At 64.5% G+C, this 57671-nt stretch carries 45 protein-coding genes (2 of these 45 only partly in view); 23 read left to right on the forward strand and 22 right to left on the reverse strand.

Annotation, left to right across the window (positions count from 1 at the left end):
- Positions 1–788, reverse strand: partial view of a TRAP transporter substrate-binding protein gene (locus ABIA90_RS11110; protein ID WP_208068773.1) — the 5' portion only. The gene continues 229 nt to the left of window position 1, outside the view; only the first 788 of its 1017 coding nucleotides appear in the window; the start codon lies at positions 786–788; its stop codon lies off the left edge, out of view.
- Between the two features lie 260 nt (positions 789–1048).
- On the opposite strand from ABIA90_RS11110, the gene pobA reads away from it, so the two are divergent.
- Together pobA and ABIA90_RS11120 are read left to right on the forward strand one after the other, a co-directional pair.
- Positions 1049–2218, forward strand: a complete 1170-nt coding sequence (gene pobA, locus ABIA90_RS11115) for a 4-hydroxybenzoate 3-monooxygenase (protein WP_354118841.1) — start codon at positions 1049–1051, stop codon at positions 2216–2218.
- A gap of 316 nt (positions 2219–2534) precedes the next feature.
- Positions 2535–2954: a PaaI family thioesterase gene (locus ABIA90_RS11120; RefSeq protein WP_354118842.1), complete on the forward strand. Its 420-nt coding sequence runs from the start codon at positions 2535–2537 to the stop codon at positions 2952–2954.
- A 116-nt stretch (positions 2955–3070) separates the two neighbouring features.
- Here ABIA90_RS11120 and ABIA90_RS11125 read toward each other — a convergent pair whose 3' ends face one another.
- Positions 3071–3955 (reverse strand): LysR family transcriptional regulator, encoded by an 885-nt coding sequence (locus ABIA90_RS11125; protein ID WP_085403554.1) that lies wholly within the window; start codon positions 3953–3955, stop codon positions 3071–3073.
- A 121-nt stretch (positions 3956–4076) separates the two neighbouring features.
- On the opposite strand from ABIA90_RS11125, the gene ABIA90_RS11130 reads away from it, so the two are divergent.
- Positions 4077–4712, forward strand: coding sequence for a pyridoxamine 5'-phosphate oxidase family protein (locus tag ABIA90_RS11130; RefSeq protein ID WP_354122450.1), 636 nt, complete (start codon positions 4077–4079; stop codon positions 4710–4712).
- A gap of 192 nt (positions 4713–4904) precedes the next feature.
- Here ABIA90_RS11130 and ABIA90_RS11135 read toward each other — a convergent pair whose 3' ends face one another.
- From ABIA90_RS11135 to ABIA90_RS11145, 3 genes are read right to left on the reverse strand one after another with little or no spacing between them, the layout of a single operon-like run.
- Positions 4905–5636, reverse strand: coding sequence for an ABC transporter ATP-binding protein (locus ABIA90_RS11135; RefSeq protein ID WP_354118844.1), 732 nt, complete (start codon positions 5634–5636; stop codon positions 4905–4907).
- Positions 5633–7402 (reverse strand): branched-chain amino acid ABC transporter ATP-binding protein/permease, encoded by a 1770-nt coding sequence (locus ABIA90_RS11140; RefSeq protein ID WP_354118845.1) that lies wholly within the window; start codon positions 7400–7402, stop codon positions 5633–5635. Before ABIA90_RS11140 ends, ABIA90_RS11135 begins: the two co-directional genes overlap by 4 nt.
- A 5-nt stretch (positions 7403–7407) precedes the next feature.
- Positions 7408–8448, reverse strand: coding sequence for a branched-chain amino acid ABC transporter permease (locus tag ABIA90_RS11145; RefSeq protein ID WP_085403557.1), 1041 nt, complete (start codon positions 8446–8448; stop codon positions 7408–7410).
- Positions 8449–8625: 177 nt separating this feature from the next.
- Here ABIA90_RS11145 and ABIA90_RS11150 point away from each other — a divergent pair, with 177 nt between their 5' ends.
- Complete coding sequence (locus tag ABIA90_RS11150) at positions 8626–9147, forward strand: MarR family winged helix-turn-helix transcriptional regulator (RefSeq protein ID WP_071916733.1); 522 nt, start codon at positions 8626–8628, stop codon at positions 9145–9147.
- Between the two features lie 196 nt (positions 9148–9343).
- On the opposite strand, the gene ABIA90_RS11155 is transcribed toward ABIA90_RS11150, so the two are convergent.
- The 9 genes from ABIA90_RS11155 to ABIA90_RS11195 all read right to left on the reverse strand — a co-directional run bounded on the left by ABIA90_RS11155 (position 9344) and on the right by ABIA90_RS11195 (position 19271).
- Positions 9344–10627, reverse strand: a complete 1284-nt coding sequence (locus tag ABIA90_RS11155; RefSeq protein WP_354118846.1) for a glycerate kinase type-2 family protein — start codon at positions 10625–10627, stop codon at positions 9344–9346.
- A 183-nt stretch (positions 10628–10810) separates the two neighbouring features.
- On the reverse strand, positions 10811–12040 hold the full coding sequence (locus ABIA90_RS11160) for an ABC transporter substrate-binding protein (protein WP_354118847.1): 1230 nt from the start codon (positions 12038–12040) through the stop codon (positions 10811–10813).
- 238 nt (positions 12041–12278) lie between these two features.
- Positions 12279–13505 (reverse strand): ABC transporter substrate-binding protein, encoded by a 1227-nt coding sequence (locus ABIA90_RS11165; protein ID WP_354118848.1) that lies wholly within the window; start codon positions 13503–13505, stop codon positions 12279–12281.
- Positions 13506–13647: 142 nt separating this feature from the next.
- Positions 13648–14877 (reverse strand): ABC transporter substrate-binding protein, encoded by a 1230-nt coding sequence (locus ABIA90_RS11170; protein WP_071916729.1) that lies wholly within the window; start codon positions 14875–14877, stop codon positions 13648–13650.
- 40 nt (positions 14878–14917) lie between these two features.
- Positions 14918–15937: a branched-chain amino acid ABC transporter permease gene (locus ABIA90_RS11175; RefSeq protein ID WP_028151939.1), complete on the reverse strand. Its 1020-nt coding sequence runs from the start codon at positions 15935–15937 to the stop codon at positions 14918–14920.
- A 2-nt stretch (positions 15938–15939) separates the two neighbouring features.
- Positions 15940–16818 (reverse strand): branched-chain amino acid ABC transporter permease, encoded by an 879-nt coding sequence (locus tag ABIA90_RS11180; RefSeq protein ID WP_354118849.1) that lies wholly within the window; start codon positions 16816–16818, stop codon positions 15940–15942.
- Between the two features lie 12 nt (positions 16819–16830).
- Positions 16831–17544, reverse strand: a complete 714-nt coding sequence (locus ABIA90_RS11185) for an ABC transporter ATP-binding protein (protein ID WP_014498266.1) — start codon at positions 17542–17544, stop codon at positions 16831–16833.
- Positions 17541–18338, reverse strand: a complete 798-nt coding sequence (locus tag ABIA90_RS11190) for an ABC transporter ATP-binding protein (protein WP_166345288.1) — start codon at positions 18336–18338, stop codon at positions 17541–17543. Before ABIA90_RS11190 ends, ABIA90_RS11185 begins: the two co-directional genes overlap by 4 nt.
- Before the next feature lie 66 nt (positions 18339–18404).
- Positions 18405–19271 (reverse strand): IclR family transcriptional regulator, encoded by an 867-nt coding sequence (locus tag ABIA90_RS11195; protein ID WP_028151937.1) that lies wholly within the window; start codon positions 19269–19271, stop codon positions 18405–18407.
- Between the two features lie 130 nt (positions 19272–19401).
- On the opposite strand from ABIA90_RS11195, the gene ABIA90_RS11200 reads away from it, so the two are divergent.
- The 9 genes from ABIA90_RS11200 (at position 19402) to ABIA90_RS11240 (ending at position 33088) form a co-directional block, all read left to right on the forward strand.
- A complete protein-coding gene (locus ABIA90_RS11200) occupies positions 19402–21498 on the forward strand; it encodes a 3-hydroxyacyl-CoA dehydrogenase NAD-binding domain-containing protein (RefSeq protein WP_063980943.1) in 2097 nt (698 codons plus the stop codon).
- A 159-nt stretch (positions 21499–21657) separates the two neighbouring features.
- Positions 21658–23334 (forward strand): dicarboxylate--CoA ligase PimA, encoded by a 1677-nt coding sequence (pimA, locus tag ABIA90_RS11205; RefSeq protein WP_354118850.1) that lies wholly within the window; start codon positions 21658–21660, stop codon positions 23332–23334.
- Positions 23331–24518 carry an acetyl-CoA C-acyltransferase gene (locus ABIA90_RS11210; protein ID WP_354118851.1) on the forward strand — a complete coding sequence of 396 codons (1188 nt, stop codon included), beginning with the start codon at positions 23331–23333 and terminating at the stop codon, positions 24516–24518. The genes pimA and ABIA90_RS11210 overlap by 4 nt, the downstream gene beginning before the upstream one ends.
- A 52-nt stretch (positions 24519–24570) precedes the next feature.
- Positions 24571–25761, forward strand: a complete 1191-nt coding sequence (gene pimC, locus ABIA90_RS11215) for a pimeloyl-CoA dehydrogenase large subunit (protein WP_014498260.1) — start codon at positions 24571–24573, stop codon at positions 25759–25761.
- Between the two features lie 132 nt (positions 25762–25893).
- Positions 25894–27036 (forward strand): pimeloyl-CoA dehydrogenase small subunit, encoded by a 1143-nt coding sequence (gene pimD / locus ABIA90_RS11220; RefSeq protein ID WP_354118852.1) that lies wholly within the window; start codon positions 25894–25896, stop codon positions 27034–27036.
- A 149-nt stretch (positions 27037–27185) separates the two neighbouring features.
- Positions 27186–27959, forward strand: coding sequence for an SDR family NAD(P)-dependent oxidoreductase (locus ABIA90_RS11225; RefSeq protein ID WP_354118853.1), 774 nt, complete (start codon positions 27186–27188; stop codon positions 27957–27959).
- Positions 27960–28224: 265 nt separating this feature from the next.
- The gene (gene glpK / locus ABIA90_RS11230) at positions 28225–29730 is read left to right on the forward strand and encodes a glycerol kinase GlpK (protein WP_354118854.1); all 1506 of its coding nucleotides are present in this window, start codon (positions 28225–28227) and stop codon (positions 29728–29730) included.
- A 122-nt stretch (positions 29731–29852) separates the two neighbouring features.
- Positions 29853–32300: a penicillin acylase family protein gene (locus ABIA90_RS11235; RefSeq protein ID WP_354118855.1), complete on the forward strand. Its 2448-nt coding sequence runs from the start codon at positions 29853–29855 to the stop codon at positions 32298–32300.
- 194 nt (positions 32301–32494) lie between these two features.
- The gene (locus ABIA90_RS11240; protein ID WP_354118856.1) at positions 32495–33088 is read left to right on the forward strand and encodes a GNAT family N-acetyltransferase; all 594 of its coding nucleotides are present in this window, start codon (positions 32495–32497) and stop codon (positions 33086–33088) included.
- Positions 33089–33105: 17 nt separating this feature from the next.
- Here the strand turns inward: ABIA90_RS11240 and ABIA90_RS11245 are convergent, their stop codons facing one another.
- On the reverse strand, positions 33106–34260 hold the full coding sequence (locus ABIA90_RS11245) for a BBP7 family outer membrane beta-barrel protein (RefSeq protein WP_354118857.1): 1155 nt from the start codon (positions 34258–34260) through the stop codon (positions 33106–33108).
- A 195-nt stretch (positions 34261–34455) separates the two neighbouring features.
- Between ABIA90_RS11245 and ABIA90_RS11250 the strand changes: the two genes are divergently transcribed.
- The gene (locus ABIA90_RS11250; protein ID WP_354118858.1) at positions 34456–35085 is read left to right on the forward strand and encodes a glutathione S-transferase family protein; all 630 of its coding nucleotides are present in this window, start codon (positions 34456–34458) and stop codon (positions 35083–35085) included.
- 12 nt (positions 35086–35097) lie between these two features.
- On the opposite strand, the gene ABIA90_RS11255 is transcribed toward ABIA90_RS11250, so the two are convergent.
- From ABIA90_RS11255 to metF, 3 genes are all read right to left on the reverse strand, one after another.
- A complete protein-coding gene (locus ABIA90_RS11255; RefSeq protein ID WP_071916715.1) occupies positions 35098–35886 on the reverse strand; it encodes a hypothetical protein in 789 nt (262 codons plus the stop codon).
- Positions 35887–36598: 712 nt separating this feature from the next.
- Positions 36599–40447: a methionine synthase gene (metH, locus tag ABIA90_RS11260; protein WP_354119960.1), complete on the reverse strand. Its 3849-nt coding sequence runs from the start codon at positions 40445–40447 to the stop codon at positions 36599–36601.
- A gap of 7 nt (positions 40448–40454) precedes the next feature.
- Positions 40455–41396, reverse strand: coding sequence for a methylenetetrahydrofolate reductase [NAD(P)H] (gene metF / locus ABIA90_RS11265; RefSeq protein ID WP_166078438.1), 942 nt, complete (start codon positions 41394–41396; stop codon positions 40455–40457).
- 399 nt (positions 41397–41795) lie between these two features.
- On the opposite strand from metF, the gene ABIA90_RS11270 reads away from it, so the two are divergent.
- Positions 41796–42809, forward strand: a complete 1014-nt coding sequence (locus tag ABIA90_RS11270) for an LLM class flavin-dependent oxidoreductase (protein ID WP_354119961.1) — start codon at positions 41796–41798, stop codon at positions 42807–42809.
- Between the two features lie 126 nt (positions 42810–42935).
- Here the strand turns inward: ABIA90_RS11270 and ABIA90_RS11275 are convergent, their stop codons facing one another.
- Both ABIA90_RS11275 and ABIA90_RS11280 read right to left on the reverse strand, forming a co-directional pair.
- Positions 42936–43796, reverse strand: coding sequence for a prephenate dehydratase (locus ABIA90_RS11275; protein WP_354119962.1), 861 nt, complete (start codon positions 43794–43796; stop codon positions 42936–42938).
- A 21-nt stretch (positions 43797–43817) separates the two neighbouring features.
- Positions 43818–44558 carry a 3-deoxy-manno-octulosonate cytidylyltransferase gene (locus ABIA90_RS11280; RefSeq protein ID WP_354119963.1) on the reverse strand — a complete coding sequence of 247 codons (741 nt, stop codon included), beginning with the start codon at positions 44556–44558 and terminating at the stop codon, positions 43818–43820.
- Between the two features lie 219 nt (positions 44559–44777).
- On the opposite strand from ABIA90_RS11280, the gene ABIA90_RS11285 reads away from it, so the two are divergent.
- From ABIA90_RS11285 to ABIA90_RS11310, 6 genes are all read left to right on the forward strand, one after another.
- Positions 44778–45332, forward strand: coding sequence for a c-type cytochrome (locus ABIA90_RS11285; RefSeq protein WP_354119964.1), 555 nt, complete (start codon positions 44778–44780; stop codon positions 45330–45332).
- Positions 45333–45544: 212 nt separating this feature from the next.
- Positions 45545–47446: an extracellular solute-binding protein gene (locus ABIA90_RS11290; protein WP_231143893.1), complete on the forward strand. Its 1902-nt coding sequence runs from the start codon at positions 45545–45547 to the stop codon at positions 47444–47446.
- Positions 47447–47460: 14 nt separating this feature from the next.
- Positions 47461–49344, forward strand: a complete 1884-nt coding sequence (locus ABIA90_RS11295; protein WP_354119965.1) for an extracellular solute-binding protein — start codon at positions 47461–47463, stop codon at positions 49342–49344.
- A 2-nt stretch (positions 49345–49346) separates the two neighbouring features.
- Positions 49347–50456, forward strand: coding sequence for a microcin C ABC transporter permease YejB (locus ABIA90_RS11300; RefSeq protein WP_028148358.1), 1110 nt, complete (start codon positions 49347–49349; stop codon positions 50454–50456).
- Positions 50456–51634 carry an ABC transporter permease gene (locus ABIA90_RS11305; RefSeq protein WP_063980960.1) on the forward strand — a complete coding sequence of 393 codons (1179 nt, stop codon included), beginning with the start codon at positions 50456–50458 and terminating at the stop codon, positions 51632–51634. Before ABIA90_RS11300 ends, ABIA90_RS11305 begins: the two co-directional genes overlap by 1 nt.
- 7 nt (positions 51635–51641) lie before the next feature.
- Positions 51642–53279: an ABC transporter ATP-binding protein gene (locus ABIA90_RS11310; protein WP_354119966.1), complete on the forward strand. Its 1638-nt coding sequence runs from the start codon at positions 51642–51644 to the stop codon at positions 53277–53279.
- A gap of 100 nt (positions 53280–53379) precedes the next feature.
- Here the strand turns inward: ABIA90_RS11310 and ABIA90_RS11315 are convergent, their stop codons facing one another.
- A complete protein-coding gene (locus tag ABIA90_RS11315) occupies positions 53380–54234 on the reverse strand; it encodes a C40 family peptidase (protein ID WP_354119967.1) in 855 nt (284 codons plus the stop codon).
- On the reverse strand, positions 54227–55600 hold the full coding sequence (locus ABIA90_RS11320) for a leucyl aminopeptidase family protein (protein WP_354119968.1): 1374 nt from the start codon (positions 55598–55600) through the stop codon (positions 54227–54229). Before ABIA90_RS11320 ends, ABIA90_RS11315 begins: the two co-directional genes overlap by 8 nt.
- A 220-nt stretch (positions 55601–55820) precedes the next feature.
- Between ABIA90_RS11320 and ABIA90_RS11325 the strand changes: the two genes are divergently transcribed.
- Together ABIA90_RS11325 and ABIA90_RS11330 are read left to right on the forward strand one after the other, a co-directional pair.
- On the forward strand, positions 55821–56024 hold the full coding sequence (locus tag ABIA90_RS11325) for a hypothetical protein (RefSeq protein WP_018454690.1): 204 nt from the start codon (positions 55821–55823) through the stop codon (positions 56022–56024).
- A gap of 256 nt (positions 56025–56280) precedes the next feature.
- On the forward strand, positions 56281–57671 hold the 5' portion of the coding sequence (locus ABIA90_RS11330) for a metallophosphoesterase family protein (RefSeq protein ID WP_354119969.1). 109 nt of this gene lie beyond the right edge of the window; 1391 of the gene's 1500 nt are visible here — the first part of the coding sequence; its start codon is at positions 56281–56283; the stop codon falls past the right edge of the window.

Here is a 57671-nt window from a genome sequence, read left to right on the forward strand (position 1 = left end):
ACCACGCCGGCCATCTCGGTCGAGCAGTTCTTGTCGATCGCGGCCTTCTGCTTGTCGGACATCGCGTTGTACTTGTCCTTGTTGATCACGAACACGAAGGTCGTGGTGTAGAGCGGCGCCTCCATGTCGTACTTGGTCACCTTGTCGATGCCGAACAGCACCAGCGAGCCCCAGGGGAAGGTGACGCCGTCGGCAACGCCGCGCTCGATGATGTCGCGGACCTCAGGCGCAGAGGATTGCACATTGGTGCCGCCGAGCGAGGTGACGAAATTCGCCATGGTGGCGTGCGCGGGACGGATCTTCAGGCCCTTCACGTCCTCCGGCATCACGATCTTCTTCGTCTTGGAATGGAACGACGAAGGCGAGTGGACGAAGGCGAGGCAGTATTTGACGTCCTTCATCTCCTTCTCGGCATATTTGCGGTACCAGGCGTCCAGGCCCATCGAGCCGCCCTTGGCGTCCGAGATCAGGAACGGCAATTCGCCGGCGCCGACGATCGGGAAGCGGCCGGGCTGATAGCCGGGATTGACGTAGGTGACGTCGGCGATGCCGTCGCGCGCCATGTCGTAATGGTCGAAAGCCTTGCCGAGTTGCTGGGCGGGAAACACCTTGCCCGTGATGGTGCCGCCGGAATCCTTATTCACCGCGGCCACCCAGTCTTCCAGGGATTTCTGCAGCGGATGCGAGGCCGGCACCCAGTGCGAAACCTTCAGGTCGAAGGTCTTGTCCTGCGCGAACGCGGGGCTCACGCTTGCTGCCAGCAGCAACGCCAGACAGGCTTTCCTCATCGGTCGTCTCTCCCTGTTTCGACGGCGGGCTTCGATGGCCCGGTCTCATTAATTAACATGTTATCTAATTTGCCGGCGCGTTCAAGCCGGAACTGGCGCGGCGCGCCGCCGCGTCATCTACGTCAGCCATGTTGCATGGATTTGTTGCTGCTCGGGCGCACTCCCCTTTTGCCCAACGATTATATGATATAATTATCTTGCGCGGACCGACGCGACAAGCGAGCCGCGGCGAAAACCTACAGGATCGGGAGGAGCAAGTATTGCGGACAAAAGTCGCAATCATCGGGGCCGGGCCGGCCGGATTGTTGCTTGGGCAACTGCTGCACCAATACGGCATCGACAATGTGATTCTGGAGCGGCAGAGCCCAGACTACGTGCTCGGCCGCATCCGTGCCGGCCTCCTCGAGGAGGGAACCGTCGCGCTGCTCGACCAGATCGGCGCCAGCGCGCGGGCGCATGCCGAAGGCCTGGTGCATGAAGGCATCGAGCTCGCCTTTTCCGGCCGCCGTCACCGCATCGACATGAAGGCCGCGACCGGCAAGACGGTCATGATCTATGGCCAGACCGAGGTCACGCTCGACCTGATGAATGCGCGCAAGGCCGCGGGTCTCACCTCGGTCTACGAGGCCAAGGACGTGCAGCCGCACGATTTCGACGGTAGTCGGCCGCGCGTCACCTATGTCAAGGACGGGGTCACCCACACGATCGATTGCGACTTCATCGCCGGCTGCGATGGCTTTCACGGCGTCAGCCGCGCCAGCGTCCCGGCCACGGCGATTGAGGAGTTCGAGCGGATCTATCCGTTCGGCTGGCTCGGCATCCTCTCGGAGACGCCCCCTGTCAGCCACGAGCTGATCTATTCCAACAACGCCCGCGGCTTTGCGCTCTGCACCATGCGCTCGACCAAGCGCAGCCGCTACTACGTGCAGTGCGCGCTCGACGACCATGTCGACCAATGGCCGGACGACCGCTTCTGGGACGAATTGAAGCGCCGGCTCGACCAGGAGGCGGCCGACAGTCTGGTCACGGGCCCCTCGATCGAGAAGAGCATTGCGCCGCTGCGCAGCTTCGTCGCCGAGCCGATGCGGTTCGGCACGATGTTCCTGTGCGGCGACGCCGCCCACATCGTGCCGCCGACCGGCGCGAAGGGGCTGAACTTAGCTGCCAGCGATGCGCACTATCTGTCGAACGCACTGCGCGAATTCTACGACGAGAAATCGAACGCCGGCATCGACGCCTATTCCGCCACGGCGCTGGCGCGGGTCTGGAAAGCGGTGCGCTTCTCCTGGTGGATGACCTCGATGCTGCACAAATTCCCCGACACCGGCACCATCGGCGGGCGCATCCAGCTCGCCGAGCTCGACTACGTCACGCAGTCGCAGGCCGCGATGACGTCGCTGTCGGAGAACTATGTGGGGCTGCCGTTTTAGGAGGGTGCCGTAGGGTGGGCAAAGCGCAGCGTGCCCACCAGCTTTTGCGTTTGCTACGAGATGGTGGGCACGGCGCTATGCGCCTTTGCCCACCCTACGGCATCGCGTGCTTTCTCCACATCGTCATTGTGAGCGAAGCGAAGCAATCCAGACTGTTTCCGCGGAGAAAGTCTGGATTGCTTCGTCGCTTCGCTCCTCGCAATGACGGGAGTGCCCATTTCAAACACCCGCGCAAATTCCGTTTAAAACTTTGTAGGCAGTGAAACTGTCATCCACATCGCGTTCAATGACGCCAACCAGCAACGCGAGACACGCTATGACCGACACCGACATCCCCGACGGCTTCGAGCCGCTTTCCCGCAAGAGTCCGCTCACCGAGCCGTGGGAGCCGCTCTACGCGAAGAAGACCGACAAGGCCGTGATCATCGGCCTGCGTCTCGCCAAGCCGCACACCAACGGCCGCGGCCTGATCCATGGCGGCCTCATCGCCGCACTCGCGGACAACGCCATGGGCTATAGCTGCGCGCAGATGACGAACTGGACCACCTCGTTCGTCACGATCTCGCTCACGGTCGATTTCGTCGGCTCCGCCGAGATCGGCCAGTGGCTCGCGATCGAGAGCGACGTGATCAGGACCGGCAAGACGATCTGTTTCGCGCAGAGTCTCGCAAAGGCCGATGACGCCGTGATCGCACGCGCTAGCGGGACGTTCCGCGTGGTGCCGAAGAAGGGGTGAGCCCCCGCCCTTTCCGTCGTCATGCCCGGGCTTGTCCCGGGCATCCACGTTCTGACTTTCCGCGTCAAAGAACGTGGATGGCCGGGACAAGCCCGGCCATGACGGAGAGGGAGACCTCACCCAAACCTCCACTCCGCCGTCTCCACCACGAGATCGACGAACGCCCGCACCTTGGCCGACAGCAAACGCGAGGTCGGATAGACGATGTGGATCGGCAGCGCCGGCTGCTCGTATTTCGCCAGCACGATTTTCAGCCGCCCGCGCTTCAACCCCTCTGCGGCCTGATAGGCCAGCACCCGCGTGATGCCCCCGCCGGCTTCTGCATATTGCAGGGCGGCGTCGGCGCTGTTGCTGGTAAAACGTGGCGTCGGCGTCCACTCGATATCGCGGCCGTCCTGGACGAAGTGCCAATTGGCGTAGGGGCCGAACGCGATGGTCTGGTGCGCGAGCAATTCCTGTGGCGTCTTCGGCTCGCCGTGGCGCTTCAGGTAGCCCGGCGTCGCCACCGTGATCCGCCGCATCTCGCCGACCTGGCGTGCGACCAGCGAAGAATCGGCGAGATGGCCGATCCGCACCGCGGCATCGACCGCGTCCTCGACGAGATTGACGAGGTTGTCCGAGAGCCTGAGCTCGGCCGTGACCTCCGGATAGCGCTTGAGATAATCGGTCATGACCGGCGAGACATGCAGCCGCCCGAAGCCGAGGGGCGCCGACACCACCAGACGGCCGCTCGGCCGGTTGCGCTCCTCGCGCGCGGAGCCGTCGGCCTCCTCGACATCGGCGAGGATGCGCCGCGCGCGCTCCAGATAGCGCGTGCCGACATCGGTCAATCTCACCTGCCGGGTGGTGCGCTGCAGCAGCCGCGCGCCGAGATGCTCCTCCAACGCCGCGATCAGCCGCGTCACGGCCGATGGCGACAGCTGCAGCTTGCGCGCCGCCGGCGCAAAGCCGCGCAGATCGGCGACGGTGACGAAGACGTGCATGGCTTCGAGGCGGTCCACGGTATTATTGCATATATTGCAATGATGAAGTGTCAAGTGGCCAGATTGTTTTGCCCGCCGGAAGGTCCACTTTAGACAGCGAAAGACGCAGGGATGCGCCGGGATTTCAGGAGATGTTCCGATGACGGCAACTCACACCTACGCCAGCGACGTGGCGTTCACGCCGGCGGTGAAATCGATCCAGACACGAAAGGGATCACGCGAAGGCTATGCTCATGCCGAGCAGCGCGGATGGCGCACCGAGGTCGACGAGAACCTTGCGGCGTTCCTGGCTGACGCCAACAGCTTTTATTTCGCGACCGCGTCGGGCGATGGCCAGCCCTACATCCAGCACCGCGGCGGCCCCAAGGGGTTTTTGAAGGTGCTGGACAAGCAGACGCTGGCTTTCACGGACTACGCCGGCAACCGGCAATACATCACGCAGGGAAACCTGTCCGAGAATCCCAAGGCCTATATCTTCGTGATGGACTACGCCCATCGCCGCCGCGTCAAGATCTGGGGCGAGGCGCGCGTCGTCGAGGACGATGAGGCGCTAACGACGTCGCTGATGCCCAAGGGGTACCGCGCGCGCCCGGAGCAGGTGATCCTGTTCAAGATCGCAGCGTGGGACACCAACTGCCCGCAGCACATTCCGCAGAAGTTCGATGCGCCGGATGTTGCGGTAGTGCTGGCGGCGAGGGACGCGAGGATCGCGGAGCTGGAAGCGGAGGTCGCGGCGTTGAAGGGAAAAGCGAGTCTGCCTTCAAGCGAAAGCTAGCGCGGCTCGCAAGGTACACCCTCTCCCCCTGCGGGAGAGGGTGGCTCGCGGCGTAGCCGCGAGACGGGTGAGGGGCGTCTCTCTACCGGCGATGGTCCCACGTCGTCATTCGTGGAGAGAACCCCTCATCCGGCGCGCTTACGCGCGCCACCTTCTCCAACGAGGGAGAAGGAAGAGGAGCCAGCCAAGAAATCAGATCACACTCGCGCCTTCGTGCTGGAAGCCGAGGTAGCTGGCCGCCACGCGCTCGTTCGCCGCGACATCGCTCGCCTTGCCGCTGAGCACGAACTCGCCGAGCTCCATCACATAGGCCTGGTCCGCGATCTTCAGCGCGGCCTGCGCGTTCTGTTCGACCAGCAGCACGGAGACGCCGCTGGCGCGCAGCTCGGTGACGATGCGGAAGATGTCGGCGACGATGATCGGGGCGAGGCCGAGGCTCGGCTCGTCCAGCATCAAGAGCTTCGGCTCGCCCATCAGGGCGCGGCCCATCGCGAGCATCTGCTGCTCGCCGCCGGAGAGGGTGCCCGCGAGTTGCTTGCGCCGCTCCTTCAGCCGCGGAAACAGCGTGTAGACGCGCTCCATCGAGGCTTTCGCCTTGCTGCGCTCGATGCGGAAGGCCCCGAGCTCGAGATTGTCCTCGACATTCATGGTCACGAACAGCTCGCGGTGCTCGGGGACGAGGCCGAGCCCCATCGCGACGCGGTCCTCGATGTCGAGCCGTGACAAATCCTGACCGGCGAAGGTGACGCGGCCTTTCAGCGGCAAGATGCCCATGATGGCGGAAAGCAGCGTGGTCTTGCCGGCGCCATTTGCCCCGACGATGGTGACGATCTGGTTGGCGCCGACTTCGAGCGAGACCGAACGCACGGCCTCGACCTTGCCATAGGCGACATGCGCGTCGGCGACGGACAACAGCGCGCTCATGCGGCCACTCCGAGGTAGGCCTTGATCACTTCGGGATTGGTCTTGATCGTGGCGGGCGTGCCTTCCGCGATCTTGGTGCCGAAATCGAGCACCACGATGCGGTCGGCGAGGTTCATCACGAAGCCCATGTCGTGCTCGACAAGAAGCACGCTCATGCCGCCGTCGCGCAATTCGCGCAGCAGCGCGGCAAGACGCTGCTTCTCCATGTGGCGCAGGCCGGCGGCCGGCTCGTCGAGTAGCAGCAGCATCGGATCGACGCACAGCGCACGCGCGATCTCGACGATGCGCTGCTGGCCGAGCGAGAGCGAGCCTGCGAGCTGATGCATCTGCTCGGCGAGGCCCACGCGCTCGATCTGGCGGGCGGCCTCCGCGAGCAGCCTCGCTTCATCGGCGCGGTCGAGCCGCAGCATCGAGGAGATCGGTCCCGAATGGCCGCGCAGATGCGCGCCGATCGCGACATTCTCCAGCACGGTCATATCAGGGACGAGCTTCACATGCTGGAAGGTACGGGAGATGCCGAGCTTGACGATCTCCTGCGGCGGCGCTCTGTCGACCTTCTTGCCGAGCACCGAGATCGAGCCTGAGGTCGCCGACAGGACGCCGGTGATCAGGTTGAACGTCGTGCTCTTGCCCGCGCCGTTCGGTCCGATCAACGCGACGATCTCTTTCGCCTGCACGTCGAAGGAGACGTTGTTGACCGCAATCACGCCACCGAACTGCTTTCGTGCCTTCTCGACCTGAAGCAGGACGCCGGACTGGCCGGCCGCGCGGGTGCGCTGCTCCAGTTTCAGCGAGGTGTCCGGCTTCTTGCCACTGGTGCGCTCGGGCAGGAACGACATCAGCCAGGGCCAGACGCCGCCGGGCGCAAGCTGGAGCAGCGCCACCAGCAGGATGCCGAAAACGATGGTCTCGACCTGCCCGGAGCCGGGCAGGATCAGCGGCAAATAGCTTTGCAGCACCTCCTTCAGGACCACGACGATCGCCGCGCCCAGCACGCCGCCCCAGACATAGCCGGCGCCGCCGACCACCGCGATGAAGAGATATTCGATGCCGGCCTGCGCGCCGAACGGCGTCGGGTTCACGGCGCGCTGGAGATGCGCGTAGAGCCAGCCGGAGAGGCCGGCGAGCACCGCGGCGTGGATGAACACCAGGAGCTTTGCGCGCGGCGTGTGCACGCCGAACGCTTCGGCCGCGACGTGTCCGCGCCGCAGCGCGCGGATGGCGCGGCCAGTGCGGGAATCCAGCAGGTTCATCGTGAGCAGGGCCGAGAGGATCACGGCAACCCAGATCGCGTAATAGATCGAGCCGGGCGAAAGCATCTTGAATGAGCCGATCGACAGCGGCGGGATCGCCGAGATGCCGTCGTTTCTTCCCAAAAATTCCAGCTTGCTGAAGAGATAGAACAGGCCCAGCCCCCAGGCGAGCGTGCCGAGCGGCAGATAGTGCCCGGAGAGACGGACGGTCACCAGCCCGAGCAGCACCGCCAACGATCCGCTGACCAATAGCGACAGCGGCAAGGTCAGCCACGGCGACAGGCCGTAGGCCGTCGACAGCACCGCGGTGGTGTAGGCGCCGAACCCGACGAAAGCCGCCTGGCCAAACGAGGTCAGGCCGCCGACGCCGGTGAGCAGCACGAGGCCCATCGCGACGAGGGCGGCAAGGCCGATATTGTCGAGCAGCACGATCCAGAACGGCGGCATGCCCGGGAGATGCGGGATCGCCGCCATGAGAAGCGCGAAGATGAGGATGGGAAGCCGGCTCTGCATGCGCGTCAGTCCTTCTCTTCCTCGACCGCGGGCGCGGCGAGCGAGCGCAGCAGCAGCACGGGGATCAGCAGCATGAAGACGATCACTTCCTTGTAGTTGGAGGCGTAGAAGGACGAGAACGCCTCGACGATGCCGACGACCAGCGCCGCGACGGCGGTGAGCGGATAGCTGACGAGGCCGCCGATGATTGCGGCAACGAAGCCCTTGAGGCCGATCAGGAACCCGGAGTCGTAATAGAGCGTCGTGATCGGCACGATCATGATGCCCGACAGCGCGCCGATGACGGAGGCCAGCAGGAAGGCGATCTGGCCGGACAGCGTGGTGCGGATGCCGGCAAGGCGGGCGCCGAGCCGGTTCACGGCGGTCGCGCGCAGCGCCTTGCCGTAGAGCGTCAGCCCGAAGAACAGCCAGAGCCCGACGATGAAGGCGATGGTGATACCGTAGACGGTGATGCTCTGGCCGGTGAAGCGCAGTGCACCGGCGGTGAAGGAGCCGGACAGCACGGCAGGTCCGCGCTGGCCTTCGGCGCCGAAGAACAGCAGGCCGAGGCCCTGCAGCGCGAGGTGGACGCCGACCGATGCGATCAGCAGCACCAGTACGGAGGTGTGCGCCAGCGGCTGGAACGCGATGCGGTAGAGGTAGAGGCCGATCATCGCCACGATCACCAGCGACAGCGCGATGCAGACCGCGACCGGCGGCTTCTGGGCGGCGAAGTAGATGGTCAGCGCCAGCACGATGGCCGGCAGCACGACGTTGGTGACGAGGCTGCGCACGATCAGGCGGCCGTGCAGCGCCTTGCGCGCCACGAACAGGTCGAACACGAAGGCGCCGATGCCCAGCGCCAGCGCGAGCTTTGCCGTGCCCGGCATCTGGCCCGCGGCCAGCGAGGCATAGGTCAGCGCGCCGTAGGTGACGAATTCGCCCTGGGGAATGAGGATGACGCGCGTGACGGCGAACACCAGCACCAGCGCCAGGCCGAGCAGCGCATAGATCGCGCCATTGGTGATGCCGTCCTGTACCAGGAACAGCATGATGGTGGTATTCAAGACCGGACGCTCCCCCTCAAAGATCGGGACCGGGCTCCGCAATTGCGGTGGACGGTCCGCTCACAGCCATTGAAACGCTGACGATATTTGATATGGTCCATAACAATTATCAAATATAACTTCAAGGGTGGGGCGGACGACCCGCCCCGAATTTAGCGGGATCACGAGCACGAGGCGATGACCGTTTCCAAAACCGCCGAAAAGTCTTCTGAAAAGCCCGGCGACGCGGCCAAGGGCCGCAAGGACGCGGCCGAGGCCCAGCCTGAAGCCCTCCAGCTTGGCGAGCTCTCCGAGCAGCTCGGCTACGTGCTGAAGCGGGCGCAGCTCAAGGTGTTCGAGAACTTTTTACGCTGCATGGCCTCGCTCCAGCTCACGCCGGCGCAGTTCTCCGTGCTGCTGCTGGTCGAGAAGAATCCGGGCCGTAACCAGACCGAGATCGCCTCGACGCTGGGCATCCTGCGCCCGAACTTCGTGGCGATGCTCGACAATCTGGAGAGCCGCGACCTCTGCGCGCGGATCCGCTCCACCAACGACCGCCGCTCGCACATCCTGGTGTTGACCGACAAGGGCAAGGCCGTGCTGACCCGGGCGAAAAAGCTGGTCGCCACCAAGCACGAGTCCCGGCTGAACGAGCTGCTCGGGCAGGCCAACCGCGAAGCCCTGATCGGGATGCTCTCGAAAATCGCGAACGAGTTTTGAGGCCCGGCTGTCATCGCCCGGCTTGACCGGGCGATCCAGTACTCCGAGACGCTTGTGATCGAACCGATAGGCCGCGGCGTACTGGATTACCCGCCTGCCGCCTACGCTAAAGCTTCGGCGCCCCTGGACCTCAACCCCGGCGAAGCCTTGGCGTAGCCGGGTCGCGGGGAATGACAGCGAGACCTGGGCAGGCGCCTCAATCCACCAAAATCACCCTGATATCGTTCACGTTCGTCAGCGTCGGTCCCGGCATCAGCAGATCGCCGGTCGCCTCGAAGAACGTCGTCGCGTCGTTGTTGTCCAGATACGCCTGCGGCTGAAGCGCCAGCGCCTTCATCTTGGCGAACGTCGCAGCATCAATCAGCGCGCCGGCGGGGTCGGTTGGGTGGCCGGCGCCGCCATCGGCGCCGTCGGTGTCGCCGGCGAGAGCGGAAATGTCAGGTGTGTCCTTCAACAGGCCGGCGAGCGCCAGCGCGTATTCCTGGTTGGGGCCGCCGCGCCCATTGCCGCGCACGGTAACGGTGAGCTCGCCGCCGGAGAGGATCGCGAGGCGCTTGCCTTGCGCGCGTGCTTGAAGCGCGAGCCTGGCGTGATCGGCCGCGACCTCGCGCGCCTCGCCTTCGAGATCGGCGCCGAGATCGATGGTCTCGTAGCCGGCTTCCTTGGCGAGCTTCACCGCGGCGTCGAGCGATTGCTTGGGCCGCGCGATCAGCTCGAAATGCGCGCGCGCGAAGGCGGCATCATCAGGCTTGGCACTTTCGTTGGCGGGATCGTCGAGCGCGCGGCGGACGGCGTCGTCGATGGCGAGCTTGTACTTCGCGACGATCGCGCGCGCATCCGCCAGCGTGGTCGGATCGGGCACGGTGGGGCCGGAAGCAATGGCGGACGGATCGTCGTGCGGCACGTCGGAAATCGCCAGCGTCACGATCTCGGCGGCATTCTTGCCGGCGCGCGCCAGCCGGCCGCCCTTGATCCGCGACAAATGTTTCCTGACCGTGTTCATCTCGCCGATCGGCGCGCCCGAGCGGAGCAGCGCCTTGTTGACCGCCTGCTTCTGCGCGAAGCTGATGCCGTCCACCGGGGCGATCCAGTTCGCCGAGCCGCCGCCGGTGAGCAGCACCAGCAGCAGATCGTCGGGCCCGGCCTCGCCAGCGAGCGCGAGCGTATCGGCGGCGCCCTTCAGGCCGGCTTCATCGGGAACGGGATGACCGGCCTCGACCACGCGGATGCGGCGCGTCGGCACGCCGTAGCCGTGGCGCGTGGTGGCGATGCCGACGAGGCGCTCCGGCGCGAGCTTGAGCGTGTCGAGATAATGCCGCTCGGCTGCCGCGGCCATCGCACCCGCGCCCTTGCCGGCGGCGAGGCAGATCACGCGCCCTTTCGGCGCGGGCCGCAGATACGGCGCCAGAATCGTGCTGGGATGGGCGGCGGCAACGGCGGCGTCGTAGAGCGCGCGGAGCAGGGGACGTCGGTCGGTCATGGCGAAGGCCTTCAGCGAACTGAAATGATGGCGACAAAATCGCCGGCTCCCTGCCTACCGCATCAGGCGCCAAAGCGTAAGCGGGCTTTACCATCATTCGATTGTGCAATCGCGTGATCATAATCCGCACGCAAGCAAAAGCCCCCTGCGATGGCCGCGCAGGGGGCTCTCTGTCGTTTGGGGCTAGCCGCCGACGTCGGCGCTGATTACGTCTCCGAACAGCTCCCACTTCTCGCCCTTGAACTTCTCGAGTTGAAGCTGGCTGATCGGCGCGAAATCGGTCGGCGAGGTGTTGACCTTCACGCCCGGCAGCAGCGCCTCGGTGCGGAAGTCCTTCACGTTCGCCGCCTGCTTCATGATGTTCTCGCGCGTGAGATTGTCACCGCACTGCTTCAAGACCTGGACCAGTGTCTGCGCCACGGCATAGCCGACGATCGTGCCCTTATCGAGCTTGTCGCCCTCGGGGAAGTATTTGGTCATGAACGCCAGAAACTCCTTCATGCCGGGATCGTTGTTCCACGCGGGATCCGACACGTCCTTGAGATAGTCGGCCGAGATGATGTCCTGGCCGTTCTCGAAGCCGGCCGGCTTCATCACGCTGCCGACGGAGGCCGAGACGTTGTTGAGGAAGTGCAGCGGCTTCCAGCCGATCTCGGAATTCTTCTTGATTGCCTGCGCGGCGAATTTCGGCGTCGTGATGTTCATGAAGACGTCGGCACCGGTCGACTTCAGCTTGACGATGTGGTTGTCGATGGTCGGCTCGGAGGTCTCGTAGCTCTCTTCGATGACGATCATCGAGGCGGCTTTCGAGCCGAGGCCATCCTTGAGGCCCTTGAGATAGTCCTTGCCGTAATCGTCGTTCTGGTAAAGCACCGCGATCTTGGCGTCCGGCTTGTTCTTGAGCAGCCACTTCGCATAGATCTGCGTCTCGCTCTGGTAGTTGGGCTGCCAGCCCATCGTCCAGGGGAAGTTCTGCGGATCGTTCCACTTGGTGGCGCCGGTCGCGACGAACAGCTGCGGCACCTTCTTCGAGTTCATGTATTTGTGGATCGCCGAGTTCGGCGGCGTGCCGAGCGAGTTGAAGATGAACAGCACCTCGTCGCTCTCGACCAGCTTGCGGGCCTGCTCCACCGTCTTCGGCGGCGAGTAGGCGTCGTCATAGGAGATGTAATTGATCTTGCGGCCGTTGATGCCGCCCTCGTCGTTGATCTTCTTGAAATAGGCGGCTTCGGTCCGCCCGATGATGCCGTAGGCGGAGGCCGGTCCGCTGTAGGGCATGATGTTGCCGACCTTGATTTCGGTGTCGGTCGCGCCGGTATCGTATTTCTTCTGGGCCGATGCAGTGGAGGCCGAGGCCGCAATGAGCGCAAGCGCCAGTGACGCGGCCGCAAGTTTGCCGGTGACAGCGGGCATTCCTATCTCCCTATTTTCTTGGTGTGTGTGCGTCCCTTTTCTTGGCTTGATGATTTTGGCGGCGCGGACGCAATTCAATACGATTTACCGGGAGCCTTCAACAGAAAGCCCCCGCGGCTGTGTCGCAGGGCTGCTCCTTTAGTAGTCAATGACCGGCGCGCGCTCGTGTGCGACTGCGAGACGGCGCCGCTGTCTTGAGTTGATTAATCAGTCGGAGGCGATTTTGAGTTGCGCGGCTTCAGTGGCCGAGCTCGCTCGAGATGATGTCGCCGAACAGCTCCCATTTCCTGCCCTTGAACCGCATCATCTGGAGCTGCTCGATCGGGGCGAAATTATCGGCGGAGGTGTTGATCTTGATGCCGGGCAGCAGCGTGTCGGGCTCGAAATCCTTCAATGAAGCGGCCTGCTTCATGACGTTCTCATGGGTGAGCTCGTCGCCGCACATCTGCAGCACCTTCACCATGGTCTGGGCCGCGGCATAGCCGAACACCACGCCGGCATCGAGCTTGTTGGCCTTGGGGTCGTACTGCGCGAGGAAATTATAGAACTTCTTCATGCCGTCATCGGCATTCCATTGCGGGTCGGAGCCGTCCTTGGTGTAGCTCGCCGACAGGATGCCTTGCGAGATCTCCAGGCCCGCGGGCTCGAGCACGCCGCCGACCGAAGCCGAGACGTTGGAGATGATGTGGACCGGATGCCAGTTGATCTCGGCCGCCTTCTTGATCGCCTGCGCGGCGAATTTCGGCGTGGTGATGCTGAGGAAGACGTCGGCGCCCGAGGCCTTCAGCTTCACGACGTGCTCGTCGATCGCGGGCTCCGAGGTGTCGTAGCCGTCTTCGAGCACGATCATCGAGGCCTTGGCCCCTAAGCCGTCCTTCAGCCCCTTCAGATAGTCCTTGCCGAAATCGTCGTTCTGGTAGAGCACGCCGATCTTCGCGTCCGGCTTCTCCTTCATGACGTATTTGGCGTAGATGCGCGCCTCGCTGGCGTAGCTCGGTTGCCAGCCCATGGTCCACGGATATTGCTTCGGATCGTTCCACTTGGAGGCGCCGCTCGCCACGAACAGCTGCGGCACCTTCTTCTCGTTCATGTATTTGCGGATGGCGCCGTTGGTGGAGGTGCCGAGCGAGCCGAAGATCAGCAGCACACCGTCGCTCTCGACCAGCTTGCGCGCCTGCTCCACAGTCTTCGGCGGCGAATAGCCGTCGTCGTAGGAGATGAACTTGATCTTGCGGCCGTTGATGCCGCCCTCGGCATTGATCTTGTTGAAATAAGCTTCCTCGGCCTTGCCGATCGCGGCATAGGCGGAGGCCGGCCCGCTATAGGGCATGATGTTGCCGATCTTGATCTCGGTATCGGAAGCGCCGCTGTCGTATTTCTTTTGCGCCAGTGCCGGGCTGCTCATTGCAGTGCACAACGCGAGCGCGGCCGAAACGGCCGCAACCTGAAATCGAACGACAGTCATCTTTCTCCACCCGGAATGGATCGGCGCCGCATTGAACAAGATTGACGTCCGACGTCAACAAAAAGCCCCCGCGGTCGCCCGCGGGGGCTTTGTCAGATTTGACTAGACTTGAACTGACCAGACTTGGACTATTGCGTCAGCGTCACTCGGAGGCGACGTCGCCGCTGATGATCTCGCCGAACAGTTCCCACTTCTCGCCCTTGAAGCGCTGCATCTGGAGCTGCGAAATCGGGGCGAAGTCGGTGGCGCTGGTGTTGATCTTGACGCCGGGCAGCAGGGTGTCCGGTGCGAAGTCCTTCAACGACGCGGCCTGCTTCATGAGGTTGGCGCGGGTGAGGTCGTCACCGCACATCTCCAGCGTCTTGACCAGGGTCGACGCCGCGCCATAGCCATAGACCATGCCGGTGTCGGTCTTGTCGGCGCCAGGCATGTACTTGTCGACGAACTCGTTCCACTTCTTCATGCCGGGATCGTTGTTCCACTGCGGGTCGGTGGAATCCTTGGCATAGGCCGCCGACAGCACGTCCTGCGAGGCCTCGAAGCCGGCCGGCTTCATCACGCTGCCGACCGAGATCGACACGTTGGTGAGGATCTGGAGCGGCTTCCAGCTGAGCTCGGCGGTCTTCTTGATGGTCTGGGCCGCGAACTTCGGCGTCGCGTAGATCAGCAGCACGTCGGGATTGGCGGCCTTGATCTTGACGATGTGGCCGTCGATCGACGGCTCGGAGATCTCGTAGCTCTCTTCCATGATGATCATGGACGCGCCCTTGGCGCCGAGACCGTCCTTGGTGCCCTTGAGGTAGTCTTTGCCGAAATCGTCGTTCTGGTAGAGGATCGCGACCTTGGCGTTCGGCTTTTCCTTCATCAGCCATTTCGCGTAGATCTGCGCTTCGCTCTGGTAGGAGGGCTGCCAGCCGATGGTCCAGGGGAAGTTCTTCGCGTCGTTCCACTTGGTGGCGCCGGTGGCGACGAACAGCTGCGGGATCTTCTTGGCGTTCAGGTACTTCTGGATCGCGGTGTTCGAGGGCGTGCCGAGCGGATTGTACACGGCCAGCACTTCGTCGCTCTCGACCAGCTTGCGGACCTGCTCGACGGCCTTCGGCGGCGAATAGGCGTCGTCATAGGTGACGAAGTTGATCTTGCGGCCGTTGATGCCGCCCTTGTCGTTGATCATCTTGAAATAGGCTTCTTCGGTCTTGCCGATGATGCCATAGGCCGACGCCGGACCGCTGTACGGCATGATGTTGCCGATCTTGATCTCGGTGTCGGACGCGCCGGTGTCGTATTTCTTCTGGGCAAGTGCTGCGCCGGAGGTGAGGGTCGCGACCGCCGTTACGAGTGCGGTGGTTCGCAGTATTCTTCCGAAAAGCAATTGGGTCTCCTTGGTTAAAACAACAGTCTGGATGGACGTTTCAGTTCTTCCTGAGCCGACCGGCGAGTTGCTGGCCCAGGATCGCGACTTGCCTTGCGCCATGCGGCACGAGGTAGATGACGAGGAACAGGAGCACGCCGAACACCGCGCCGGAGAGGCCCTTGGAGATGCCCTCCGCGATGTTCGGCACGAAGATGATGAAGGCGGCGCCGACGATCGAGCCGGGCAGCCAGCCGACGCCGCCGACGACCATGCCGAGGAACAGCGAGATTGCGAGCGTGATGGTGTAGCTGTCGGGCGCGACGAACTGCACCGCAATGGCGCCAAGCGAGCCGGCGATGCCGGTGATGGCGGCGGAGACGCCGAAGGCCAGCGTCTTGTACAGCGCGACGTCCACGCCCATCGCGGAGGCCGCGATCTCGTTGTCGCGGATCGCCATGAAGGCGCGGCCCGAGCGGGAACGCAGCAGGTTCACCGAGAAGATGTAGATCGCAATCACGACCACGAGCGTGAAGTAGTACAGCCACATGTCCTGTGACATCGGCAGGCCGAACGGCGCATCCGGCTTGGTGACGACGAGGCCCTGCACGCCGCCGGTCCAGTGCTCGAGGAAGTTCAGCTTGAGGAGCTGCGGCATGGCGGTGGCGAGCGCGAAGGTCGCAAGCGCGAGGTAGACGCCGGAGAGCCGCAGCGCCGGCTGCCCGAACAGGAAGCCGAAGCCGAAACAGACGACGCCGGCGATCGGCAGCGTCAGCGCGTAATTGACGTTGAAGTGCTCCATCAGCACCGCTGTCGTATAGGCGCCGACCGCGTAGAACGCGCTCTGGCCGAGCGAGAACTGGCCGCTTCCGCCGGTCAGGATGTTCAGCGCCAGCACCGCGAGCCCGTAGATCAGGAGCATCGTCATCTGGAAGATGATGAAGTTCTTGACGAAAACGGGTGCGATCAGCAGTGCCGCGAGCACCACCAGCGAGGTGCCGGTGCCCAGCGTCATGGCCCGCTTCGGAACAGCCTCGACCGCCTCGTGGCCTTCTGCAACGACTTCTTCTGCAGCGCTCATGATCAAACTCGCTTGACGATGTGCCGGCCGAACAGGCCAGCGGGTTTGACAACCAGGACGGAGATGATCAGCGCGAGCGCGATCGGGAGCTTCAGCTCATTGCCGACGCCGGGGATGTAGGTGCCGGCGAGGTTCTCGAAGATGCCGACCAGGAAGCCGCCGACCACGGCGCCGAACGGGCTGGTGAGACCACCGAGCACGGCGGCGGCAAACCCGTAGATCAGCACGCCGCCCATCATGTTGGGCTCGAGGAACACGACAGGGGCGATCAGCATGCCGGCGATCGCGCCGATCGCGGTCGCCATGCCCCAGCCGAGCGCGATCATCCAGGACGTGTTGATGCCGACGAGGCGGGCCGATTCAGGCACCGAGGCGGCCGCGCGCATGGCCAGGCCGATGCGCGTGTACTGGAAGAAGAAGTAGAGGCCGAGCAGCAGCAGCACCGTGACGCCGATCATGCCGGCCTGGTGGGTCGAGATCAGCTGGCTGCCCAGGAACGGCGCGGAGCCGAACGGGGTCGGGTACTGCTTGATGGTGAAGTCCCAGATCAGGCCGGCCGAGGAGTTGATGATCGCAAACAGCGCGATGAAGCCGGCGACGTTGGTCAGCACCGGCGCTTTCGCCAGCGGCTTGAACAGGATGCGCTCGATCGCGATGCCGGCGATGAAGGAGAGCGCCAGCGTGAGGATGAAGGCGGCCCAGTAAGGCACGCCCCATTGCATCAGCTGCCAGGAGATGAAGGTCGAGAACATCGCCATCTCGCCCTGCGCGAAGTTGAGATGGTCGATCGCCTGGTAGATCATGACCACGGCGAGCGCCATGCAGGCGTAGATCGCGCCCGTGGCGATGCCGGCCAGCACTTGGTTGGTGAACAGCTCCATCGTGCCGGCTCCTCAGTAACCCAGATAGGATTTGCGGATTTCTTCGTTGTTCGCGATGTCCTTGGCATTGCCCGACATCACGATGCGTCCGGTCTCGATCACGTAGGCCTGGTCGGCGAGCTCGAGCGCGAGCTGGGCGTTCTGCTCGACCACCAGGATCGACACCTTGTCCTCGCGGTTGATCTTGCCGAGGATGCCGAACAGGTCGCGCACGACCAACGGCGCCAGTCCGAAGGACGGCTCGTCGAGCAGCATCAGGCGCGGCCGCAGCATCAGCGCACGGGCGACCGCGAGCATCTGCTGCTCGCCGCCCGAGAGCGTGCCGGCCTGCTGGGTGTGGCGCTGCTTGAGCACCGGGAAATGCGCGTACATGCGCTCGATGTCGGAAACGATGCCGGCGCTGTCCTTGCGGGTGATGGCCCCGAGCTGGAGGTTCTCCTCGACCGTCATGGTCGTGAAGGTGCCGCGGCCCTGCGGCACGTGGGCGATGCCGAACCGCACGATGCTCTCGGTAGAGCGGTTGCTGAGCGGCTTGCCTTCGAACTCGATCGCGCCGGTGGAACGCACCATGTTGCAGATCGCGCGCAGGGTGGTGGTCTTGCCGGCGCCATTGGCGCCGAGCAGCGTCGTCAACGATCCTTCGTTGAGCGAGAAGGACAGGCCATGGAGCGCCTGGACCTGGCCGTAATAGGCGCGCAGGTCCTTGACGTTGAGCAGCGTCGTCATTGGTCCTTGCTCCCGAGATAGGCCTTGATGACGTCGGGGTCCGCCTGCACCTGGGCCGGCGTGCCTTCCGCGAGCTTCTTGCCGAAATTCAGCGCGACGACGTGGTCGGCGATCGACATCACGAGGCCCATGTGGTGCTCGACCAGCAGCACGGTCATGTGGCGGTCGTCGCGGATGCGGCGGATGAGGTCGCCGAGCAGATAGACTTCCTCGTGGTTGAGGCCGCCGGCCGGCTCGTCGAGCAGCAGGATCTTCGGGTCGGCCGCGAGCGCGCGCGCCAGCTCGACGCGCTTCTGCGTGCCGAAGGGCAGGCCGGACACGATGGTGTGGGCGACGTCCTCGAGCTTGAGATAGGCGAGGATCTCCTGCACCTTCTTGTTGACCTCGGTCTCGCTGCGCCGGACCCAGGCGAGCCGAAGCGAGTCGCTGATGATGTCGCTGGAGGTCTTCGAATGGGCGCCGACGCGGACGTTGTCCATCACCGAGAGGTTCGGAAACAGCGCCACGTTCTGGAAGGTGCGGCCAATGCCGATCTCGGCGATCCGGTGCGGAGGCCGCGACAGGATGCTCACGCCTTCCATCAGGATGTCGCCCGACGACGGCTGATAGAGCCGCGAGAGGCAATTGAAGAGCGTGGTCTTGCCGGCGCCGTTGGGGCCGATCAATCCGAGGATCTGGCCCTTGTGCATGTCAAAGGACACGCCGTTGAGCGCGATGATGCCGCCGAACACGACGCTGACGTCGCGAACCGCGAGCAGGGGCGATGTCCCCCGCGCGAGCTGTGCCTGCGTCATCTCGTCTCGCCCACACACGTCAGTGGGCGAAGGGGCGATGCGAACCGCTCCCGGTGATGACAAAGGCTATCTGAACCCCTCGGCCACACGCGCAACTTTTCCTCCTGATTTCAGCTTTTTGCTGACTTCTTTTTTGGATTGCGGCATCAGTCCCCCGAGTGCCGCTTCAATGTTCCTTACCATCGCCAGCAGACGCGGTCCAATGTCGTTGATCAAACGCTCTTCCGTGAAGCGGAATGCGGGCGCGCCGCAATTGAATGCGTAAGGTCCGGTTCCGTCGTTGAGCTTGAGCGCGACGCCGGCGGCGCCGATGTCGTCGTGCCAGTCGCCGACGGACATCGCGAAACCGTATTTCGCAACGGTCTCGCCGGAACGTTCCAGTCCGTCGCGCATCTTCGGCCAGCGGCTGCCGTAATGTTCGCGCAGGATGCGGGACACCTCGGCGCGGCCTTCTTCGTCGAGCGCCCAGAAATAGGCGCGGCCCATCGCGCTGGTTGCAATCGGCACGCGGGAGCCGACGTCCAGTTGAACGCCGACCGTCTCGCTGCCGCGACTTTGCCCGAAATAGATCATGCTGTGACGGTCGCGGCCGCCGATCGCGACGGCGCCGCCGGTCGCGCGCATCAATTCCTCGCGAAATGGCTCGGACAAATGCCGAACGCCGAGATTGGACAACGCCGCATAGCCGAGCGCCATCGCGGCGGGCGCGAGCTGATACTTCTCGAAACGGGGAACCGGTGTCAGATAACCGAGCTTCGTCAACGTGTAGGTCAGGCGCGAAACGGTCGGCTTGGGCAGGTTCGTCCGCGCGGCGATCTCCTGGTTGCCGAGAAGTCCGTCGCTGGGTTGGAATGCGCGCAAAACATCTAGTCCGCGGGAAAGCGCGACGACGAAATTCCGATCGGTCGCAGTCTTCTTGCCTGTACGCTTCATCCCTGATCTGCTTCTTGCGCGGAGTCGTTGACAACGTCCGTGCTTCAAAATAACCCTGCCGTCAAGATGCGGAATTAAATTCCGCACCGCGAAATCGAACAAAAGTAAATCCCCACCAAGGAGGGAAGCCGTGAGCGAAGTGGTCAAGCTTGAGCGTCATGACGAAGTCGGGATCGTCACGGTCAACAGTCCTCCGGTCAATGCGCTGAGTGCCGCAGTGCGTGGCGGTATTCTCGAATGCATCAAGGCCGCGATCGCCGATCCCGCGATCAAGGGCATCGTGCTGACCTGCGCCGGCCGCACCTTTATCGCCGGCGCCGACATCACCGAGTTCGGCAAGCCGCCGAAGCCGCCCGCCCTCAACGACGTCCTCGCCGAGATCGAGAACTCGCCCAAGCCGGTCGTCGCCGCGATCCATGGCACCGCGCTCGGCGGCGGCCTCGAGGTCGCGCTGGCCTGTCATTTCCGCGTGGCCGTGAAGGAAGCCAAGCTCGGTCTGCCCGAGGTGAAGCTCGGCCTGCTGCCGGGCGCCGGCGGCACCCAGCGCCTGCCGCGCGCGGTCGGGCCGGAACTCGCGGTCAAGATGATCGTCGGCGGTGATCCGATCGGTGCTGCCGAAGCGCTCAAGAATGGCCTGATCGAGGAGATCGTCGAAGGTCCGGCCTCCGGCGGCGAAGCCTTCGTGCGCAAGCTGCTCGCCGAGAAGCGCCCGCTGCGGCGCCTGCGCGACGACGATTCCAAGCTCGCGGCGGCCAAGGCCGACCGCTCGATCTTCACCAATGCGGTCGCCGCCATGACCAAGAAGTCGCGCGGCCTGGAAGCGCCGTTCGCCGCCGCCGACGCCGTCGGCTACGCCATCGACCTGCCGTTCGACGAGGGGCTGAAGAAGGAGCGCGAGGGCTTCCTCAAGCTCGTCTCCAGCGACCAGTCCAAGGCGCAGCGTTATGCCTTCTTCGCCGAGCGCGAGGCCAGCAAGATCGCCGGCGTCCCTGAAGGCACCAAGTCGCGGCCGGTGAACCGCGTCGCCATCCTCGGTGCCGGCACCATGGGCGGCGGCATTGCGATGTCCTTTGCCAATGCCGGCGTGCCCGTCACCCTGATCGAGACCGGCGAGGAGCAGCTCAAGCGCGGCATGGGCATCATGCAGAAGAACTGGGAAGCGACCGCGGCGCGCGGTGGCATTCCGGCCGACGCGCCCGCCAAGCGCATGGCGCTGATCAACGGCGTCGTCGGCATCGAGAACGTCGGTGATGCTGACCTGGTGATCGAGGCCGTGTTCGAGACCATGGCCGTAAAGAAGGAAGTGTTCGGCAAGCTCGACCAATACGTCAAGCCCGGTGCCGTGCTCGCCTCCAACACCTCCTACCTCAACATCGACGAGATCGCGAAGTCGACCAAGCGGCCGCAGGACGTGCTCGGCATGCACTTCTTCTCGCCCGCCAACGTCATGAAGCTGTGCGAGATCGTGCGCGCCGACAAGACCGCGCCGGATGCGCTGGTCACCGCTGTGACCATCGCGCGCAAGATCGCGAAGGTGCCGGCCGTGGTCGGCGTCTGCGACGGCTTCGTCGGCAACCGCATGCTGGCGCAGCGTGGCAAGCAGTCGGAAAAGCTGCTGTTCGAAGGTGCCTTGCCGCAGCAGGTCGACGCCGTGGTCACCAAATTCGGCATGCCGATGGGACCGTTCGCGATGGGCGATCTCGCCGGCCTCGACATCGGCTGGCGCTCGCGCAAGGACCGCGGCATCAAGTCGGAGATCGCGGACGCACTCTGCGAAGCCGGCCGCTTCGGCCAGAAGACCGGCAAGGGCTACTACAAGTATGAAGCAGGAAGTCGCTCGGCACTGCCCGATCCGGAGGTCGAGAAGCTGATCGACGAGACGCTGCTCCGTCTCGGCCGCAAGAAGCGCGTCGTCAGCGACGAGGAGATCCTCGAGCGCATGATGTACCCGATGATCAACGAGGGCGCGAAGATCCTCGAAGAGGGCATCGCGGCGCGTCCTTCCGACATCGACGTGGTCTGGCTCTACGGCTACGGCTGGCCGATCTACCGCGGCGGCCCGATGTTTTGGGCCGACACCGTCGGCCTCAAGCACATCGCCGATCGTCTCTCCTTCTACGCCAAGGAGACCAACGATCCGAGCCTCGAGCCCGCGCCCTTGCTGAAGAAGCTCGCGGCCGAAGGCAAGACGTTCGCGTCGCTGGCGGCGGCGTCGAAGGCGGCGTGATGGCCGCTTCATCTCAACCCTCGTCATTTCGGGATGCGCCGCAAGGCGCAGGCCCGGAATCCATAACCCCAGCTGGTGGTTATGGATTCCGGGCTCGCGACTTTGTCGCGCCCCGGAATGACGGTCTCTGTTAGTTGCTCGCTCAACCAATCAAGAATAATGACCCATCCCGGCGAACAGTTTTATCCCGAGGGCGTGCATTGGGACGACACCATCGTCCAGGGCTCGCTGCCTGACCTCTTGTCGCAAGCCGCCGCCGATTACGGCGCGCGCACCGCGCTGGAATTCCGCGATCGTCCGATCAGCTATACCGAGCTCGCCGCCATGGCCGAGCGCGCGGCAGCGGCGTTCCTGCGCGCCGGCTGCGGCAAGACCAGTTCCGTGGCCCTGTTCCTCGGCAACACGCCCGATCACCCCGTCAATTTCTTCGGCGCGCTGAAGGCCGGCGCCCGCGTCGCGCATCTCTCCCCGCTCGACGGCGAGATCGCGCTGACGCACAAGGTCTCGGATTCCGGCTCGCGCCTGCTCGTCACCTCCAACCTCGCGGCGCTGCTGCCGACCGCGCTGAAGTTCCTGGAGAAGGGCCTGATCGATCGCCTGGTCGTCTGCGAGGACAACGATTGGGGCAAGGTGGGCACGCCGCAGGCGCCGATCCCCGACGATCCCCGCATCGTCACCTTCAAGAGCTTCGTCGAGGGCGCGACAGCGCCGGCAGAGTGGCCGTCCGTGACCGCCGATGACGTCGCGCTGCTGCAATATACCGGCGGCACCACCGGCCTGCCCAAGGGCGCGATGCTCACCCACGGCAATCTCACCTCCGCGGTGTCGATCTACGATGTCTGGGGCAAGCCGTCGCGTGCGGCGCGCGGCGACGTCGTCGAGCGCGTGATCTGCGTGCTGCCGCTGTTCCACATCTATGCGCTCACCGTCGTGCTGCTGTCCTCGCTCAGCCGCGGCAATCTGATCTCGCTCCACCAGCGCTTCGATGTGGAGGCGGTGATGCGCGACATCGAAATCAAGCGCGCGACGTACTTCCCGGGCGTGCCGACGATGTGGATCGCGATCGCGGCACTGCCTGATCTCGACAAGCGCGACTTCTCCTCGCTCGCCGTCATCGGCTCCGGCGGCGCGCCGCTGCCGGTGGAGATCGCGAACTTCTTCGAGCGCAAGGTCGGCAAGAAGCTGCGCAGCGGCTGGGGCATGACCGAGACCTGCTCGCCCGGCACCGGCCACCCGCCGACGGGACCGGACAAGCCGGGGTCGATCGGCCTGATGCTGCCCGGGATCGAGATGGACGTGGTCTCGCTGGAGAACCCCACAAAGGTTCTGCCGCCGGGCGAAGTCGGCGAGATCCGCATCAAGGGCCCGAACGTCACCAAGGGCTACTGGAACAAGTCGAAGGAGTCCGCGGAGTCCTTTTCGGACGGCCGCTTCCTCACCGGCGACATCGGCTATGTCGACAGCGACGGTTATTTCTTCCTGGTCGACCGCAAGAAGGACATGATCATCTCCGGCGGCTTCAACGTCTATCCGCAGATGATCGAGCAGGCGATCTACACCATTCCAGGCGTGCACGAGGTGATCGTGCTCGGCATTCCCGACCAGTATCGCGGCGAGGCCGCCAAGGCTTTCATCAAGCTCAAGCCGGACGCCAAGCCGTTCTCGCTCGACGAGCTGCGCGCGCAGCTCGCCGGCAAGGTCGGCAAGCACGAGCTGCCGGCAGCGGTCGAGTTCGTCGACGATCTGCCGCGCACGCCGGTCGGAAAATTGTCGCGCCACGAATTGCGCCAGCAGCAGAAACCAGCACAATCCAAGCAACCAGGAGGTCGCTCTTGACCGACGCCGTCATCGTTTCCACCGCCCGCACCCCGATCGGCAAGGCCTATCGCGGCATGCTCAACGCCACCGAGGGCGCAACGCTGCTCGGCCACGCCATTGGCGAGGCCGTCGCCCGCGCCAAGGTCGATCCGAAGGAGGTCGAGGACGTCGTGATGGGCGCGGCGCTGCAGCAGGGCGCGACCGGCGGCAACATCGCGCGCAAGGCGCTGCTCCGCGCAGGTCTCCCCGTGACCGTCGCCGGCACCACCATCGACCGGCAATGCGCCTCGGGCCTGCAGGCGATCGCGCTCGCCGCGCGCTCGGTGATCTTCGACGGCGTCGAGATCGCGGTCGGCGGCGGCGGCGAATCGATCAGCCTCGTGCAGAACGACAAGATGAACGGCTTCCACGCCCAGGACCCGGCGCTGCTAAAGATCAAGGGCGAGGTCTACATGCCCATGATCGACACCGCCGAAGTCGTCGCCAAGCGCTACGGCATCTCGCGCGAGAAGCAGGATGAGTATTCGCTGGAGAGCCAGCGCCGCACCGCCGCTGCCCAGCAGGGCGGCAAGTTCAAGGACGAGCTCGCGCCGATCACGACGCAGATGGCGGTCACCGACAAGGCGACCGGCGCCGTGTCGATGAAGGAAGTGACGCTGTCGCAGGACGAAGGCCCGCGCCCCGAGACCACGGCTGAAGGCCTTGCCGGCCTCAAGCCGGTGCGCGGCGAAGGCTTTTCGATCACCGCCGGCAATGCCAGCCAGCTCTCCGACGGCGCCAGCGCCTCCGTCATCATGAGCGACAAGGAAGCCTCTAAGCGCGGCCTCAAGCCGCTCGGCATCTTCCGCGGCTTCGTCTCCGCCGGCTGCGAGCCGGACGAGATGGGCATCGGCCCGGTCTTCGCCGTGCCGCGCCTGCTCAAGCGCCACGGCCTCACCGTCGACGACATCGGCCTCTGGGAGCTGAACGAAGCCTTCGCGGTGCAGGTGCTGTATTGCCGCGACAAGCTCGGCATCGACCCCGAGAAGATCAACGTCGATGGCGGCGCGATTGCGGTCGGCCATCCCTACGGCATGTCGGGCGCGCGCCTCACCGGCCACGCCTTGATCGAAGGCCGCCGCCGCAAGGCGAAGTATGCGGTCGTCACCATGTGCGTCGGCGGCGGCATGGGTGCGGCCGGGCTGTTCGAGGTGTTGCAGTAATTTCACCGTCGTCCTGACGGCGACGAAACAAAGAAGCTCACAGGAGGATCCGATGGATCTCGCATTCACGAAGGAAGAGCAGGCGTTTCGCGAGGAAGTGCGTTCATTCTTCCGCGACAACGTGCCGCCGGATACGCGGCGCAAGCTGGTCGAGGGCCGTCACCTCTCGAAGGACGAGATGGTGACGTGGTGGCGCATCCTCAACAAGAAGGGCTGGGGCGTCAGCCACTGGCCGAAGCAGTATGGCGGCACCGGGTGGACCTCCGTGCAGCACTACATCTTCAACGAGGAGCTGCAGTCCTATCCGGCGCCGCAGCCGCTCGCCTTCGGCGTCAGCATGGTGGGCCCTGTCATCTACACCTTCGGCAACGAAGAGCAGAAGAAGCAGTATCTGCCGCGCATCGCCAATGTCGACGACTGGTGGTGCCAGGGCTTCTCCGAGCCCGGCTCCGGCTCCGACCTCGCCTCGCTCAAGACCAAGGCCGAGCGCAAGGGCGACAAGTGGATCATCAACGGCCAGAAGACCTGGACCACGCTCGCCCAGCACGCCGACATGATCTTCTGCCTCTGCCGCACCGACCCCTCCGCCAAGAAGCAGATGGGCATCTCCTTCATCGTCTTCAGCATGAAGTCGAAGGGCGTCACCGTGCGTCCGATCCAGACCATCGACGGCGGCGTCGAGGTCAACGAGGTGTTCTTCGACGACGTCGAGGTGCCCATCGAGAACCTGATCGGCGAGGAGAACAAGGGCTGGGATTACGCCAAATTCCTGCTCGGCAATGAGCGTACCGGCATTGCCCGGGTCGGCGTCTCCAAGGAGCGGCTGCGACGCATCCGCGATTTGGCCGGCAAGGTCGAATCCGGCGGCAAGCCGATCATCCAGGACGCCGCGTTCCGCGAGAAGCTCGCGGCCTGCGAGATCGAGCTGAAGGCGCTCGAGCTGACGCAGCTCCGCGTCGTCGCCGACGAGGGCAAGCACGGCAAGGGCAAGCCCAATCCGGCGTCCTCGGTGCTGAAGATCAAGGGCTCCGAGATCCAGCAGACCACCACTGAGCTCTTGATGGAAGTGATCGGTCCGTTCGCAGCACCCTACGACGTGCACGGCGACGACGGCTCGAACGAAGCCATGGAGTGGACCGCCCAGATCGCGCCGAGCTACTTCAACAACCGCAAGGTCTCGATCTACGGCGGCTCCAACGAGATCCAGCGCAACATCATCGCCAAGGCGGTGCTGGGGCTCTAGGCGTCATTCCGGGGCGCGCGCAGCGCGAGCCCGGAATCCATAGCCACGATCGGGAGTATGGATCCCGGGCTCGCGCGATGCGCCCCCCGGGATGACGAAGCCAGATAATTTCGGGTACGAGGAACCAAAGAAATGGATTTTGATCTGAACGAGGAGCAACGGCTTCTCAAGGAAAGCATCGACGGCCTGCTGACCGATTCCTACGATTTCGAGAGCCGCAAGAAGTACATGAAGGAGAAGGGCGGCTGGAGCCAGGCCGTCTGGGGCAAGCTCGCCGAGCAGGGCCTGCTCGGTCTGCCGTTCACGGAGGCCGATGGCGGCTTCGGCGGCGGCGGTGTCGAGACCATGATCGTGATGGAAGCGCTCGGCAAGGCGCTGGTGCTCGAGCCGTATCTGGCAACGGTCGTGATCGGCGGCGGCTTCCTGCGCCACGCCGGCAGCGATGCGCAGAAGGCCGCGCATGTGCCCGGGATCATCGAAGGCAGCAAGACGCTGGCGTTCGCCCAGCTCGAGAAGAACTCGCGCTACGATCTCTTCGACGTCTCGACGACGGCGAAGAAGAAGGGTGACGGCTGGGTCATCGACGGCGAGAAGTTCGTCGTGCTCAACGGCGAGAACGCCGAGACCCTGATCGTCACGGCCCGCACCAAGGGCGACCGCCGCGACAAGTCCGGCATCGGCGTGTTCCTGGTGCCGGCGGGCGCCAAGGGCGTGACGAAGAAGTCGTACCCGACGCAGGACGGCCTGCACGCCGCCGACATCACCTTCACCGGTGTCGAGGTCGGCGCGGATGCGGCGCTCGGCAATCCCGACGACTCGCTCGCCCTGATCGAGCGTGTCGTCGACGAAGCCCGCATCGCGCTCTGCGCCGAAGCGGTCGGCCTGATGGACGAGTCGCTCAAGACCACGGTCGAGTACATCAAGACGCGCAAGCAATTCGGCGTCGCGATCGGCTCGTTCCAGTCGTTGCAGCACCGCGCCTCCGACATGTTCGTCGCCGCCGAACAGGCGCGATCGATGTCGATGTTCGCGACCATGGCCGGCGATTTCGAGGACGCCAAGGAGCGTTCCAACGCCATCGCCGCCGCCAAGGTGCAGATCGGCAAGTCGCTGAAGTTCGTGGGACAGCAGGCGATCCAGCTCCACGGCGGCATCGGCATGACCATGGAGGCGAAGATCGGCCACTACTTCAAGCGCCTCACCATGATCGAGAACAGCTTTGGTGATACCGACTACCACCAGCGCCGCGTCGCGGATGGGAGCGGGTTGATCTAGCCACACGACGACTGTCATCCCCCGCGAAGGCGGGGGATCCAGTACGCCGCGGCCTCTCGATTCCAGCCGCGCCGTCTCTGGAATACTGGATCGCCCGCCTTCGCGGGCGATGACGACTGAGCAAGCGGACGTAGCGGAGCCCAACAACAATGAAAAACACCCCGTTCGATCTCACCGGCAAGGTCGCAATCGTCACCGGCTCCAGCCGCGGCATCGGCCGCTCCTCGGCGGAGCTGCTCGCAAAGCTCGGCGCCAAGGTCGTGGTGTCATCGCGGAAAGCGGAAGCCTGCAAGGAAGTCGCCGACGGCATCATCGCGGCTGGTGGTGATGCCATCGTCATTCCCTGCAACATCGCGCGCAAGGCCGAGGTCGAGGCGCTGATTTCGGGCACGATCACGCACTACGGCAAGATCGACATCCTGGTCTGCAACGCCGCGGTGAATCCGTATTACGGCCCGCTGCTCGACATCACCGACGAGGCCTTCGACAAGATCATGGGCAGCAACGTCAAGAGCAACATCTGGCTCTCCGCGCTGGCGATCCCGCAAATGGCGGAGCGCGGCAACGGCTCCGTCGTCATCATCTCCTCGATCGGGGGCCTGCGCGGCTCGACCGTGATCGGCGCCTACGGCATCTCCAAGGCCGCCGACTTCGCGCTGTGCCGCTCGCTCGCCGGCGAATGGGGCCCGAAAGGCGTCCGCGTCAACTGCATCGCGCCCGGCCTCGTCAAGACCGATTTCGCCCGCGCGCTGTGGGAAGACGAAGCCAACCTCAAGCGCCGCACCGCCACCACGCCGCTCCGCCGCATCGGCGAACCCGACGAAATCGCCGGCGCCGTCGCCTACCTCGCCTCCGACGCGTCCAGCTTCATGACCGGCCAGACCATCGTCATCGACGGCGGCGTGACGACGGCTGCGGTGTAGCCTTCTTCCCCTCTCCCCTTGCGGGAGAGGGTGGCTCGCCGCGTAGCGGCGAGACGGGTGAGGGGTTTCTCTCCATGTGCAACCCTCTTACCGCTGAATTCGCTGAAGCATACCCCTCATCCGGCGCTTCGCGCCACCTTCTCCCGCAAGGGGAGAAGGAAGGGGAGCCGCGCGCGTTGATCCAATCTTGACCTTGCCGCCCTAATCCGCTCCCTTTGGCGCGACACAATGACCCCCTCTCAGGGAAACGCCAGGGTAAGCTTCCATGTCTTTCGTCCTCGCCATCGACCAGGGCACCACATCGTCGCGCGCCATCGTTTTTCGCAGTGACATCTCGATTGCCGCCCGCGCGCAGCAGGAGTTTCCGCAGCATTTTCCGGCCTCGGGCTGGGTCGAGCACGAACCGGAGGACATCTGGACCTCGACCGTCATGGTCTGCCGCGACGCGATCGAGCAGGCCGGCATCGGGCCTAAGGACATCGCCGCGATCGGCATCACCAACCAGCGCGAGACCACCGTGGTGTGGGACCGCGCCACCGGCCAGGCCGTGCACCGCGCCATCGTCTGGCAGGACCGCCGCACCGCCGACATCTGCGCAAAATTGAAAGCAGAAGGCCGCGAGCCGGTAATCTCGCAAAAGACCGGCCTGATCATCGATCCCTATTTCTCCGGCACCAAGGTCGCCTGGATCCTCGACCACGTCCCCGGCGCACGGGCGCGCGCCGCGCGTGGCGAGCTGATGTTCGGCACCGTCGACTGCTATCTGCTCTGGCGCCTCACCGGCGGCAAGGTGCACGCCACTGATGCCACCAACGCCTCGCGCACGCTGCTGTTCAACATCCACACCGGCCAGTGGGATGACGAGCTGCTGGAGATCATCGGCGTGCCGCGCTCGATGCTGCCCGAGGTGAAGGATTCCTCCGCCCGCTTCGGCGACAGCACGCCGGACCTGTTCGGCGGCGCGATCGCGATCTCAGGCATTGCCGGCGACCAGCAGGCCGCGACCATTGGACAAGCCTGCTTCCGCCCGGGCATGATGAAGTCGACCTACGGCACCGGCTGTTTTGCCCTGCTCAATACCGGCACCACGCCGGTGGTCTCCAAGAACAAGCTGCTCACCACCGTCGCCTATCAGCTCGACGGCAAGCGCACCTACGCGCTCGAAGGCTCGATCTTCGTCGCAGGCTCGGCGGTGCAGTGGCTGCGCGATGGCCTCGGCATCATCAAGCACGCCGCCGAGACTGGACCGCTCGCTGACCAGTCCGATTCCATGCAGAGCGTCTATCTGGTCCCGGCCTTCGTCGGCATGGGCGCGCCCTACTGGAATCCGCGCGTGCGCGGCGCGCTGTTCGGCCTCACCCGCAACACCGGCCCGGCCGAGCTCGCGCACGCCGCGCTGGAGAGCGTGTGTTACCAGACTTTCGACCTCTGGGCCGCGATGCGCGCGGACTGGCCGAGCTCGGAAGTCGCGAGCGTCGTGCTGCGCGTCGACGGCGGAATGACCGCCTCCGACTGGACCATGCAGCGCCTCGCCGATCTCTTGGACGCGCCGGTCGACCGTCCTGTGATCCAGGAGACGACGGCGCTGGGCGCGGCCTATCTCGCCGGCCTCCAGGCCGGTGTCTATCCCGAGCCGACGAAGTTTGCCGACAATTGGCGGCTCGAGCACCGCTTCAAGCCGAACATGAGCCAGGCGACGCGCGAGCGGAAGCTCGCCGGCTGGGCGCGCGCGGTGAAGGGCGTGCTCGCGAGCGACGAGGGAGAGGGATAGGCGGATGTCGTAGCCCGGATGGAGCGAAGCGCAATCCGGGGTTTTCTCCACGAGTAAGATTCCCGGATTACGCTTCGCTCCATCCGGGCTACGGACTAAAATAACAACAACGGGAGAAGACAATGAACACGGATCTCAACCGGGTCATCCAAAAACTCTGCGGCGCAGCGATCTGCGCCGCGCTGCTGACCTCGACAGCCATCGCGCGCGACAAGCCGAACCCGCTCGGAAGCGCGCGGCAGCTCAAGACCGATGTCGCGGGCCTCGACGCGCCCGCCCAGATCCTGGTCGACGTCTGGGGCATCCCGCACATCTATGCCGGCAACGAGCACGACCTGTTCTTCCTGCAAGGTTTCAACGCCGCGCGCGACCGGCTCTGGCAGATCGATCTCTGGCGCAAGCGCGGCCTCGGCCTGCTCGCAAAGGATTTCGGCCCGGCCTATGCCGAGCAGGACAAGGCGCTGCGGCTGTTCCTTTATCGCGGCGGCATGAACGCGGAGTGGGCGGCCTACGGTCCCAAGGCGAAGACCTATGCGGACGCGTTTGTCGCAGGCGTCAATGCCTATGTCGCCGATGTGCGCGCGGGCAAGCGTCCGCTGCCGATCGAGTTCAGGATCGCCGGCACGATGCCTGATCCGTGGACGGCGGATGACGTTGTCCGCATCCGCAGCCACGGCCTGACGCGCAACGTCGCCTCCGAGGTCAAGCGCTCGCTGGTCGCTTGCGCGGCCGGCCTCGATGCCGATCGTTTCCGGGTCAAGCTCGAGCCGGCATGGACCACGAAAGTGCCCGATGGTCTCGATCCCTGCAGCGTGCCGAAGGCCGTGCTCGCGGCCTACGATCTCGCGACGCGCCCGGTGGCCTTCGCGGCACCGAAGGACAAGCAGGCCGCACTCGCGCACGATCCCGACAAATACCTCACCGAGGCCGACCAGCAGCGCGACACCATCGGCTCCAACAATTGGGTGATCGCGGCATCGCGCACGGCGACGGGCCGCCCGATCCTCGCCAACGATCCGCATCGCGAGCACAGCGTGCCCTCGCTGCGCTACATCGTCGGCCTCAATGCGCCCGGCCTCTCCGTGATCGGTGCCGGCGAGCCGGCGCTGCCCGGCATCTCGATCGGCCACAACGGCACCATTGCGTTCGGCCTCACCATCTTCAACGTCGACCAGGAAGACCTCTACGTCTACGAGCTCAATCCGCAAAACCTCAACCAGTACCGCTACGGCAATGGCTGGGAAGACATGCGCATCGTGCACGAGACCGAGCAGGTCAAGGGCGAGGCCGATCGCGATATCGAGCTGAAATTCACCCGGCACGGGCCGGTGATCCATGTCGACGATGCCAACAAGCGCGCCTTTGCGGTCCGCTCGATCTGGTTCGAGCCCGGCACGTCAGCCTATTTCGGCTCGTCCGACTACATGACCGCGAAGGACTGGAACGGCTTCCTCGCCGCCATGCGGCGCTGGGGCGCGCCGTCGGAGAACCAGGTCTATGCCGACACCCGCGGCAATATCGGCTGGGTCGCCGCTGGCAAGACGCCGCGTCGCGCCAACTTCGACGGCCTGATGCCGGTGCCCGGCGACGGCCGCTATGAGTGGCAGGGCTTTCTCTCGCTCGACGAATTGCCGAAAGCCTATCAGCCCAAGCAGGGCTTTCTCGCCACCGCCAACCAGATGAACCTGCCGGCCGATTACCCGATCGCCGACCGCAAGGTCGGCTTCGAATGGTCCGACAGCGCCCGCTGGCAACGCATCACCGAGGTGCTCGCGGCCAACAGCAAGGTCACGCTCGCCGACGCCATGGATTTGCAGAACGACGACACCGCGATGCTGGGGCGGCGCCTCGTCAAGCTGTTGCAGCCGCTCACCTCCGACGATCCCAATGTGAAGAAGGGCCTCGAGCTGCTCAAGCCGTGGGACGCGCGCGATGCCGCCGACAGCGCGGCGGCTGCCGTGTTCGAGGTCTGGATCGCCAATCATCTTGGGCCGGTGCTGCTGAAGACCACGGCTCCCAAGGCCGCCGATCTGATCGCGCCGGAGGCGTCGAGCATTTCGGCGCTGGTCGCCTATCTGGAATCTCCTGATGCGTCGTTCGGCGCCGACCCCGCTGCCGCGCGCGACCAGATCCTGCGCGACAGCCTCGGCGCCGCGGTGGCCGACGTGACGGGCAAGCTCGGGGCTGATGCCTCGACCTGGCGCTGGGGCCGGCTGCATGTCGCGAAATTCGACCATGCCTTGATGCCGCTCGCCGACAAGGCCACCGCCGCGCAGCTCTCGGTCGGCCCGCTCGCCTATGGTGGCGCCGCCAATGTGCCGCGCGCGGCCACCTACCGCCGCGCCGATTACCAGCTGTTCGCCGGCGCTTCGTTCCGCATGGTGCTCGATGTCGGCAATTGGGATGCGAGCCGCACCATCAACACGCCCGGCCAATCCGGCGATCCCTTCAGCGCCCATTACCGCGACCTCGCGCCGCTCTGGGCAACGGGCCAATATGTCCCGCTGCTCTACAGCCGCCCGGCCGTCGAAGCCGCGACCGCGGAAGCGATCATTTTAACGCCGCGATGAGCGACTTGTTGGCTGGAGAGTGCCGGAAGAGCGCGGCCTGCATGGTTCGGGACGCCCGCTCAGGCGGGCTCCTCACCATGAGGGTCTGATATCCCGCCGCGAGACGCGGCCTCATCCTGAGGGCCCGCCGTAGGCGGGCGTCTCGAAGGATGAGCCGCAAGCGAGCTGTTCGCCATATCTTTCTGAGAGGCCCCATGACCATCCCCGACGGTTATTCCGACATCCCCGCCGGCAAGATCGCCGCGGTCGTCACCCATCTGGAGATGACCGCACCTCCCGCGCGCCGCGACGATCCTCCAGGCGCGTGGTGCTTGCGCAAGGTCGACGCGCCCGCGCTCGACTGGTATCGCGATCTCCATCGCCGCGTCGGCGAGGAGTGGCTGTGGTTCTCGCGTGCGCGCCTGAATGACGCAGAGCTTGCCGCAATTATCCACGCGCCGGGCGTCGAGGTCCATGCCCTGGTCGTGGACGGCCGCGACGAAGGCCTGCTGGAGCTGGATTTCCGCGAGGCCAGCCAGTGCGAGCTGGTCTATTTCGGCGTCACCGCCGGATTGATCGGGACTGGCGCAGCTCGCTTCCTGATGAACCGCGCGCTGGAGACTGCCTGGTCGCGCGAGCTGCGCCGCCTCTGGGTGCATACCTGCACCTTTGATCATCCGTCCGCCGTCGCGTTCTATCAGCGCTCCGGATTTCGTGCGTTCCGTCGCCAGATCGAGGTGGCCGATGATCCGCGCCTCGATGGAACGGCATCGCCGACGGCGGCGAGGCATGTGCCGATCATTGAGTAATGCCGGGCTACGCGCCCTCAATAATTATACCGCACGCCAAAGCTGAACCCCTGCGCAAGCAGGTTCGTCGTGTTGAGCACCGGTCCGGGCCGGTTCGGCCCGCCGCCGGCCGGCGGTGGCGCGAGGTTCGGATTGACGGTGGTGTCGATCAGGCCGCCGGCGCGCTGTACGCCGGTCCAGTACATCACGTCGTAGCCGGCGATCAGCCGCCAGCCGGGCGCAACCTGATATCCCGCCTTCAACGACAGCTCCGGCACCACGGCGAAGCGGGTCTGGTCGTAATGGCCTATATTGCTCGACAGCGCGAGGAAGCCGCCCGGGGCCGTCGTGGTGACGCCGGCCACGGTCGAGGCGGTCGAGCCCGAAATGTCGGCGCTGTTGAGATTGGCGCCGAGCGCCACCTTGCCGCGCCACTCCAGCGACCACGGGCCATTGCGCCAGTCGCCGGTAAGGCCGAGATCGAGGCCGTGGAAATTGCTCGACGCCTTGAAATTGTCGGTGGGGTTGAAGGTGCCGAAGGCAAGAATGGTCGCGGTATTGGAGATCGTCAGCGTGTCGGTCGACCGCAGATAGCGATAGCCAACCAGCGCGCTGACGCGCTGTCCGCTCCACGCGCCGAGATCCCAGCGATAGAGCGCGCCGGCGCCGAGCAGGCGCGAGGTTTCGCTCGCGCTGGCACTGCCGGTGGCCAGCCCCGGAAATCCCGCGATCAGCGCGTCGGGAAATCCCGTCAGCGCATTGGTGAAGGGCCGTGCCAGGATCGGATTGGCATTGGTGTCGGTCGCAAATCCGGTCGAGAGATTCTCCAGCCCGAAGAACGAGGCTTCGATGCCGCGGCTGCGCTGCGGATCGAACCAGTAGCCGGCGGTGATGCGCCCGCCCGAACGCCAGTCCTTGTTCACACTGGAATTGCCGAACAGCACGGTCGTCGTGGGCTGGCCGAGCACGCCGACAACTCCCAGCGGCGTGCCGACGGGGCTCGTGGTCACCAGCGCCGGCAGCTTGTCGCCCGTCACGCTCCAGGCAAGGTAGTCGGCCTCGGCCCAGAACGGATTGAAATCGGCAGGTTTGGGCGGCGCCTTCATCGGCAGATCGGCTGCTGACGTGACGTCGGGCACGATCGCCGTAAGAGCTAGGCCGACCGCTGCCGCTCTCAATGCCCGCCGATTCATTTGGCTTCCCTCTGGGTCCGCGGAATGAACCATGCGACAATTTGTTCGGCAAGCTGGAGTTGAGGCGGTGCCGAGACGAAAATGTGTAGCTGTTGCCGTTGGGCACCGCTCGCTGGCTGTGTCGTTCGATAATAGCCTTGTGAAGAAGGTGAATGGCCGGCTTCGAGCCCCGGCACTGACTAGTGAGCGAGAACCATGTTCCTGATTGGCCAATACGATTCTCCCTTCGTCCGCCGTGTCGCGATCGCGCTGCGGCTCTACGGCCTCGCCTTTGAGCACCGGCCATGGTCCACCTTCGGCGACGCCGACAAGATCGCGCCGTACAACCCACTGCGGCGCGTGCCGACGCTGGTGCTCGATGATGGCGAGGCGCTGATCGAGAGCACGATCATCCTCGATTATCTCGACGAGTTTGTCGGGCCGGAGAAGGCGATGCTGCCGCGCGGCGGCGCCGAGCGACGAACGCATTTACGCATCTGCGCGCTCGCCTCCGGTCTCGGCGACAAGGCGGTGAGCCTGCTCTATGAGCGCGTGCTGCGGAAGGAGCAGCTTGCGCTGTGGGTCGAGCGCTGCCAGGCGCAGATCGCCGACGTGCTGAAGGTGCTCGAAGCCGAACGCGCCGGGGTGACGACGCCGTATTGGCTGGGCGACCGGATCGGCCACGCCGACATTGCGGTTGCCTGCGTCGTCCGCTTCACCCGCGAAGCGCATCCGCAACTGTTCGAGCCGTCGCGCCATCCGGCGCTGTCGGCACACGCCGAACGCTGCGAGGCGCTGGCGCCTTTCAGGGAGATCGAGCAGCCGTTGGCCCCGCCGAAGGGGTGAAAGCGCGCCGTCCTATCTCCTGTTGCAGGGCTTGATCTCACCCGCCGCGGACTTCAGGACGATCGGATTCGGCGACAGTCTTATGCCAAAGAACAATTGAGAGCCGGACACCTTGTCGTCCGATCCCTGGTGTGCGTCCAGCTCGAGCTTCGCCGCGATCTCGGATGTCAGCTTGGCCCGCTCCTCCATCGAAATCGTGTTGTGATATTTGATCTCGTAGACGACGTCGGCTTCCAGCACGGACCGCGTCTGGCAGACGACTCCGCCGCTCGAAAGGTTCAGGGCGATCGCGTCCTCGCATTCGGCCTTCAGCAACGCATTGCGGGTCGATATCAGCGACTCGTCGGAAATCAGGAGAATGTTGGCGTTCTCGAGCTTGAGGTGAATTGAATCAACTTGCTGCATTCCGGCGACCGCCGACAGCTTGTCCCTGACCTGCGCGGACACGTCGAGATTCTTCTCGAGCGACTGCTTCAGGTCCCGGTCCACGGTCGGTGATTTCCGGATCTTGTCGGCCAGCAGCGCGGGGTCGATATCGCAGGTCGGATGCAGCTCCAGCCGGCCATTGCTCAGATATTCGATCGTGTTGATGGTGCCGGGACCGCCGAACGTGCTCGGCGGGACCACCTCGAAATATCCGGTCTCGGAGAGGATGGCCGTGATCGTCTGTTTCTTTCGCGGGAAGCCGACCCAGGCTGCAACCATCACCAGGCCGATCGCGACAAAGACGAGGCTACCAAGCCAAAGCCATTTGCGACTTGCTACTTTCGCGGGCAGCACAACTGGTTTCGTTCGCCGCATGGCACGTAGCCTTTCGGACAGTCAGCCGCGGCAATCGTGGGCAGCACGACAAGGGCGATCGCGGCGACGAACAGTGCAATGAACTGGTTCATATGCTCGATCCCAAGCAAACCATCGGTTTGAAGGTAGTAGGCCGACAGAGTATCGAATCAAGGTTGAGCGGACAAGTGAACGAGTTCACACCGCCTGGTTCCCGCGCGAAATTGCCGGTGAGCCGAATTCCGGATCGCGATCCGTCTTGTTTGTGCGTCAGAATGGAGCAGCTCGCTCTTTGCGTCGCGGCACTGCCGGTTGTTGCGAGGCGCAGGCGCCGTCCAGGGAGATCGTGCAGCCGCCGGCGCCGCCGGAGTGAGGTCTCTACCCTCCCTGGAGGGGGAGGGTCGTTCGCGCGAAGCGCGAGCGGGGTGGGGTGACCTCTCAACACGGGTAGTGTTCAACGCGGAGAGACCGTCACGCCACCTCGGTCCGCTTTCCGCTTCGCTGCATCCGAACCGATCCTCGACCTCCAGGGGAGGATGGGGACCGCACGTGTGGCAACCATCGGCATGGCAGGCGATGATGGAATATTACCGGTGTTTTGCCCGACGGAGCAAGTCGTTTCGGTAAGACCGAAATTCTTCAAGCCTTTCAACCCCACCTCTACTGTGCATGGGGTTGCTTTTCACTTTTTAGTCTTGGGAAGCGAAGGCGGGCTGGGAAGCGAAGGCGGGGCCTAGCCCGCCCCCGCGCGCTTCTTCTGCCAGACGAGATGCACCGCGCAGGTGCAGCCGGGCGGATGCGAGGCGAGGTCCTTCGACGTCTCGTCGTTCGCGGGTGTCGCCACGAAGGCCTTGTCGGACTGCTGCGACGGGATGTAGTTCAGCACCGGCGCGAGCCAGCGCTCGGTCTCGGCCACCGTCATGCCCTTGCGCGCGGCATAGTCCTCGACCTGGTCACGCTCGATCTTGCCGACGCCGAAATAATAGCTCTCGGGGTTCGCGAAATAGAGCCCGGACACGGAAGAGCCCGGCCACATCGCAAAGCTCTCGGTCAGCTTCACGCCGGCAGTCGCCTCCGCATCGAGCAGCTCGAACAGCGGCGCCTTCTCGGTGTGATCGGGCTGCGCGGGATAGCCCGGCGCGGGGCGGATGCCCTGGTACTTCTCGAGGATCAGATCGTCGCAGGAGAGTGCTTCGTCCGGCGCGTAGGCCCAGAACTCGCGGCGCACGCGGGCATGCATGCGTTCGGCGAAAGCTTCAGCGAGACGATCGGCCAGGGCCTTGCACAGGATCGAGGAGTAGTCGTCATTGGCCATCTTGAAGCGGTCGGCGACCACGTCCTCGCCGATGCCGGCCGTGACGACGAAGCCGCCGACATAATCGGGGACGCCAGCGGGCGCGACGAAGTCGGCGAGCGCGGCGTTGAACCGGCCCTCGCGCTTCTCGAGCTGCTGGCGCAGCGTGTGCAGCGTCGCGATCTGCTTGGTCCGGCTTTCGTCGGCATAGAGCACGATGTCGTCACCTTGAGCGTTCGCCGGCCAGAAGCCGACCGTCGCGCGCGCCCGGAACCATTTTTCCCTGACGATCAGGTCGAGCATTTTCCGCGCATCGTCATAGAGCGAGCGCGCGACCTCGCCGACCTTGGAATCGTCGAGGATGGCGGGGAAGCGGCCGGCGAGCTCCCAGGTCTGGAAGAACGGCGTCCAGTCGATATAGGGCACGAGCTCGGCGAGATCGTAATCGTCAAAGCTGCGGATGCCCAAGAAGGTCGGCTTCACCGGCTTGTTCTTGGCAAAGTCGACCGGCACGCGGTTGGCGCGCGCGGTCGCGAGCTTCAGGCGCTTCTTGTCGGCCTGCGCGCGCAGATGCGCGTCCGAGATTTTGGCGTATTCGGCGCGCACCTCGGCAGCATAAGCCTCGCGCTTCTCCGGCGAGAGCAGTGAGGAGGCAACGCCGACGGCGCGGCTGGCGTCATTCACATGCACGACGGGACCGGCGCGATAGCTCGGGTCGATCTTGACGGCCGTGTGCACACGGCTCGTGGTGGCGCCGCCGATCAAGAGCGGCAGCTTCAAACCTTCGCGCTGCAATTCGCCGGCGAAGAACGCCATCTCGTCGAGCGAGGGCGTGATCAGGCCTGATAGCCCGACGATGTCGGCCTTCTCCGCCTTCACGGTCTCGACGATTTTTGCGGCCGGCACCATCACGCCGAGGTCGATGACCTCGAAATTGTTGCACTGGAGCACGATGCCGACGATGTTCTTGCCAATGTCGTGGACGTCGCCCTTGACCGTCGCGAGCACGATCTTGCCGGCGGAAGAGGAGCCTTCCGTGCCGATGCCGTTGGCGAGGTTGCGCGCCTTCTCTTCCTCCATGAACGGCATCAGCCACGCCACCGCCTGCTTCATCACGCGCGCGGACTTCACCACCTGCGGCAGGAACATCTTGCCGTCGCCGAAGAGGTCGCCGACCACGTTCATGCCGGCCATCAAGGGGCCCTCGATCACGTCGAGCGGACGCTTGGATGCCTTGCGGGCCTCCTCGGTGTCCACTTCGATGAACTCGGTGATCCCATGCACCAGCGAATGCGACAGCCGCTTCGCCACCGGCCATTCGCGCCAGGCGAGGTCGGCTTCCTTGGTCTGGGTCTTGTTGCCGCGGAATTTTTCGGCGAGCGCCAGCAGGCGCTCGGAAGCGCCGGGGTCGCGATTGAGGATGACGTCCTCGCATACCTGGCGCAGCTCGGCATCGATATCGTCATACACGATCATCTGCCCGGCATTGACGATGCCCATGTCCATGCCCGCCTTGATGGCGTGATACAGGAACACCGAGTGCATCGCCTCGCGCACCGGCTCGTTGCCGCGGAACGAGAACGACAGATTGGAGACGCCGCCGGAAATATGCGCGTGCGGCAGGTTCTGGCGGATCCAGCGCGTCGCTTCGATGAAGTCGACGCCGTAATTGTTGTGCTCCTCGATGCCGGTCGCGATCGCGAAAATATTCGGATCGAAGATGATGTCTTCTGGCGGGAAGCCGACGCGGTCCACCAGGATGTTGTAGGCGCGCTTGCAGATCTCGGTCTTGCGCGCGAACGTGTCGGCCTGGCCGACCTCGTCGAACGCCATCACCACCACGGCTGCGCCATGGCGCCGGGCGATCTTGGCCTCGTGAATGAACTTTTCCTCGCCTTCCTTCATCGAGATCGAGTTGACGACCGGCTTGCCCTGCACGCATTTCAGGCCGGCCTCGATCACCGAGAATTTCGAGGAATCGACCATCACCGGGACGCGGGCGATGTCGGGTTCGGCGGCGACGAGGTTGAGGAAGGTCACCATCGCGGCTTCCGAATCCAGAAGTCCTTCGTCCATGTTGACGTCGATGATCTGCGCACCGTTCTCGACCTGGTCGCGGGCGACCTGCAGCGCGGAGGTGTAGTCGCCGGCGGTGATCAGCTTGCGGAAACGGGCGGAGCCGGTGACGTTGGTGCGCTCGCCGACGTTCACGAACGGGATGGCGTCCGTCAGGATGAACGGCTCGAGGCCGGAGAGCCTCAAGCGAGGTTCGATTTCCGGCACGATGCGCGGCTTGTGCGGGGCGACGGCCGCCGCAATCGCCGCGATATGGTCCGGCGTGGTGCCGCAGCAGCCGCCGACGATGTTGACCAGGCCGTCGCGCGCGAACTCGCCGACCAGGCGCGCCATGTATTCTGGGGTCTCGTCGTACTGGCCGAATTCGTTGGGCAGGCCGGCGTTCGGATAGGCACACACCAGGGTGTCGGCGACGCGGCCGATGTCGGCGATGTGGGCGCGCAGATCTTCCGCGCCGAGCGCGCAGTTGAAGCCGATGGTGACGGGTTTTGCGTGCCGCACCGAATTCCAGAACGCTTCCGGCATCTGGCCCGACAGCAGGCGGCCGGATTTGTCGGTGATGGTGCCCGACACCATCACGGGCACGTCGATGCCGCGCTCTTCGGTGATTTCGGCGATCGCATACAGCGCCGCCTTGGCGTTCAGCGTATCGAAGATGGTCTCGACCAGCAGCAGATCGACACCGCCGTCGAGCATGCCGTTGATCTGCTCGCCATAGGATTTGCGCAGATCGTCGAACGTGACGGCCCGGTAGCCGGGATTGGAAACGTCGGGCGAGATCGAGGCGGTGCGGTTGGTCGGGCCGATGGCACCGGCAACGAAGCGCGGCTTGCCGTCCTCGGCCTCGACGCGACGAGCGGCATTGCCGGCGAGGCGGGCGCCTTCGCGCGCCATCTCGTAGACGATGTCGGCGAGGTCGTAATCGGCCTGCGCGATCGAGGTCGTCGAGAAGGTGTTGGTCGCGACGATGTCGGCGCCGGCGCGCAAATAGGCGGCGTGGATGTCCTCGATCGCCTGCGGCTGGGTCAGGATCAACAGATCGTTGTTGCCGCGCAGATCGCGATGGAAATCCTCGAAGCGCTCGCCGCGGAAGGCGGCCTCGTCGAACTGGAGGTTCTGGATCATCGTGCCCATGGCGCCGTCGAGCACGAGAATACGCTCGCGCGCGGCATTGAGCAGGGCAGTTCGCTTGGGAGAGATGGATACGGTCATTGTCTTCTTACGCCGCCTTCTGCGCGCTCTTGGCGCGGATGCCGAGCAAATGGCTGATCGCGAACACGAGATCGGCGCGGTTCATGGTGTAGAAATGGAAGGTATCGACGCCGCGCTTCGCCAGCTTCTGCACCTGGCCGGCGGCAACCGTCGCGGCCACCAGCTTGCGGGTCTCGGCGTCGTCGTCGAGGCCGTCGAATTTCTCCGCCAGCCAATCCGGCACGGAGGTGCCGGCGCGGGTGACGAAATTGCGGGCCTGCTTGAAATTGTGCATGGGCATGATGCCGGGCACGATCGGGATGTCGATGCCTCGGGCACGGACGCGATCGAGATAGCGGAAGTAGAGGTCGTTATCGAAGAACACCTGCGTGATCGCGCGCGTCGCACCCGCATCGACCTTGGCCTTCAGCGTGTCGATGTCGGCGTCGAAGTCGCGCGCTTCAGGGTGCTTCTCGGGATAGGCGGACACGGACACTTCGATGTCGCCGTGGCGCTTCTTGATGCCCGCAACGAGGTCGGCTGAGCTCTGGTAACCGTCGGGATGGCTGGAATAGGGCGTGCCGATGCCGCCGGCGGGATCGCCGCGCAGGCCGACGATGTGGCGGACGCCGACCTCGTGATAGCGGTCGACGATCTCGTCGATCTCCCCGCGCGAGGCGCCGACGCAGGTCAAATGCGCGGCCGGCAGCAGCGCGGTCTCCCTGAGGATGCGGGTGATGGTCGAATGGGTGCGCTCGCGGGTCGAGCCGCCGGCCCCATAGGTCACGGAGACGAATTTCGGGTCGAGCGGGGCGAGCCGGTTGATGGTCTCCCAGAGATTGCGCTCCATCTCTTCCGTCTTGGGCGGAAAGAACTCGAAGGAGATCGCAGGCCGCTTCGAGGAGAGGTGCCCGTTTTGGAGGTGCCCGTCTTGCCCTTCGGCTCGGGCAGGCGTCGTCAGATCAGTCATGGCACCACTCACTCCAGGGGCTCGTCCGGCTTTCGGCGGCCGGCAGTCAGGTCTCGATTGGATGTGGGCAAGATAAGCCAAAGCGGTCGCACTCGACAGCCCATCGGGGATGGGAAGTGGCCCACTTTCACCGGTAACGGTGGAAATATTGAACGGATGAGGGTGTGAGTGGGAAGTGCGTAGATCTGAAAAAATATCATATAAATCAATGAATTGCAACGGTTTTGGTGGCGAGCGGGAGCAAATAAGGGGTGTGGGCAGTGTGAAGATGGTGTTGCTGCGACAAATCTTGTCCCATCGCCTCAACCGGCCTTGGCGTGCGGGCTCGCTGCCTGCACACGCCAGACCTGCGCAGTCTGCCCATTGCCGCCGCGCCGGCCTTCACTACGTTAGCGCGCCATGATCCCGCTCTCAGTCCTCGACCTCTCCGTCGTCACCACAAGTACAAGACCCGCCGCGGCGCTGCGCAACAGCATCGATCTGGCGCGCCATGTCGATGGGCTTGGCTATGTCCGCTACTGGCTCGCCGAGCATCACAACCTCGCTTCGGTGGCGAGCCCGGCGCCCGACGTGATGATCGGGCAGATCGCGGCGGTGACGAAGCACATCCGCGTCGGCTCCGGCGGGGTGATGCTGCCCAACCACGCCCCGCTCGTGGTGGCCGAGCGCTTCAAGATGCTGGAGGCGCTGTTTCCCGGCCGCATCGATCTCGGTCTCGGCCGCGCCCCCGGCACCGACGGCGCGACCGCCTACGCACTGCGCAGCCGGCTCGACCGCCGCGAGGGCGACGACTTCCTGGAGCGGCTGCACGAACTGATTCTGTGGGAGACCCGCGAATTTCCCGCAGGGCACCCCTACAACAACGTGGTCGCGATGCCCGACGACACCAAGCTACCGCCGATCTGGCTGCTCGGCTCCAGCGACTATTCCTCGGAGCTCGCCGCGCAGGTCGGCATGGGCTTCGCCTTCGCCCATCACTTCGCATCCCATGACGCGATCGATGCGATGGTGCATTACCGCAACCGTTTCCAGCCCTCGGCATGGAGCGCGAGCCCGCGCGCGATCCTCGCCGTCGCCGTCATCACGGCCGACACGGATGAGGAGGCCGAAAAGCTCGCTTCCTCGTTCGATCTCAACCGCCTGCGCCGCGACCGCGGGCAATATCTGCCGCTGCCGAGTGTCGAGGAGGCGCTGGCCTATCCCTATACGGACGCCGAGCGCATTTCGATCTCGCGCAACCGTTCGCGCCTCTTCGTCGGCAATCCGGCGACGGTGCAGAAGAAACTGCAGCCGTTGATCGATGCGAGCAAACCGGACGAGTTGATGGTGATTACGGCCGTATACGATCACGACGCGCGTAAGAAGTCGTATTCGCTGCTGGCCGAGGCGTTCGGACTGAAAGCGGCCGCGTAAAGCTCTCGTGCGCCGGACGCCGCGCAGCGCGAAGCGGTGCGCTGCAGAGCCGGGGCCCACCCATCGCGCTCCGGGTATCGTGGCCCCTGGGTCCCGGCTCGCGCTTCGCGCGTGCGGGACACGCAATCAATCCTGCTGCGTCTCGCTGAACGTCGCGCGGAAGGGGTGTCCCGGATACACGCCGACGATGCGGAATTCGCGCGAGAAGAATTTCAGCTCCTCGATAGCGAACGCCAGTCCCTTGTCTTCAGGGTGGCCGTCGACGTCGGCATAAAACTGTGTGGCGAAGAAATTGCCGTCGACCATGTAGCTTTCGAGCTTGGTCATGTTGACGCCGTTGGTGGCGAAGCCGCCGAGCGCCTTGTAGAGCGCAGCGGGCAAGTTGCGCACACGAAATACAAAAGTCGTGACCAGCGGCCCCGAGCCCTGCGCCGCCCATTTCGGCTCGCGCGCCAGCACCACGAAGCGCGTGGTGTTGTGCGCCTCGTCCTCGATGTCCTCGGCCAGGATGTCGAGGCCGTAGATCTTTGCCGCAAGCCGCGAGGCGATCGCGGCGACGGCCTTGTCGTTGCGCTCGGAGATGTCGCGGGCGCTGCCGGCGGTGTCGGCGTGCACGATCGGCTTGATGCCGAGCTTGCGGATGATGCGCCGGCACTGGCCGAGCGCATGCACGTGGCTCTCCACGCTCTTGATGTCCTCGAGCTTGGTCCCCTTCACCGCCATCAGCTGATGGCGGACCGGCAGAAACCATTCGCCGATGATGAAGAGGCCGGAGGCCGGCAGCAGGTGATGGATATCGGCGACGCGGCCCGCGACCGAATTCTCGATCGGGATCATGCCGAGATCGGCCTCGCCCGACGAGATCGCCGACAGCGCATCCTCGAAGGTGGCGCAGGGCATCGGCTCGGCGTCGGAATAGGCCTCGACGATGGCGATGTGGGAATTGGCTCCAGGCTCGCCCTGGAATGCGATTTTCAGCTTGCTCATGATCGGCCTTGTAACAGCGGCTCAGGATTTGGAAAGGATGCTGCGGGCGGTCGCCAGGTCCGCCGGCGTGTCGACCCCGCGGGGCACGGTGTCGACGATGGTGAAGTCGATCCGCATCCCGGCCTCCAGCGCCCGAAGCTGCTCGAGCTTCTCCTGCAATTCCAGCGGGGATGGCGGCAGGGAGACGTAGCGCTCCAGCGCGGCGCGGCGATAGGCGTAGAGGCCGATATGGTGGTAGCGCGGTCCGTCGCCGGTCGGAGCAGTCGCGCGGGTGAAATAAAGTGCGCGCATGCGTTTCCCGCCGAGCGAGGTTCCGATCGCCTTTACGACGCTCGGCGCGAGGTCCTCCTCCTCGGTATGGATCTGTGACGCCAGCGTCGCGATGTCCACGGCCGGATCTTGCAGCGGCGGCAGCACCTCGCGGATGTTGTCGATCGTGATGGTCGGGAAATCGCCCTGCAGATTGACCACGATCTCGGCCTTGCCTGAGGGATCGAGCTTCTGCATCGCCTCGTGGATGCGGTCCGAGCCAGAGGGGTGCTCCGGGCGGGTCATCACGGCTTCGCCGCCATGGGCGGTGACCACGGAGGCGATCTCGTCCGTATCGGTCGCGACCGCGACCCGGCCGATGCCGGCGGCCTCTGCCCGCCGCATCACGTGCACGATCATAGGCAGGCCCGCGATGTCTGCGAGCGGCTTGCCCGGCAGGCGGGTGGCGGCCATGCGGGCGGGGATCAGCACCAGGATGCGGGGATCGATCATCGGGTCAAGGGCCTGGAAACGAGAGGTTTTCCGCGTCGAGAAATGGGGTGGGGACGGGCTGAAAGCCGGGTCGCTTATACGGGTTGCCAGACCCCGGGCAAACCGATATCTCAATGGCAAAACTCGGGGAAACAACAAGGAACGTTTGATTCTCCCGAGGCTCGTCCTGGCGGCCGCTCGGCCGCTATTTCCTTACTGTGGTGTGGGGCCTGGCCGGAAATGGACTCTTTCGAACTGAACAAGATCCTCGGTGCCGTGCTTGGCACCTGTCTCATTCTGCTTGTGACGAGCTTTGCCGCCCAGGCGCTGTTCACACCGAAGCCGCTGGCGAAGCCTGGTTTCGAGATCGCCGTGAAGGAAGATGCCGGCCACGGCAAGGAAGGTGGCGCCGCTGCTGCGCCCTCCGAGCCGATCGAAAAGCTGCTCCAGACCGCTTCCGTCGAAAAGGGCGCTTCGGCTGCCAAGAAGTGCGGCGCCTGCCACACCTTCGAGAAGGGCGGCCCGAATCGCGTCGGTCCGAACCTCTATGGCGTCGTCGGCGAAGCCAGGGGCGAGGGCCGCAACGGCTTCAACTTCTCGGTCGCCATGAAGGCCAAGGGCGGCACCTGGTCGTTCGACGACCTCAACAAGTTCATTGCCAATCCGAAGGGCTTCATCCCGGGCACCGCGATGGGCTTCGCCGGCATCCCGAAGGACTCCGAGCGCGCCGACGTCATCGCCTATCTGAATTCGCTGTCAGAGCATCCTCAGCCGATCCCGACGGCGTCGAAGTAAGGCTGTCAAAAACCGATTTTGAATGTGCGGCCAGGCTGAAAAGCCTGGCCGTTCGCTTATCCGGGCCTCGCGGTGAGTTTATCGGGGCGTTTGGCCGCATCCGACAGGCCGCCGGGGCTTCCAACATGAGGAAAAAGCAACATATTCCGTCGAAACCTCGCCTATATTGAGCACTTAAAGGGGTAACCTCCTTCAAGATCAGGAATGTTGATTTGGCCATTACCCGACGCGATCTCCTGCTCACCGGCACTGCCGCCGTAGCGCTCCCCGCCCTCGGTTCCGTGGGGGGCCTTCCCGTCATCAGCACGGCCGCGGCGCAATCCGCCAGTGAGGCGCCCTGGCGGCACGCGCTGTCGCTGTTCGGACAGGTCAAATATCCCGCCGACTTCAAGCGCTTCGATTACGTCAATCCGGAAGCGCCCAAAGGCGGTGTCGCGCGCCAGATCGCCGTCGGCACTTTCGATAATTTCAATATCGTAGTGGCGGGAGTGAAGGGGCAGGTCGCCGGCGCCGTCGCGTTCATCTACGAATCCCTCACGACGCCCTCGCTCGACGAAGTCTCGACCGAATACGGCGCGCTGGCCGAGGCCGTCAGCCACCCGGCCGACTTTTCCTTCGTCACCTATCGTTTGCGGCCGCAGGCCAAATGGCATGACGGCAAGCCGGTCACTGCGGACGACGTGATCTTCTCGCTGGATGCCTTCAAGAAGCATCACCCGATGTACTCGGCCTATTACAGCCATGTGGTGAAGGCCGAGAAGGTCGGTGAGCGCGAGGTGAAGTTCGTGTTCGACGCACCGGGCAACCGCGAGCTGCCGCAGATCGTCGGGCAGCTCACGGTTTTGCCGAAGCATTGGTGGGAGGGGACCGACGCGCAGGGCCGCAAGCGCGATGTCTCCGCGACCACGCTCGAAATACCGCTCGGTTCCGGCCCCTACAAGGTCAAGGAATTCGTGGCGGGACGGTCGATCGCGCTGGAGCGCGTCAAGGATTATTGGGGGCGCGATTTCGCCACCAATGTGGGCCGCAACAATTTCGACGAGATGCGCTACGAGTATTTCCGCGATGCCACCGTGGCGATCGAGGCTTTCAAGGCCGATCAGGTGGACTGGCGCACCGAGAACAGTGCGAAGAACTGGGCGACAGCCTACGACTTCCCGGCCGTGACCGAAAAGCGGGTGATCCTCGAGGAGTTCGCCAATCGCAGCTCGGGTGTGATGCAGGCTTTCGTGCCGAACCTGCGCCGCGCCAAATTCAAAGATCCTCGCGTCCGTCGCGCGCTCAACTATGCGTTCGACTTCGAGGAGATGAACAAGCAGATCTTCTACGGTCAGTACAAGCGCGTCAGCAGCTATTTCGATGGCATCGACGAGCTCATGGCGACCGGGTTGCCGCAGGGGAAAGAGCTCGAGATCCTCGAGACCGTCCGCGCCGAGGTCCCGCCGGAAGTGTTCACGACGGCCTACACCAATCCGGTCGGCGGCAGTCCGGAAGCCGTGCGCGACAATCTTCGCGAGGCGCTGCGCCTGTTCAAGGAGGCCGGCTACGAGGTGCGCGACCGCAAGCTGGTCGACGTCAAGACCGGTGCGCAGTTCACGCTGGAGCTGCTGAACCAGGATCCGAGCTTCGAGCGGGTCACGCTGTTCTACAAGCCGTCTCTGGAACGACTCGGCATCGCGGTCAGCGTGCGCACGGTCGACCCGACTCAATACGAGAACAGGACGCGGGACTGGGATTTCGACGTCGTCACCAACTCATGGGGCGAGTCGCAGTCGCCGGGCAACGAGCAGCGCGAGTTCTGGTCGTCCAAGACGGCCGACATCGCTGGTTCGCGCAATATTGCCGGCATCAAGAATCCGGCGGTCGACAAGCTGATCGAGCGGCTGATCTACGCCACGGGCCGCGACGATCTCGTCGCGGCAACCAAAGCGCTCGACCGCGTGCTGCTGTGGAATAACTACGTCGTTCCGCAATGGACCTATTCGAAGATCCGCACCGCGCGCTGGGATCGCTTCGGCCGGCCGGCGGAATTGCCCAAATACGGTCAGTCCGGCTTCCCGTTCATCTGGTGGTACGACGCAGACAAGGCGGCACGGATCGCAAAGAAGTCGTGAAGGACATCCCCCGCATGACGCAGATGTCACGCCGCCATGTGCTGGTCTTGGGTGTCGGCGGCACTCTCGGTGCGTCCCTCGGCGCGCTGATGTTGCCCGGCGCACGCGCATCGGAAGCGGGGACCGAGGCGCACGGCATCTCGGCGTTCGGCGATCTCAAATATTCCGCCGACTTCCACCATTTCGACTATGTCAATCTCGATGCGCCGAAGGGCGGCACGTTCTCGCTCATTCCCTCGGTGCGGGCCTACAACCAGTCCTATTTCACGTTCTCTTCGCTCAACGCCTACATCCTGAAGGGCGAAGGTGCGCAGGGCATGGACATGACCTTCGCGCCGTTGATGGCGCGGGCCAATGACGAGCCCGACGCGATGTACGGGCTTGCGGCGAAATCGGTGCGAATCTCGCCGGACAAGCTGACCTACACCTTCACGATACGGCCCGAGGCCCGCTTCCACGACGGCTCCCGGCTCACTGCGCATGACGTCGCCTTCTCGCTCAACACGCTGAAGGAGAAGGGCCATCCGCTGATCATCGTGCAGCTCCGCGATTTCGTGAAGGCCGAGGCGCTGGACGACGCCACCGTGGCCGTCGCCTTCGCGCCGAACCGCGCGCGCGACGTGCCGCTCTATGTCGCGAGCCTGCCGATCTTCTCGAAGGCCTATTATGCCACGCGCGCCTTCGACGAATCGACGCTCGATACGCCGCTGGGCGCCGGCCCGTACAAGGTCGGCAGGTTCGAGGTGAACCGCTATGTCGAATATGAGCGCGTCAAGGACTGGTGGGGCGCCGACCTGCCGGTCTGCCGCGGCAGCTACAATTTCGACACGGTGCGCTACGAATTCTACCGCGACCGCGACGTTGCCTTCGAAGGCTTCACCGGCAAGAACTATCTGTTCCGCGAGGAGCTCACCTCGCGCATCTGGGCCACACGCTATGATTTCCCGGCGATCAAGGACGGCCGGGTCAAGCGCGAGCAGCTGCCGGACGAGACCCCGTCGGGTGCGCAGGGCTGGTTCATCAACATCCGCCGCGACAAGTTCAGGGATCCGCGCGTGCGGGAGGCGCTGACCTACGCCTTCGACTTCGAATGGACCAACAAGTCGATCATGTACGGCGCCTATGCGCGCACGCACTCGCCATTCCAGAACTCCGACATGATGGTATCAGGCCAGCCTTCGCCCGAAGAGCTCGCGCTGCTCGAGCCCTTCCGCGGCAAGGTGCCTGACGAAGTGTTCGGCCAGCCTTTCGTGCCGCCGGTGTCGGACGGATCGGGACAGGACCGCAGCCTGCTGCGCAAGGCGGGCGAGCTGCTCAACGAGGCGGGCTACGTCGTCAAGGATCGCAAGCGGGTACTGCCCAATGGCGAGCCTTTCACGATCGAGTTCCTGAACGACGAGCAGTCGATCCAGCCGCATCACGGGCCGTACCTGAAGAACCTCGCAACGCTCGGCATCGACGCCACGTTTCGCCTGGTCGATGCCGTGCAGTACCGCGCGCGGCTCGAGGATTTCGATTTCGACATGACGATCCAACGCTTCTCGATGTCGGCGACGCCCGGCGACGCCATGCGGGCGTTCTTCTCCTCCCAGGCGGCCAAGACCAAAGGCTCCTACAATCTCGCCGGCATCTCCGATCCGATCATCGACGCGCTGATCGAGAAGATCATTGCCGCCCAGACCAGGGTGGAGCTGACCACGGCCTGCCGCGCCTTCGATCGCGTGTTCCGGGCCGGGCGCTACTGGGTGCCTCAGTGGTACGCAAACTTTCATCGCGTGGCCTATTGGGACCAGTTCAGCCATCCCGACAAGCCGGCGAAATATGCGCAAGGCGTCGGTGCGCCGGAGAACTGGTGGTTCGATGCCGCCAAGGCGGCCAAGCTCGAGCAGGCGAAATAATCATGAGCGCCTATATCGCCCGCCGCATCCTCTTGATGATCCCGACCCTGCTCGGGATCCTCTTCGTCTCCTTCGTCGTCGTGCAATTCGCGCCGGGCGGTCCAGTCGAGCGCGTCATCGCGCAGCTCTCGGGCGCCGACACCGGTGGCAGCTCGCGCATCTCGGGCGGCGGTGATTTCGCTCAGCGCGCGCCCGGTCAGCTGGGCGCTGGTGGCGATGCCATCAATTCGAAATATCGCGGCGCGCAGGGCCTCGACCCTGATTTCATCAAGAAGCTGGAGAAGCAATTCGGCTTCGACAAGCCGGCCCCCGAACGCTTCGCGCTGATGGTGTGGAATTTCGCCCGCTTCGATTTCGGCAACAGCTATTTTCGCGATGTCAGCGTGCTCCAGCTGATCAAGGAAAAGCTGCCGGTCTCGATCTCGCTTGGCATCTGGCTGACGCTGCTAACCTACCTGATCTCGATTCCGCTCGGCATCCGCAAGGCAGTCAAGGACGGAACGCGCTTCGATACCTGGACGTCGAGCGTGCTCGTGCTCGGCTACGCGATTCCCGGCTTCCTGTTCGCGATCCTCCTGATCATCCTGTTCGCCGGGGGCTCGTTCTTCAACTGGTTCCCATTGCGCGGACTGACGTCAGACGGCTGGTCGCAATTTCCCTGGTACTGGAAGATCATCGATTACTTCTGGCATTTGACGCTGCCGCTGATCGCCATGGGGCTCGGCGCGTTCACCACCATGACGTTCCTGACCAAGAACTCGTTTCTGGATGAGATCCGCAAGCAATACGTGATGACCGCGCGCGCAAAGGGCTGCAGCGAGAATCGGGTGCTCTATGGCCACGTCTTCCGCAACGCGATGCTCATCGTGATCGCGGGCTTTCCCAGCACCTTCATTCACGCTTTCTTCTCGGGCTCGCTTCTGATCGAGACCATCTTCTCACTGGATGGGCTCGGACTGCTCAGTTTCGAGAGCGTTCTCAACCGCGACTATCCCGTGGTGTTCGGCACGCTCTTCATCTTTTCGCTCGTCGGCCTCGTGATCAACCTCATCTCTGACCTGACCTACATGTGGATCGATCCGCGGATCGATTTCGAGGCACGGGAGGTCTGATGACACTGACCGCCCCGACCCCGATCGAAACCACCGCAAAGTCGCCGCTCGGCGATGCCGTGCCGATCACGCGCAAGCCGTTCGTGCCATCGCCGCTCAACCGGCGGCGCTGGCAGAATTTTAGGGCGAACCGGCGCGGTTACTGGTCGTTCTGGATCTTCATGATCCTGTTCGTGGTGTCGCTGTTTGCCGAGCTGATCGCCAATGACCGGCCGTTCCTGATCAAGTACGACGGCCATCTCTACTGGCCGGCCTTCGTCACCTATTCCGAGACGACCTTCGGTGGCGACTTCGAGACGGCGGCCGACTACCGCGATCCCTATTTGCAGAAGCTGATCAAGGACAAGGGCGGCAGCATCGTCTGGCCGCTGATCCGCTATTCCTACGACACTCACAATCTCGACCTGCCGACGCCGGCGCCGTCGCCGCCGACCTGGATGCTGACGGAGGCGCAGTGCAAGCCTGTCGTCGAGAAGAAGGGCCTCAAGAGCTGCCGCGACCTCGAATACAACTGGCTCGGCACCGACGATCAGGGCCGCGACGTCGTTGCGCGCCTGATTTACGGTTTCCGTATCTCGGTGCTGTTCGGCCTGTGCCTGACCATTGTCTCCTCCGTCGTCGGCATCGCGGCCGGCGCGGTGCAGGGCTATTTCGGCGGCTGGGTCGATCTGTTGTTCCAGCGTTTCATCGAGATATGGACTGCGATCCCTTCGCTCTACCTCTTGCTGATCCTCTCGTCGGTGCTCGTGCCTGGCTTCTTCGTGCTGCTCGGCATCCTGCTCCTGTTTTCCTGGGTGTCGCTGGTCGGGCTCGTGCGCGCGGAGTTCTTGCGCGGGCGCAATTTCGAGTACATCCAGGCCGCGCGTGCCCTTGGCGTGTCGAACGCCGTGATCATGTTCAAGCATTTGCTGCCGAACGCGATGGTCGCGACGATGACGTTCCTTCCGTTCATCGTCTCCTCGTCGGTCATGACGCTCACGGCCCTCGATTTCCTCGGCTTCGGGCTGCCGCCCGGCTCGCCGTCGCTCGGCGAGCTGCTGTCGCAGGGCAAGTCCAACGTGCAGGCGCCCTGGCTGGGCTTCTCCGGCTTCTTCTCGGTCGCGATCATGCTGTCGCTCTTGATCTTCATCGGCGAAGCCGTGCGCGACGCCTTCGATCCGCGCAAGACGTTCAAGTGAGGGCGTGATGGACGCGATCAACCAGCCCCTGCTTGCCGTCCGTGACCTCTCGGTGGCCTTCCACCAGGGCGGCGCGACGACGCTCGCGGTCGACAAGGTCTCGTTCCAGATCAAGCGCGGCGAATGCGTCGCGCTGGTCGGCGAGTCCGGCTCCGGCAAGTCGGTCAGCGCGCTCTCGATCCTGAAGCTCCTGCCCTATCCGAACGCCTCGCATCCCTCGGGCAGCATCCGCTTCAAGGGGCGGGAGCTGATCGACCAGTCCGAGCAGCAGATGCGGGAGATTCGCGGCAGCGATATCTCCATCATCTTCCAGGAGCCGATGACCTCGCTCAATCCGCTGCACACGATCGAGGCGCAGATCGGCGAGATCATCCAGCTCCACAATCCGACCAGCAATGCCGAGGCGCGCAAGCGGACGCTGGAACTGCTGACGCAGGTCGGCATTCCCGAGCCTGAAACGCGGCTCAACAGCTATCCGCACCAGCTCTCCGGTGGTCAGCGCCAGCGCGTGATGATCGCGATGGCGCTCGCCAACGAGCCGGACCTCTTGATCGCGGACGAGCCGACCACGGCGCTCGACGTCACCGTGCAGGCGCAGATCCTGACGCTGCTCGCGGAAATTCGCTCACGGCTCGGCATGAGCCTGCTCTTCATCACCCACGATCTCGGCATCGTGCGCCGCATCGCCGACCACGTCTGCGTCATGAAGGGCGGCGAAATTGTCGAGCAGGGACCGGTCGAGCAGGTCTTCAAGACCCCCAAGCATCCCTATACGCGCGACCTGCTCGCGGCGGAGCCGAAGCCGGATCCGGCGCCGCCGCAGCCGAGTGCACCGGTGGTGATGTCCGCCGATGATTTGAAGGTCTGGTTTCCGATCAAGCGCGGCTTGATGCGCAAGACGGTTGGCCACATCAAGGCGGTCGACGGCGTCAGCATTGCCGTACGCAAGGGCGAGACGCTCGGCGTCGTCGGCGAATCCGGCTCGGGCAAGACCACGCTCGGGCTCGCCCTGATGCGGCTGATCTCCTCGAACGGACGCATCGTGTTCCTCGGCAAGGATATCCAGGGCCTGCGTTTCAAGGAGATGCGCCCCTTCCGGCGCGATATGCAGATCGTGTTCCAGGATCCGTTCGGCTCGCTCAGTCCGCGCATGTCGGTCGCCGACATCATCGCCGAGGGCCTCACCGTGCACCAGCCAAAGCTGTCGCGCGAGGAGCGTGAGGAGCGCGTCGTCAAGGCGCTCGAGGACGTCGGGTTGAAGGCAGACACCCGCTATCGCTATCCGCATGAATTTTCCGGCGGCCAGCGCCAGCGCATCAGCATCGCGCGCGCGGTGGTGCTGGAGCCGGATTTCGTCGTGCTGGACGAGCCGACCAGCGCACTCGACATGCTGATTCAAGCGCAGATGGTCGACCTCTTGCGGGAGCTCCAGCGCAGGCGCGATCTCACCTATATGTTCATCTCGCACGATTTGCGCGTCGTCGCCTCGCTCGCCAGCCATCTCATCGTGATGCGCGGCGGCAAGGTGGTCGAGGAGGGACAGGCCGCCGAACTGTTCAAGAGTCCGAAGACGGATTACACACGCGCGCTGTTCGCCGCGGCGTTCCGACTGGAGACGGCGGGGAATGGGGCGGTGGCGACCTAGTCTTCAGTCGGATGGGTAGAGCGAAGCGAAACCCATCGCATCGCGGCGCGTGGTGAGAATGATGGGTTTCGCTGCGCTCTACCCATCCCACGAAGTCGCCCTAGAGCCGCTTGATCGCGACGATTTCGCTGCCTGCCGCCTTGATCCGCGCGATCGCCGGCTCGGTCGCCTCGATCACGGTTGCCATGTGATGCGCGTTGGCGTGAACCATGGTGCCGCCATCGCGGACGATGGCGACATGGCCCTTCCAGAAAATGAGATCGCCGCGCAGCAAGCTGCTCCGCTCATGCGGCTCCAGCGCGCGGCCGAGCCCTGCCTGCTGCATGTCGCTGTCGCGCGGGCAGCCGATGCCCGCTGCTGTCAGTGAAACCTGCACGAGGCCGGAGCAGTCGATGCCGAGGCTGCTCTTGCCGCCCCAGAGATAGGGCGTGCCGACGAAGCGTTCGGCGACCGCGACGAAGTCCGGCTCGCGATGATCGAGCGGGGCGATATGGGCCTTCGGCAGATATTGTCCGTCGCGCGTCACGGCGAAGCTGCCGTCCTCGCGCGCGACCGCGATCTTCGATCCCATGACGAGTGTGTCGGCCGGCGGCAGCTTGATCGAGGGACCGGGAAAGGCGAATGTCCGGAGCGCGCTCACCTTGTGGGTCGGCGCGGTGGCCGGCTTCATCAGGGCTGCGTCGGGGAGCCAGCCGACATAACCATCGCCGCCAAGCTGACCCCAGGCCCAGCCTTCGCCGTTGCGATCGTAGACCGTGACGCGTTCGCCGCGCAGCGCCTCCGTCATCAGCATCGCGTTCGACGACGGCTGCTCGCGCACGGGCGCGATTGGATCGAATACCTCGAATTCCTCGCCCGTGACGAAGCGGTCCGCTTGCACCTGGCCTTCGAGATATTTCGCGGCGATGTCGCCGCGCGCCGGTGTCAGCCTTGGATCGTGTCCTGGATCATGCATAGCGCTCGCTCAGCAATGCGTAGATGGCGCGCGCGGCCTGGCATTCGCCGCCTTCGGGCCGCGCCGGCTTTGCCGACGGGGTCCAGCCGTAAATATCCACATGAAGCCAGCTCTTCGCCTGCTCGACGAACCGTTGCAGGAATAGCGCGCAGGTGATCGAGCCGGCAAAGCCGCCTGAGGGTGCGTTGGTGATGGTGGCGGTCTTGGAGTCCAGCCACGCATCGTAAGGCGGCCACAGCGGCATGCGCCACAACGGATCGTTCTCCATCACCGCGCAACGCGCGACGTCGGCGGCCAGCGTCTCATCATTGGTGTAAAAGGGCGGTAAATCCGGCCCCAGCGCGACGCGCGCCGCGCCGGTCAGCGTGCCCAAATCGATCAGAAGGTCCGGCCTTTCCTCGTCGGCCAGCGCCAGCGCGTCGGCGAGCACGAGCCGGCCTTCCGCGTCGGTGTTGCCGATCTCGACCGTGATGCCCTTGCGCGACGTGAAGATGTCGAGCGGCCGGAAGGCGTTGCTGGAGACGGCATTTTCGACCGCCGGAATCAGCACGCGCAAGCGGACCTTGAGCTTCGCATCCATCACCATGCGCGCGAGCGCCAGCACGTTGGCGGCGCCGCCCATGTCCTTCTTCATGATCAGCATGCCGCTCGACGGCTTGAGGTCGAGCCCGCCGGTGTCGAAGCAGACGCCCTTGCCGACCAGCGTCACCTTGGGATGATCAGGATCGCCCCAGCCGATGTCGATCAGCCGCGGCGCGCGGTCCGAGGCCATGCCGACGGCGTGGATCAGTGGAAAATTCGTCTTCAGATCCTCGCCGATGGTGCAGGCAAAGCTCGCACCGAATTCCGCGGCGAGCGCTTGCGCGGCCGCGGCGAGCTCTTCCGGGCCCATGTCGTTGGCCGGCGTGTTGATGAGATCGCGCGCCAGCATCGCGGCATCCGCCATACGATTGATCTCGGCCGCGTCGACGCCATCGGGCGGTACCAGCCGGACGGCGGGGCGGTCAGCCTTGCGGTAGCGGGCGAAGCGATAGCACCCCAGTGCAAAGGCAAGCGACGCCAGCCGCGCATCGTGGGGGGCATTGGCAAAGCGATAGATACCGGGCGGCAGCAGGCCGGGCAGGGCGCCCGGCCGGAAAAGGTCGCGTGATCTCGCGCCCTCGTCCTCCAGTCCGAACAGCACTTGCGCGATCGCGCCGTCCGGGGCGGGCAGCGCGAGATAGCCGCCCGGCTTGGCGGCAAAGGCGCTCGCGGTGGCGAACTGGCGCTGCACCGGCGGCAATTTCTCGGCGACCTGATCCCAGCTCGACTTGGTGACGAAGGTGATCGGGATGGCGGTGGGCGATGTCTCGAAGACAGAAGGCATTGGCGGGTCCGGATCGTCAGATCAAGCTGGTCATGCGAACGGACGAGACTTCGCAGAGTTTCGCCGCGGCTGCAATCGGCTTTGCTGTCACCGTTCAGCGACCCGCTACTCGCCGCAGGGGGCCCATGCTAGGTTCCGGCAACGGCCGCCGGATCGACTGGGAAAAGTGTGCAGGAGATGACCGGCGGCCGAAGACGAGGCCTGCCGGGAGGAAACTGCAATGGAATTTGTGTGGAGCGTGGTCACATTCATCGGCCAGGCCGTCGAGGCGATTTTTGGTTATGTCGAGCATCATCACTGGATCTTCGCATTCCTTGCCGGCGGCTACGTCTTCTATCTCCACGACCGCTCCGTCCACGCGCGGTTCGATGCGCTCGACAAGCGCATCGACGAAATCCGCAAGCGGCTGGCCATCGAATATTGATCGGGTGAGCGAAACCATCGCCGGGCGGATCTCGTATCTATGCTGAGAACTGCCGTTCACGAGCGCGCGGCCGCGGGGCTTTACTAGCGCCGCGGTTGTGGCATTATTGACGGATATTTTAGATTGTGCCGTGCTGTTCTGTTGGCATCTAGCGCAACAACGCGGCGGGCCGGCTTGATATCCGGCCAAACCTGTTCGTCGAAAGCATTCTTCTCATCGTTTGGGCGGCGCAGCATTCGCAAATGAGCGGCGCAAAATGGATAGAGCGTTCGTTATTGCGCAGATTTCCGACCTGCATCTGGACGGGTCAGGCCGACTGCTGGCGACGACCGAGGCGCTCAGTGCCGCAATCCGTGAGGCGATGGCGGATTTCGCGGACGTTCCCGATCGCATTCTGCTGATCACGGGTGACCTCGTGGACGACCCGACGCCGCGCGCGCTGGACGAAGCGCTCGCCGTCATCGCGTCCTTCCGGCAGACCGGACTGTTCACCGACATCCAGGCGGTCGCGGGCAATCACGACGTCAAGCGCCCGAGCCAGCGCGCGGGCCGCCACGACGTCTATGATTATTTGCATCTGCCGCGGAGCTCCAAGAGCGTCTATTACCGCCAGGCCGGCCTCGATCTGGTGCTGCTGGACTCCAACCGCGCAAGCCTCTCAACGCTCGCGAGCGGCCATATCGACGAGAGCGCCTACAGCGCGCTTGTCGCGGATTCCGCCCGGCTGAGCGTCGAGCTCGCGGGCAGCATGGGATCCGTGGGGCGCGCCGACTATGCCGAGCCGGCGGAAAACCTGGTGCGCGTGCTGGCGTTGCATCATCATCCGCTGCCGCAGGCTACCGGCGAAGGAAAGCGGTTTCTCGGCGTGCCCGACGAACCGCTGATGTATCTCGCGGCGCCCGCAACTTTCCTCGAAGCGGCGACGTCGCTCAACGTCAATCTGGTCCTGCACGGACACCGGCATGTCGAGGGGCTCACCCGCTATTCGATCCCGGATCCGCGTGCCACGCGGAGCGCGAGCGGCGAAGCCTTCTGGCGTACGATCTACGTGCTCTCCTGTCCGTCCTCGACCGGGCAGGCCGGTGACGATGCCGGCTTCAACATCATTCATTTTGGCGCATCGTCCCGGGCCGGCGGCACGGAGCACCAGTTCGCGATCACGCGCTATTCGCGGCCGCGCAACGACGGCACCTTCGGGCTGCTCGACTCGAACCTGCCGGACGGCGTCATCAGGTTGCCGGCAGGACGGGATTTTTCCCGCGATCCCGCCGTCCAGTCGGCCATCGAGATCGCCTCATGTGCGATGCTGAAGCGTGATCAAGTTGTCGCACAGGCCCGCCGGCTCCTGATGCGCCGCGCTTTCTATGCCGACGCCGAGGTGGACTGGCCGAGCGCGCTCCACGCCTATCTCGTCACCTCATGGGCCTGGGCGGATATCGAGGGCAAGTTCGCGAGATCGGAGCGCAGAGATGACGCCGGGGCGCTGGCCGCGGTGAAGTTGCTGCTGCGCCGCCTGATCGAGCACTGCGCCGATGTGCTCGGCATTGACGATGTTCAGCTCGACGAGCTGCTTGCGAAGCGGCTGGTCAACCGCGACGACTTCCGACGCGAATGGCCCGGGATGCCGAGCGCGGGCGTCGATGTTGC

Source organism: Bradyrhizobium sp. LA6.8 (assembly GCF_040547935.1).
GTDB classification, from domain to species: domain Bacteria; phylum Pseudomonadota; class Alphaproteobacteria; order Rhizobiales; family Xanthobacteraceae; genus Bradyrhizobium; species Bradyrhizobium barranii.

Bases quoted from the DNA above. Each gene is read 5' to 3' on its own strand.
- ABIA90_RS11165 (WP_354118848.1), bottom strand. From the start codon at position 13,505: ATGACTGTCGTTCGATTTCAGGTTGCGGCCGTTTCGGCCGCGCTCGCG.
- ABIA90_RS11120 (WP_354118842.1), top strand. From the start codon at position 2,535: ATGACCGACACCGACATCCCCGACGGCTTCGAGCCGCTTTCCCGCAAG.
- ABIA90_RS11155 (WP_354118846.1), bottom strand. From the start codon at position 10,627: ATGACCGACCGACGTCCCCTGCTCCGCGCGCTCTACGACGCCGCCGTT.
- ABIA90_RS11305 (WP_063980960.1), top strand. From the start codon at position 50,456: ATGACACTGACCGCCCCGACCCCGATCGAAACCACCGCAAAGTCGCCG.
- pimA (WP_354118850.1), top strand. From the start codon at position 21,658: ATGACCCATCCCGGCGAACAGTTTTATCCCGAGGGCGTGCATTGGGAC.
- ABIA90_RS11185 (WP_014498266.1), bottom strand. From the start codon at position 17,544: ATGACGACGCTGCTCAACGTCAAGGACCTGCGCGCCTATTACGGCCAG.
- ABIA90_RS11325 (WP_018454690.1), top strand. From the start codon at position 55,821: ATGGAATTTGTGTGGAGCGTGGTCACATTCATCGGCCAGGCCGTCGAG.
- ABIA90_RS11285 (WP_354119964.1), top strand. From the start codon at position 44,778: ATGGACTCTTTCGAACTGAACAAGATCCTCGGTGCCGTGCTTGGCACC.
- ABIA90_RS11140 (WP_354118845.1), bottom strand. From the start codon at position 7,402: ATGCAGAGCCGGCTTCCCATCCTCATCTTCGCGCTTCTCATGGCGGCG.
- ABIA90_RS11195 (WP_028151937.1), bottom strand. From the start codon at position 19,271: ATGAAGCGTACAGGCAAGAAGACTGCGACCGATCGGAATTTCGTCGTC.
- ABIA90_RS11240 (WP_354118856.1), top strand. From the start codon at position 32,495: ATGACCATCCCCGACGGTTATTCCGACATCCCCGCCGGCAAGATCGCC.
- ABIA90_RS11270 (WP_354119961.1), top strand. From the start codon at position 41,796: ATGATCCCGCTCTCAGTCCTCGACCTCTCCGTCGTCACCACAAGTACA.
- ABIA90_RS11300 (WP_028148358.1), top strand. From the start codon at position 49,347: ATGAGCGCCTATATCGCCCGCCGCATCCTCTTGATGATCCCGACCCTG.
- ABIA90_RS11235 (WP_354118855.1), top strand. From the start codon at position 29,853: ATGAACACGGATCTCAACCGGGTCATCCAAAAACTCTGCGGCGCAGCG.
- ABIA90_RS11180 (WP_354118849.1), bottom strand. From the start codon at position 16,818: ATGGAGCTGTTCACCAACCAAGTGCTGGCCGGCATCGCCACGGGCGCG.
- ABIA90_RS11275 (WP_354119962.1), bottom strand. From the start codon at position 43,796: ATGAGCAAGCTGAAAATCGCATTCCAGGGCGAGCCTGGAGCCAATTCC.
- ABIA90_RS11160 (WP_354118847.1), bottom strand. From the start codon at position 12,040: ATGCCCGCTGTCACCGGCAAACTTGCGGCCGCGTCACTGGCGCTTGCG.
- ABIA90_RS11135 (WP_354118844.1), bottom strand. From the start codon at position 5,636: ATGAGCGCGCTGTTGTCCGTCGCCGACGCGCATGTCGCCTATGGCAAG.
- ABIA90_RS11245 (WP_354118857.1), bottom strand. From the start codon at position 34,260: ATGAATCGGCGGGCATTGAGAGCGGCAGCGGTCGGCCTAGCTCTTACG.
- ABIA90_RS11250 (WP_354118858.1), top strand. From the start codon at position 34,456: ATGTTCCTGATTGGCCAATACGATTCTCCCTTCGTCCGCCGTGTCGCG.
- metF (WP_166078438.1), bottom strand. From the start codon at position 41,396: ATGACTGATCTGACGACGCCTGCCCGAGCCGAAGGGCAAGACGGGCAC.
- ABIA90_RS11315 (WP_354119967.1), bottom strand. From the start codon at position 54,234: ATGCATGATCCAGGACACGATCCAAGGCTGACACCGGCGCGCGGCGAC.
- ABIA90_RS11295 (WP_354119965.1), top strand. From the start codon at position 47,461: ATGACGCAGATGTCACGCCGCCATGTGCTGGTCTTGGGTGTCGGCGGC.
- ABIA90_RS11130 (WP_354122450.1), top strand. From the start codon at position 4,077: ATGACGGCAACTCACACCTACGCCAGCGACGTGGCGTTCACGCCGGCG.
- metH (WP_354119960.1), bottom strand. From the start codon at position 40,447: ATGACCGTATCCATCTCTCCCAAGCGAACTGCCCTGCTCAATGCCGCG.
- ABIA90_RS11255 (WP_071916715.1), bottom strand. From the start codon at position 35,886: ATGCGGCGAACGAAACCAGTTGTGCTGCCCGCGAAAGTAGCAAGTCGC.
- ABIA90_RS11190 (WP_166345288.1), bottom strand. From the start codon at position 18,338: ATGACGCAGGCACAGCTCGCGCGGGGGACATCGCCCCTGCTCGCGGTT.
- glpK (WP_354118854.1), top strand. From the start codon at position 28,225: ATGTCTTTCGTCCTCGCCATCGACCAGGGCACCACATCGTCGCGCGCC.
- ABIA90_RS11280 (WP_354119963.1), bottom strand. From the start codon at position 44,558: ATGATCGATCCCCGCATCCTGGTGCTGATCCCCGCCCGCATGGCCGCC.
- pimD (WP_354118852.1), top strand. From the start codon at position 25,894: ATGGATTTTGATCTGAACGAGGAGCAACGGCTTCTCAAGGAAAGCATC.
- pimC (WP_014498260.1), top strand. From the start codon at position 24,571: ATGGATCTCGCATTCACGAAGGAAGAGCAGGCGTTTCGCGAGGAAGTG.
- ABIA90_RS11150 (WP_071916733.1), top strand. From the start codon at position 8,626: ATGACCGTTTCCAAAACCGCCGAAAAGTCTTCTGAAAAGCCCGGCGAC.
- ABIA90_RS11175 (WP_028151939.1), bottom strand. From the start codon at position 15,937: ATGAGCGCTGCAGAAGAAGTCGTTGCAGAAGGCCACGAGGCGGTCGAG.
- ABIA90_RS11310 (WP_354119966.1), top strand. From the start codon at position 51,642: ATGGACGCGATCAACCAGCCCCTGCTTGCCGTCCGTGACCTCTCGGTG.
- ABIA90_RS11225 (WP_354118853.1), top strand. From the start codon at position 27,186: ATGAAAAACACCCCGTTCGATCTCACCGGCAAGGTCGCAATCGTCACC.
- ABIA90_RS11320 (WP_354119968.1), bottom strand. From the start codon at position 55,600: ATGCCTTCTGTCTTCGAGACATCGCCCACCGCCATCCCGATCACCTTC.